The sequence below is a fragment of the Streptomyces sp. NPDC004838 genome, assembly GCF_053600955.1.
The window spans coordinates 1-57,671 of sequence record NZ_JBSGAW010000042.1; the positions used below are offsets into that span (position 1 = coordinate 1).

Sequence of the window (57,671 nt, forward strand, 5' to 3'; positions counted from 1 at the left end):
AGGTGTCCTACGAACCATTCACCCGACCACTCAAGCTCCTGGGCATCAACTGACCACCACCACAACAAGATCACCGCGACTTTGAATCAGCCCTGCCCTGGAAGCCGATCAACCGGAGTCCCGCGCGGGCGGGCGACGAGGCGGTGAGTGTACGAGGGGAGCGCTCTACGGCCCGTGCCAGTGACTCAACGGCTGTCGGCGGGTCGCCCGCCCGACGTTCGGCAAGGCCGTGAAAGGGCGCGTTGAGTCACCGGCGTCGAGGCTAGTGCACGCCGCCCATCAGTGGCTTGACCTTCCGTCGCCAGAGGAAGATCGCGACGCCCGCGAGCGCGGCGACCACTCCCTGGCTGGCGAACCACGCCTGCGTATCCGTCGGCGCGCCGATCAGCTGGAGCAGCGCGATGACCGAGTCGCCCGCGGTGACGGCGAGGAACCAGACGCCCATCATCTGCGAGGCGTACTTCTGCGGCGCGAGCTTCGTCGTCAGCGACAGGCCGACGGGGGAGAGGCACAGCTCACCCACGGTCTGGATGAAGTAGACGGAGACCAGCCACATCGGCGACACCTTCGCGTCGCCCGAGGCCAGGCCCTGCGCGATCATCATCACGCCGAACGAGCCGCCGATCAGCACCAGCGCCGCGGCGAACTTCGACAGCGTGCTGGGCTCCTTGTGCCGCTTGAACAGCGCCACCCACAACATCGCGAACAGCGGCGCGAGCGCCATCACGAAGAGCGGGTTCAGCGACTGGAACCAGCTCTCGGGGAAGTCGAAGCCGAAGAGCGTGGACTGGGTGTCGTTCTTGGCGAAGAGCGCCAGCGTCGAACCGGTCTGGTCGTAGATCCCCCAGAACACGGCCGCGGCGACGAAGAACCAGATGTAGCCCGACATCCGGGACTGCTCGACCTGGGACAGGTCCTTGTCCCGCTTGATCCGGAACAGATACCACGTGGGCAGCGCCAGGCCGAGGATCGTCAGCGGCCACAGCACCCAGTTGATCGTGAACAGCCCGGCGAGACCGACCACGGCGTACGCCGCCGCCGCGACCCCCAGCCAGACCAGGGCCTTCTTCACCAGCGCCGAGCGCTCGGCGCGCTGCAGCGGGCTCGGGACCCTGGTGGACTCCTCGCTCAGGTGGCGGAAGCCCAGGAAGTAGAAGACCAGTCCGATCGCCATGCCGACGCCGGCCATCGCGAAGCCGAGGTGCCAGTCGACCTTCTGGCCGACCCAGCCGATCGTCAGCGGGGCGAAGAAGGCACCCATGTTGATGCCCATGTAGAAGATGGTGAACCCGCCGTCGCGGCGGGGGTCGTTCTTGTCGGGGTAGAGGTGGCCCACCATCGTGGAGATGTTGGCCTTCAGTACACCGGAGCCGGCCGCGATGAACGCCAGCCCGACGAAGAACGAGATCTCCGCGGGGACCGCGAGCATGAAGTGCCCGGCCATGATCACGACACCGGCGACGGCCGTCGCCTTGCGCGCGCCCCAGACACGGTCGCCGAGCCAGCCGCCGGGGAGGGCCAGCAGGTACACCATGGCGTTGTAGACGGAGTAGATCGCGACCGCCGTCGCGTCCTTGATCCCGAGTCCACCGTCGGCCACGTTCGTGGCCAGGTAGAGCACGAGCAGGGCCCGCATTCCGTAGAAGCTGTACCGCTCCCACATCTCGGTCATGAAGAGATTGGCCAGGCCGCGGGGGTGGCCGAGGAAGGTCTTCCCGGCCGCGGTGGGGTCGGCCGGGTCCTTCGTCAGGCTGGACGCCATGGGTGGTTCCTTGCTTTTCGGGACGCGCGGCTTTGTGAGCGGGTACGCGCCCGGTGGGGGGAGACCGGCACCGGTGGAGGAACCGACCCGCCCCCACGCCTGAGGGGCTGGCTCCGGGGGGTCAGCCGGAGTCGGGACGGTCCGCACCGGGATCCACGCCCTTCGCGCGGTCGCGCTCCGGGCCCGGTCCACAGGTCATTCACTGTCGTCGGAGCCGTCTCCGGCCCCGCACACAAGCGGAGACCCTTGGGCTGCTGCCGGCAGGCCAAAGGTCTCCGTGAAGTGCTACAGGCGTGTAAGCAACCATACGGCATGTCATGTTGCAATAAGAAATGATATGAGGCATGGATCACAGGTTTTTCTGTGATGTGGACCTTGATTCAAAGGGCGCGCATAGGGTCTCACCTGGAACCCGTAGGGGTTGCCCATCACGCACCAGTGCGTACCTCTTGCGGACTACCATCACCCCATGACCCGTGTACTGCTCGCCGAGGACGACGCATCCATCTCCGAGCCCCTGGCCCGCGCACTGCGTCGGGAGGGATACGAGGTCGAGGTGCGCGAGGACGGCCCGGCCGCGTTGGACGCCGGGCTCGCGGGCGGCGTCGACCTCGTCGTACTGGATCTCGGGCTGCCCGGAATGGACGGCCTGGAAGTGGCGCGACGGCTCCGCGCGGAAGGCCATACGGTGCCGATCCTCGTGCTGACGGCCCGCGCCGACGAGGTCGACACCGTGGTGGGACTCGACGCCGGCGCGGACGACTACGTCACCAAGCCCTTCCGTCTCGCGGAACTCCTCGCGCGGGTACGGGCCCTGCTCCGCCGAGGCGCGACGGAACCGGCTCCCGCTCCCGCGACCCACGGCGTCCGCATCGACGTCGAGTCCCACCGGGCGTGGATGGGGGAGGAGGAGCTACAGCTCACCGCCAAGGAGTTCGACCTCCTTCGCGTCCTGGTCCGCGACGCGGGGCGGGTGGTCACCCGCGACCAGCTGATGCGCGAGGTCTGGGACACCACCTGGTGGTCCTCCACCAAGACCCTCGACATGCACATCTCCTGGCTCCGCAAGAAACTCGGCGACGACGCGGCGAACCCCCGCTACATCGCGACGGTACGAGGGGTCGGCTTCCGCTTCGAGAAGAGCTGATCGCTCGCCGCGCGGGTTGCCTGCTGCCGCGAGTGGTGCGGGGCCTTGTTCCGTGCGGGTCGCCTGCTGCCGCCAGTAGTGCGGGAACTCGTTCAGTGCAGGTTGCCTGCTGCCGCAAGGGGTGCGGGGTCTTGTCCCGTGCGGGTCCGGGGGTCCTCCGGGCTCGACTCCTCGGGGTCGGCGGCATACAGCCCCAACGGTCACGAACCCCGGACTTGCCGCCGATCCCCTGCGGGGACGACCCTGCACACCCCCTCCCAGAGGACGACAAGAACGCCCCGCCCCCGAGGTTGGCCGTAGACGCGAAACTCGGGTTCCTCGGGGTGCGCGCGTCACGGGCGGTGCGGGTTGCCTGCTGCCGCAGGGGGCGCGGGGACGACTCTGCGCGCCCCCTCCCTGAGCAGAACCAGGGCAGCCCGCCCCCGTCGGTCTCTCCGACCCGCGAAACCCCGGCCCCTCGGGCCAGGCCGTCCCGCCGGCCGCGCGTAAGGTGTGGGCGCGTCACTACGCTCCCGCCCGGAGGACACCTTGCGTCGACGACTGATCAACTCCATCCTCGCCGTCGTCCTCGTCGTCATCGCCGTCTTCGGCGTCTCCCTCGTCATCGTCGAGACGCGCACCATCACCATCAGCGCCCAGGGCTCCGTCGAGGCCGAGGCCGTACGCCTCGCCGGCCTCATCGACGCCCTGCACAGCCGCGGTGAGCCGGTGACTCCGGAAGCCCTGCTGGAACGGAGCGGTACCAAGAAGTACGCGCTGATCAAGATGCCCGGCCAAGCACCCTACGAGATCGGCGAGAAGCCCTCGGGAAGCGTGATCAGGGGCTCCGCGAGGGGCGAGCAGGGCGAGACGGTCACCGTCGAGGAACCCCACTCCACGGTGACCAAAGAGGTCGGCCGGTCGCTTCTGATCATCGGCGGCGTCGCGATCGTGGCGATCACCGCCGCCGTCGTCCTCGCCATCCGCCAGGCCAACCGTCTCGGCTCTCCCCTCATCGACCTCGCGGAGACCGCCGAACGTCTCGGCTCCGGCGACCCCCGCCCCCGCCACAAGCGGTACGGCGTTCCTGAACTCGACCGGGTCGCTGACGTGCTCGACGCCAGCGCCGAACGGATCGCGCGGATGCTCACGGCGGAGCGGCGGCTCGCCGCGGACGCTTCGCACCAGCTCCGTACGCCCCTCACCGCACTCTCCATGCGGCTGGAGGAGATCTCCGCGACCAACGACCCCGCCACCGTCAAGGAGGAGGCGAGCATCGCGCTCGCCCAGGTGGAGCGGCTCACCGATGTCGTGGAGCGGCTGCTCACCAACTCCCGTGACCCCCGCACCGGTTCGGCGATCGCCTTCGATCTCGATGAGGTCGTGAAGCAGCAGATCGAGGAGTGGCGCCCGGCCTACCGCAGCGCCGGCCGAGCCCTCGTCCGCTCGGGGAAACCGGGAATGCGGGCCGTCGGCACGCCCGGCGCGGTCGCCCAGGTCCTCGCCGCGCTGATCGAGAACTCCCTGATGCACGGCGGCGGCACCGTCGCCGTCCGCACCCGGGTCATCGGCAACCAGGCGGTGATCGAGGTGACGGACGAGGGCCCCGGCGTGCCGACCGATCTCGGTGCGCGGATCTTCGAGCGGACCATCAGCGGGCGCAACTCCACCGGTATCGGACTGGCCGTGGCCCGCGACCTCGCGGAGGCGGACGGCGGCCGGCTGGAACTGCTTCAGCAGCATCCGCCCGTGTTCGCGCTGTTCCTGGGGCGCGTGCCCCGCAAGCGCAAGGACCAGCCCAGGCCGGTCAGATGAGGAACCGCGGCGGCTGAGTGGGCCTCGTCTGGTGACGTGCGCCGAGGGGCCGCGCCGTGCGGGTGTCTCCTTGGCGAGTGAGCCGGGCGAGTGAACTGAAGGGGCGCGCGGGTGTCCCGAGGTACGAGGGACCGAGCACGGCCGACCGTCGACACACGCTCAGAGCGCCCCGTGGGGGCCCCGGACGGAGTCTGGGGGAGAACCGAGCCCTCAAAAAGAAGCAAGACCTAGCGGCGCGGGCCCACCGCGTCCGCCCGGTCCACGCGGGCGCGCTCGCCGTGCTCCAGGAACGACTCCGCCGTCTGCACGGTCTCCCGTGCCGGCAGCGTGCGGAAGACCCAGGTGCGGTACGACCAGAACCGGAACAGCGTCGCGACCCCGATGCCGAAGAACTTGAAGAAGTTGCTCTGGAGCGGGCCGTCCCAGTCGAAGCCGTACGTCGCCGTGTACAGAATGCCGTTCTCGATCACCAGGCCGACCACGCTGAACAGCAGGAACAGCGTGAGTTCCTTGGTGCGTCCGCTCTTGTCGCGGTCACGGTAGGTGAAGTACCGGAAACCCACGTAGTTGAAGGCGATGGCCACCACCGTGGCGATCACGGATGCCCGGACCACGGGGAGGTCCGTGGTGGCGCGCACGAGATTGAAGACCGCGAGATTGACGAGAACGCCTGCGCCCCCGACCGCCCCGAACTTGGCGACTTCGCGCATGAATTGATTGAGCTGTGTGCGCAATGCCCCGCCTCGTTCACTCATAGTGAGGGTTCAGTCCCATCTGCTCGGCAGCCTTATCCCATCATGCTATCTAGCGGCATCCGGGCTCGCCCCGGACATCGCCAGCGTCGGCGACGACGCGGACGGAGGCCGGTCGGGACGCCGGTCCGGACGCCGGAGGGGACGCGGGCCGGACCGCTGGACGGAAGCCCGGTCAGCGGACCCGTCACACGCGACCGCGACCCGGCCACGGAGCGGTCACGGAGAGTGACCTTGTCAGGTTCGCGGGAGACCGCCGGGGCCGCCCGGGGACCGAGGTCGGAGCCGTGGTGACGGCGACGGATAGTCTAGGGGGGTGACGTTCCCGGTAGTCGGCATGGTCGGTGGCGGTCAGCTCGCCCGTATGACCCACGAGGCGGGCATCCCCCTCGGCATCCGTTTCAAGCTCCTCAGCGATACCCCGCAGGACTCCGCGGCCCAAGTGGTCAACGATGTCGTCGTGGGCGACTATCGCGACCTCGACACGCTGCGTAAATTCGCACAAGGGTGCGATGTGATCACTTTCGATCACGAGCATGTGCCGATCGAGCATCTGCGCGCCCTGGAGGCGGACGGCATCCCCGTACGCCCCGGTCCGGACGCGCTCGTCCACGCCCAGGACAAGGGGGTGATGCGCGCGCGGCTCGCGGAGCTGGGCGTGCCCTGCCCCCGTAACCGCATCGTCGCCGACCCCGCCGACGTGGCAGCCTTCGCCCGCGAGACCGGCGGCTTTCCCGTCGTCCTCAAGACGGTGCGCGGCGGCTACGACGGCAAGGGCGTGTGGGTCGTGCGTACGGAGGCGGAGGCGGCCGAGCCGTTCCGCGCGGGCGTCCCGGTGCTCGCCGAGGAGAAGGTCGACTTCACCCGTGAGCTCGCGGCCAATATCGTCCGCTCCCCGCACGGCCAGGCCGTCGCCTACCCCGTCGTCGAGTCCCAGCAGGTCGACGGCGTCTGCGACACCGTGATCGCGCCCGCGCCCGGACTCGACGAGGAACTGGCGGGCCGGGCCCAGCAGCTCGCGCTCAGGATCGCCTCCGAACTGGGCGTCGTCGGCCATCTCGCCGTCGAGCTGTTCGAGACGGCCGACGGTCGCGTCCTCGTCAACGAACTGGCGATGCGCCCGCACAACTCCGGCCACTGGACCCAGGACGGCTCCGTCACCTCGCAGTTCGCCAACCACGTACGGGCCGTGCTCGACCTCCCCCTCGGCGACCCGCGCCCGCGCGCACCGTGGACGGTGATGTGCAATGTGCTGGGCGGCGACTACCCGGACATGTACTCGGCGTATCTGCACTGCATGGCACGTGACCCACAGCTGAAGATCCATATGTACGGGAAGGACGTGAAGCCGGGCCGCAAGGTGGGCCACGTCAACACCTACGGGGACGACCTCGCGGACGTCCGCGAACGCGCCCGCCACGCGGCCGACTACCTCAGAGGAACGATCACCGAATGAGCAGCACTTCTCCCGTCGTCGGCATCGTGATGGGCTCCGACTCCGACTGGCCCGTCATGGAAGCGGCGGCGCAGGCGCTCGACGAGTTCGAGATCGCCTACGAGGTCGACGTCGTCTCCGCCCACCGGATGCCGCGCGAGATGATCGCGTACGGCGAGGACGCCGACGCCCGCGGCCTGAAGGTGATCATCGCGGGAGCCGGGGGAGCGGCCCACCTCCCGGGAATGCTCGCCTCCGTCACGCCGCTGCCGGTGATCGGCGTCCCGGTCCCGCTGAAGTACCTCGACGGCATGGACTCGCTGCTCTCCATCGTCCAGATGCCCGCCGGGGTGCCCGTCGCCACGGTCTCCGTCGGCGGCGCGCGCAACGCGGGTCTGCTGGCCGCACGCATCCTCGCCACCCAGGACGCGTCGGTGCTGGCCCGGATGCGCGAGTTCCAGCAGGAGCTGAACGACCAGGCCACCGAGAAGGGGAAGCGGCTGCGCGCCAAGGTCGAAGGTGCGGGTTCCTTCGGCTTCGGGAAGTAACGGCGACATGGAACCTACTTCCCAGTACGACAGATCCGCCGTGCATCTGGGCCGGGCGCGCGAACTCCTCGCCGTCCACCCCGTCGTCGACGGCCACAACGACCTTCCCTGGGCGCTGCGCCAGAACGTCCGCTACGACCTCGACCGCCTCGACATCGCGCGCGATCTCACCGGCCGGCTGCACACCGACATCCCCAGGCTCCGCTCCGGCGGCGTCGGCGCGCAGTTCTGGTCCGTGTACGTGCCCTCCGACCTGGCCGGCGACGACGCCGTGAGCGCGACACTGGAGCAGATCGACTGCGTACGCCAGCTCCTGGCCCGCTACCCCGAGGACCTGGCGTCCGCCCTGACCGCGGACGACATGGAGAAGGCGCGCGGCCAGGGCCGTATCGCCTCGCTGATGGGCGCCGAGGGCGGCCACTCCATCAACGACTCCCTCGCGACCCTGCGCGCGCTGTACGAGCTGGGCGTGCGCTATATGACGCTCACCCACAACGACAACAACGCGTGGGCGGACTCCGCGACCGACGAACCCGGCGTCGGCGGGCTGTCGGCCTTCGGCCGTGAGGTCGTACGGGAGATGAACCGCTCGGGCATGCTCGTGGACCTCTCCCATGTGGCCGCCACGACCATGCGGGACGCGCTGGACACCTCCGTCGCGCCGGTGATCTTCTCCCACTCGTCGGCGCGCGCGGTCTGCGACCACCCGCGCAACATCCCCGACGACGTACTGGAGCGGCTGCCCGCGAACGGCGGCGTGGCGATGGCGACGTTCGTGCCGAAGTTCGTCCTTCAGGCGGCCGTCGACTGGACGAGGAACGCGGACGACAACCTGCGGGCGCACGGCTTCCACCATCTGGACACGACGCCCGGCGCGATGAAGCTCCACGCGGCCTTCGAGGGGGCCAACCCTCGCCCGCTCGCCACCCCCGCCACCGTCGCCGACCATCTCGACCATATGCGCGAGACCGCCGGAGTCGACCACATCGGCATCGGGGGCGACTACGACGGCACGGCCTTCACCCCGGCCGGCCTCGACGATGTCTCCGGCTACCCCAACCTCCTCGCCGAACTGCTCCGCCGTGGCTGGTCCGAATCGGACATCGCCAAACTGACCTGGCAGAACGCGGTACGCGTACTGCGGGACGCCGAGGCGGTGGCACGGGACGAGCGGTCCCGCCGGGGCCCGTCGAACGCGACGATCGGCGAACTCGACGCCTGAGCGCGGCGGTACGCCCGTACCGCGGGAAGCGGTACGGGCGTACGGGAAGCGGTACGGGCGTACGGCGAGCGGGTACGGGCGTACGGGAAGCGGGCCGTCACTTCCGCCCGTCCGCCCATCCGCGAAACGCTCCGCGCCCGCCCCAGTGCCGCGCCGGGCTCAGCCGGCGCAGAGGCAGAACGGGTGCCCGGCCGGGTCGGCGTACACACGGAACCCACGGGACCTGTCCGACGCGTCCAGCACGGTCGCGCCCAGCGCCAGGACCGCCTTCTCGGCCGCGTCCAGGTCCTCCACCATCAGGTCCAGATGCAACTGCTGGGAGTCGTCGGGCGCGGGCCACTTCGGGGGTACGTGTCCGGGCGCCGCCTGGAAGGCCAGCGTGGTGCCCGGCACGCCCGTCAGCTCCACCCAGGTGTTGTCCTCCGCATTGACCTCGCCGCCCAGCACCTGCGCGTAGAAACGGGCGAGCGCGACGGGGTCGGGACAGTCGAGTGCGACGGCTCCCAGGCTTGCGATGGCCATGTCTCCTCCTCTGATACGAGCGTGATACGAGCGATGGTTTCCAGCGATTGGTTTCCAGTGGTTGGTTACCGGTGAACGGCAGGCAACCGGTAACGGTTACCTCATGCTGCCCCACCGGAGGTAACGTCGCAACCATGAGTGAGAGGGAATCCGCCCCCGGCGGTCTCGCGCTGATCGAGGCCCTGGTCAACACGGTGGACCTGGCGAACGGCTCGGACCGCCTCGACACATCGGAGGGCCGGGCCGCGTTCGGCCTCACCGAACCGGAGGTGCCCGCCGCCCGCGAACTGCGCGAGGTCCTCCGCGCGGTCTGCCTCGCCCACGCGGGCCACCGCCCGCCCGGCGCCCTCTCACCGGCCGTCCTCGGCCGCCTCCTGGCCGATGCCCCTCTTCTGCTCGCCGTCGCCGACGACGGCACCACCACGCTCAGGCCCGCGTCCCCCGGTCCGCTGCTCTCCCGCGTAGCCGAGGCCATCGCCGCCGCGTCCGCCGACGGCACCTGGACCCGCCTCAAGGCATGCGAGGCCACCACCTGCCAGTGGGCCTTCTACGACCGCAGCCCGGCCGCCCGCCGCCGCTGGTGCTCCATGTCCGTCTGCGGCGCCCGCGCCAAAATGCGCGCCTACCGCTCCCGCCGCTCCTCCTGACCCCGACCCGCGGTGCACCGGGCCGATGGCCCCGGGATCAGGTCGTCAGGCCACGCTCACGCCGTGGGTCGGCCCATCGCGCGGTACACCCACCCCGCCTCGCGCCAGCGCGCGCCGTCGAGGGCGTTCCGGCCGTCCAGGACTATGCGGTTGGACGCCACCGCGCCCAGCGACTCCGGGTCCAGCTCGCGGAACTCGCTCCACTCGGTGAGGTGGAGGACCACGTCCGCACCCCGGACCGCGTCCAGGGCCGAGTCCGCGTAGCCGAGCGTGGGGAACAGCTCACGCGCGTTCGCCATGCCCTTGGGGTCGTACACCGTGACCAGGCCGCCCTGCAGATGGATCTGCCCGGCCACATTGAGCGCGGGCGAATCCCGTACGTCGTCGGAGTCGGGCTTGAAGGTCGCGCCCAGCACCGCGACCCGCTTCCCGAGAAAGGAGTCGCCTCCCACCGCGTCCCGCGCCAGCTCCACCATGTGGCCGCGGCGGCGCATATTGATGGAGTCGACCTCGCGGAGGAACGTCAGCGCCTGGTCCGCGCCCAGCTCGCCCGCCCGCGCCATGAACGCGCGGATGTCCTTGGGCAGGCAGCCGCCGCCGAAGCCGATCCCGGCCCGCAGGAACTTGGACCCGATCCGATCGTCGTAGCCGATGGCCTCCGCCAGCTTCACCACATCGCCGTCCGCGGCCTCGCAGACCTCGGCCATGGCGTTGATGAAGGAGATCTTCGTCGCGAGGAAGGAGTTCGCGGAGGTCTTCACCAGCTCGGCGGTCGGGAAGTCCGTCACCACGAACGGCGAGCCTTCCGCGACCGGCGTCGCGTACACCTCGCGCAGCAGCTTCTCCGCGCGCTCGCTCTCCACGCCGACGACGATCCGGTCGGGGTGCAGGGTGTCCTGGACGGCGAAGCCCTCGCGCAGGAACTCGGGGTTCCACGCCAGTTCCACATCGCCGGGAGCCTGCTCCCGCAGCAGCTCCGCCAGCCGGGCCGCGCTGCCGACCGGGACGGTGGACTTGCCGACGACCAGGGCGGACCGGGTCAGATGCGGCGCGAGGGAGGCGAACGCGGCGTTGACGTAGCTCATGTCGCACGCGTACTCGCCGTGCTTCTGCGGAGTGTTGACACAGATGAAGTGGACATCGCCGAACTCCCCGATCTCCTCCCAGGAGGTCGTGAAGCGCAGCCGCCCGCTGGAGCCCTCGATCCCGGGAACGTGCCGGGCGAGCAGTTCCTCGAGCCCGGGTTCGTACATCGGCACTCTGCCCGCCGACAGCATCTCGATCTTCTCGGGTACGACATCGAGCCCGAGCACCTCGAAGCCCAGCTCGGCCATGGCCGCGGCATGCGTGGCGCCAAGGTAGCCGGTGCCGATCACGGTGATCTTCAAGGCCATGGGGTACTCCAAGGGGATACGGCGGATGCGCCCCGAGCATATCCGCGCGTGTCGGGCTGTCGCGCAGCTCACGTACCCGGAGGGGAGCCGGGCCTCTAAAATTAGTTACTTAACGGTAGTTTGCGTCCAGGGGAGTGAGAGAACGTGGCCGGAACGGCTGACTTTGACCTTTTCCGTCCGTCCGACGAGCACGACATGCTCCGTGACGCGGTCCGCTCGATCGCCGAGGCGAAGATCGCGCCCTTCGCCGCCGAGGTGGACGAACAGGCCCGCTTCCCGCAGGAAGCCCTGGACGCACTCGTCGCCAACGACCTGCACGCGGTTCACGTCCCCGAGAGCTACGGCGGCGCGGGCGCCGACGCCCTCGCCACGGTCATCGTGATCGAGGAGGTCGCGCGGGTCTGCGCCTCCTCCTCCCTCATCCCGGCCGTCAACAAGCTCGGCTCCCTGCCCGTGATCCTCTCCGGCTCCGAGGAGCTGAAGAGGAAGTACCTCGGCCCGCTCGCCAAGGGCGACGCGATGTTCTCGTACTGCCTCTCCGAGCCCGACGCGGGCTCCGACGCGGCGGGCATGAAGACCAGGGCGGTCCGGGACGGCGACGACTACGTCCTCAACGGTGTGAAGCGCTGGATCACCAACGCGGGCGTCTCCGAGTACTACACGGTGATGGCCGTCACCGACCCGGAGAAGCGCTCCAAGGGCATCAGCGCGTTCGTCGTCGAGAAGGGCGACGAGGGCGTCTCGTTCGGAGCCCCGGAGAAGAAGCTCGGCATCAAGGGCTCCCCGACGCGGGAGGTCTACCTCGACAACGTCCGCATCCCCGCCGACCGCATGATCGGCGCGGAGGGCACCGGCTTCGCCACCGCGATGAAGACCCTCGACCACACCCGTATCACCATCGCGGCCCAGGCCCTCGGCGTCGCCCAGGGCGCGCTCGACTACGCCAAGGGGTACGTCCAGGAGCGCAAGCAGTTCGGCAAGCCGATCGGCGACTTCCAGGGCGTCCAGTTCATGCTCGCCGACATGGCGATGAAGCTGGAGGCCGCCCGCCAGCTCACCTACTCCGCCGCCGCCAAGTCCGAACGCGCCTCCGCCGGGGGCGAGGAGAAGACCCTCACGTTCTTCGGCGCCGCGGCCAAGTGCTTCGCCTCCGATGTGGCGATGGAGGTCACCACGGACGCGGTCCAGCTCCTGGGCGGCTACGGCTACACCCGCGACTACCCGCTGGAGCGGATGATGCGCGACGCCAAGATCACACAGATCTACGAGGGCACGAACCAGATCCAGCGGATCGTCATGGCGAGGAACCTGCCGTAGCAGGGGTTTCGCACCACGGCTCCCCGGCGCGAGGCGACGCCGGGGGCCGTTCGTACGGGCTCGGTCAGGCTGCTTCGGTCTGCTCGGTGGGGTCGTGCGCCCCGGATGTCGGCATCGTGGCGATGACTGCCCGGCCGCGCGGCTCCGCCCCTTGGAAGACGTAGTGACGGTTCTCCGGCAGCACGTCTGTGGAGCTGTGCCGGGTCAGCTCACCGCGGCGCGGGCGATCAGTGTCCCGATGTGCCCGGGATCGGGGGCGTCAAGGATCCGCACTTCCGCCTTCTCGAAACCGGCCCGGGTAAGAAGGCTCTCCCATCTGCGGGGCGTGTAGCTGTACCGGTACGTGTACATGGCCTTGCCCGCGAACCCGCCTTTGTACATGCCCTGCGGTCCGTACGCGCCGGGAATGGCCGGGGGGTGAGAGAAGACGAGCACGCCGCCCGGGTTCAGCCGGGCGGCGATCAGGGGCAGGAGCTTGGCCGGATCGGTGAACCACACGGCACCGAACATGGAGAACACGGCGTCATAGGTATCCGTTGCTTCGGTCAGGTGCGAGAGCACTTCCGCGCACACGAATCGGACTCCCATGGGGCCCCACCGTTCCGTGGTGTTCGCCACCATGACGGGAGACATGTCCACGCCTGTCGCCTTGATCCCCTGCCGAGCGAGGTACGCCAGAGCGCGACCCGTGCCACATCCGACTTCAAGGACGGACTCCGGCGCTCCGAGGAGTTCGGGTCCGGGCCCGTGCCCGGAGTACTGCGTCCACCTGAAGACGGGGTCCGAGTCGTACACGTCCTTCCGTGTGCTTTCGGCGTAGGTGTTCCACAGTTCGCGTTCGGCGTCGATGTCGTGTCGTGCGGGCAACGGAGCGTCCTTCACGTGTCGGAGGTACAGCAGTGCTGCGCCCCCACCCTCCCGGAGGGAGGGCAGGGGCGGGGACTGTAGCGCCGGTTCAGTGGCTGTCGGGGACCTTGTCGTTGCAGGGAGAGCAGTCGGACGCGTCGGTCGCCCACAGCTCGTCATCGACGGCGAACCCGTTCGCGCGGAGGAGCTCGGCCGTGCGCGCCACGACTCCGTCACGACGCCGTTTGATCAGCGGGGCATGGTGCTTGTACCGGCCGCCGTTGTGCGCATCGCACTGGGCGAAGTACAGGGGTGTGTCGAGAATGAGCTGGTGAACCCCGATGTCCACGGTGTACCCGACGCCCATGTCGGTGCCGGGTTTCTCCATCGCGGTGACGACGTAGGCGATGCCCTGCCCCAGGATGCGTTCCGCGAGGCTGCGCACGGCCACGCAGTCCCGGAGGAGGAGACGAACCTCCCGCTCCCACAGATCGGCCACACCCACGTCCGTCACGAGGTGGGGAACGCGTTCTTCCAGCGCGTTCAGGATGGTACGCGGATCACGGGTCCGCGTCTGGACTGCTGTGCTCATCGTGCAAGACCTCCTGGTGTGTGGAGTGGTGCGTTGCACTTGCGTGGGCTCGGCTCGCCGCACGATCGCCTCGGTGGTCGCACGACCGGCCGAGCGTTACGCCCCGCCTCGCTGCCTCATCAGCGGGGGCTGGAACCTGTGGACGTGGTGACGACAACGATCCGGAACGCCCTGTCGCGGCTACAGGTCGAGGGCTATGTGGCAACGACACATCGGGGAACCTTCGTTGCCGAGCGACCCAAGGGCAGCGTGTCTACGCGCGACGGGTTGACGCGGACGGCGAGGACCGGCTCTCTCTTCGCCCGCGGTGGGACTGCGCGCGTGACGTTCGCTTGGGGCTGGCCATGGGTGCCGTACCGAAGCGGACCCCCACTGACACCGAAGGCCCCGGAGAGCTGTGGCAGGAAGCGCCTCGCTTCCCCTCTGCCCATGTGGCCAGCCGGTCTGATGTCATACGCCTCATCGCCGCCCACCATGCCCGCCCTCCCGATCGATTCCGCGTCGTTGTGACGACCGTAGGAATCGGGGAGCGACGAGTTCCACGAACTTGCATCAGCTTGCACGCCAAATCGCATGTCTCATAGCGGTATTGACGCCTTCTCTCCAGTTCAAAGAAGCTGATGCAATCCCGAGCAAGTACCTAGACCAGGGAGCCTGCCATGGCCGTAGAGTTCGTTGGGATCGACCCCGACACCGACCGGGATCACTGCCCCGCCGTGTGGGCGGACGCGGAAGCTCAGGAGATCTTGTTGCAGGGGTGGAAGCCGACCCCCGAGGCTCAGGCGGAGTGCGAAGGCACCAGCCCGGCAAACGGGCCGGTGCCCGACAACGAGGCCATCGTCAGGGTTCCGGCCCGCATGATTCCGATGATCAGGGAGGCGTGTGATGCCGTCGAGCGTGCCCGGCTTCGCTGAGCTGCTGGGCCGGTGTCGGCGATCCGCCGTACACCTGGAACTACGTGATTCCTACGCTGCCACGGACCGGTTCGAGGCGTGGCAGCGCGGTGAGCGGATCAATTGGGAGGATCGCGAGTCCTGGTGGCATCCCTATGACCAATTGATCGCGGACACGGTTTCCAGGGGTGTGGTGATCCAGAGGGCTCGGGTGATCTCCGAGCCGGTATCGGACTACATCCGGTGGGAGCACTACGTCACTCATGCCAACGTCACCGCCGGTGAGGAAGTCCGTTGGCTGCCACGGCGGCTGGCCACCGCTGTCGCCCTGCCGGGGAATGACTTCTGGTTGTTCGATGACGCGCTGCTCCGGGTGCACCACTTCTCCGGAGACGGTGTGGTGGTGGAGGACGAGATCACGGCGGACGCGGAGGCCGTGAAGCTGTGCTCCACCGCCTTCGAAGCGGTTTGGGAGCGAGCGATTCCGCACCATCTGTACAAGGTCTGACGAGAGTCGGCTCCATGCCCCCACACCCCTCTTCACGTGTTCAGAAGGCACGAGAGGACCTTGCGAGGCGTCTGCGCGAGGTCCGGAAGGACGCGGGGATCAGCGGGCGGGAGCTGGCCGTCCGGTGCGGTTGGTCGGAGTCGAAGTCGTCCCGGATCGAGAACGCCAGGACGCCTCCCTCCGATGCGGATATCCGAGCGTGGTGCCGGGCTTGTGCCGCTGAGGAACAGGCCCCTGACCTGGTCGCGGCCAACAGACAGTCCGCCGAAGCGCATGTGGAGTGGAAGCGCCTGCAGAGAACCGGCCTTCGACGCCTTCAAGAGACCACCGGCGACCTGTACCAACAGACCAAGACGTTCCGCGTCTACGTATCCGACGTGATCCCCGGCTTCCTCCAGACCCCTGGCTACACCACTGCTCTGCTGTCCTCCATCGCGGATTTCCGGGGCACTCCGGACGACGTGAGCGATGCCGTGGCGGCCCGCATGAGGCGCAACGCGGTGCTGAGCAGAGGCGCACATCGGTTCGCATTCGTACTGGAGGAGTCGGTCCTGCGGTACCGGCTGTGCGGCGCTGAAACCATGGCGGCGCAGCTCGGCCACTTGCTCGGAGTCATGGACCTTCAGAACGTCGCCGTGGGCATCGTCCCGTTCTCGACGCAACGGACCGTGTGGCCCATGCCGACCTTCACGATCTTCGATGGGGGCAGGGTGCACGCGGACACGCTCGATGCTGCTTCCACGCACACGCAGCCCAGCCAGGTCGAGCTGTACGCCCGCGCCTTTGAACGTCTCTCCCAGCAGGCCGCGAGGGGAGCGGCAGCCCGTTCCCTCATCGCGGATGCGGTGGCATCCCTGGACTGACCAGCAGGGCGGCGCCTCCCGTGGGGGGTCACGGGAAGAGCCGGGGGAGCACCCTTCGCAGGGTTTGCCCGGGCGGGTCAGGGCGGTACGTGCTGTGAGGCACCCGGATTCGCGAGGAAACGAACCAGGCCCGGCGCATCGTGACGGTCCGCGACCCGCCGCAGGACCCGTATCGCCCCCGTACGCCCCCCACGGAGCCCGGCGCACGGTGCGCGATATCGTGCGCGTCGGGGGTCTTGGTGACGAGCGCAGGCACATCGACGAGCGCAGACAAACCGATATGACGGGCGTGGAGACGGCGAGCGGGCGGCAGGACAGCGGCGCGCGCTCCGTGAGTTCGGTCCGGACGGCGCTGCTGGTCTTCGTCTCCGTACGCGTCCTCTGCCTGGCCGTCCTGGCCGGGTGGGCCCATCTGTCCGGCCGCAGCGCGCGGGAACTGCTCTCGATGCGCTGGGACTCCCTCTGGTACGTCCGCGTCGTCGAGCACGGATACGACTTCACCCTGACCGCGCCCGACGGCCGTGTGCTGTCCGACATGGCCTTCTTCCCGCTGCTGCCCTGGCTGGAGCGGGCCGTTTCTGCGATCAGCCCGCTCACCCCCGCCGACGCCGGGCTCCTGATCAGCGCGGTCGCGTCCGTGGCGGCGGCCTGGGGGATCTTTCTGCTGGTCGAGCACTTCTACGGCGGGCGTGCCGCCCTCTTCACCGTCGCGCTGTGGGCGGTGCTGCCGGTGAGCATCGTGCAGTCGATGGCGTACAGCGAATCGCTGTTCGTCGCGTTGTCGGCGTGGGCGCTGTACGCGGTCCTGGTGCGGCGGGACTGGATCGGCGCGGGGCTCCTGGCCTCACTGGCCGGGCTGACCCGGCCGGTCGGGCTCGCCGTCGCCGCGGCGGTGTGGGTCGCGGCGGTCGCGGCCTGGCGCGAGCGGTCCGACGAGAGGGCCGCGATGGGGCAGGAGTCCACGAAGGGTCAGGAGCCTGCGAAGGGTTGGAACGCGGGAGCCGGGGTCGGAACGCGCATTCTGATCGGCTCGGCGCTGGCTCCGCTCGGCGCGGCCGGATACGTCCTCTGGGTCGGCAGCCGCACCGGAGATCTCTTCGGCTATCTCGATGTCCAGGCCGCGTGGGGCAACGGCTTCGACGGCGGGATCGCCTTCGCCCGCTTCATCGGCGGGCTGATCCTGAGCACACCGCCCGCCGGTCTGGCGCTCGCGGCGGGAGTCGGCCTGCTGCTCTGGCTCTGCCGGGCCTGTGTGAGGCAGGGGCAGCCCCTGCCGCTGCTGGTGTACGGCGGAATCGTCGTGCTGCTCGCCCTCTGCTCCTCCGGCTACTTCGGCTCCAAGCCCCGTCTGCTCCTGCCGGCCTTTCCGCTTCTCATCCCGCTCGCCGTCGCTCTCGCCCGTACGAAGGCGGCGGCGGCCTGGTCGATCGTGGCGGGGGCCGCGGTGGTCGCCGCGGTGTACGGGGCGTTCTGGCTGCACGGCTCGGGCCCGCCGTAGCCAGCCGCGCCCCCGGCCACCGCGCGTATCGCCTGCCGCCCCGGCCGAGGACGCCTCGGCTAACCGGAGGCCGGGGCCGAGGAGCCCGCCGGGTCCGCCGGGTCCGCCGTGCCGGCTGGGCCAGCCGGGTCGGCCGGGTCGGCCGGGTCGGCCGCGCCCACCCGGCCCGCCGCGTCCGCCGAGCCGGTCGTCGCCGCGTCCAGCAGGACCCGCGCCGCCGCCTTCGCCTGCCCGGCCGCCTCCGCCGAACCGCTGATGCCGGCCGTGGCCATCGCTCCGTTCGCGAGAAGGGCGAGTTGGTCGGCGAGGACCGGCGGCGCGCCCAACTCGTCGGTCAGACCGGCGAAGTAGTCCCGCATCGCCGCCTTGTGGGCACGCGCGATGCCCGCGACTTCCTCCGAGACCCCGCCCATCTCGCCGTACGCGTTGATGAAGACGCAGCCGCGGAAATCCGGCCGGGCGAACCAGTCGGCGAGGCAGTCGAAGACATCGAGCGCGCGCTCGTACGCCGAGTCGGCCGGCACCCCGGACGCATGCGCCGCGATGCGCTCCCGTACCTCCGTGTCCCAGCGTCGCAGAACCGCCTCCATCAGAGCCTCCTTGCTGGGGAAGACCTGGTAGAGGCGTTTCAGGGAGACGCCGGAGGCGCTGCGGATCGCGTCCATGCCAACGGCGTGGACACCGCGCTCGTTGAAGAGGGTCCGAGCCGCTTCCAGGATCCGCGGTTCCGCGGTCTCGGCGTCCATGCCGCCCTCACTTCCTGCGGGAGAACCATTGTTCTCGTACGGTACCGCGCAGCTGCGAGAACGGTCGCTCTCGCTTCTTCCGCTGGTCACCGGCATAGGCACAGGCACAGGCACCGGCACCGGGTACTCCATGCGGCACGACAAGGCCGGCCGCACGGATGGCCGCACGAGTGAGGCCCGCCCCTGGAAGGCGCCAAGCGCCAAGCGCCGATTCGTCGGAATGCCGACGGCGGCCGTCCGGGACGGGCCCTCACCGGAGGGCGCGGATCACCTGCTGGTGACCGTCACCTTCTCGTCGTTCTGGATCTGCTTCACCAACTGCTGCACCTTCGCCTTGTCCCAGACGAGGTTTCCGCCCCTGGACCCTGAGATCGGCATGTTCATCGAGGTGCCGTCGCCGCCCGTGACGCCCTTCATCGCGAAGAACATCTGGCTCAGGTCCCACAGGGACATTTCCTTGTCCACGATCACCGTGTCCAGCCCCGCGCCCATCACCGGATAGAACTTGAACGGATTGAGGACCGTGCTCGGCGTCGCCGTCTGGCTCGCCAGGGCCGCGAGGAACTTCTGCTGGTTCTTCGTACGGGCGAGGTCGGACTCGGCGAACGCGTACCGGGTCCGTACGAACGCGAGCGCCTGCTCACCGTCGAGCGTCTGCTTCCCCGCCTGGAAGTCCGCGCCCGACTTCTTGTCCTTGAACGCCTTCGGGATGTCCATCTCGACCCCGCCGATCGCGTCCACGATGCCCGCGAAGCCCGCGAAACCGATCTCGGCGTAATGGTCGATGCGCAGGCCGGTGTTGTGCTCGACCGTGCGGACGAGCAGTTCGGGGCCGTCCTCCGCGTACGCCGCGTTCAGCTTGACGCGACGGCCCTGGTTCGGGAAGAGCTTGCCGGACTCGGAGCCCTTGAAGGAGGGGATCTCGACGTCCGAGTCGCGTGGCAGCGAGATCATCGTCGCGCCGCTGGAGCAGTCGGCGAGGATCATCATCGAGTCGGTGCGCTTGCCCTCCGCGGAGCCGGTGCGCAGTCGCTTCTTCTCCTCGGCCGACATGCCCTCACGGCTGTCCGAGCCGACGATCATATACGTCGTGCAGTCGCCCTCCTTCGGCCGCTCGATGACCTTGGAGAGGTCGACCTCGCGGCGCACCTTGCCGTCGGCCCAGAAGTAGGTGCCTATGGTGACCACGGCGAGCGTCGTCACCAGGACCAGCGAGCCGATTTTTATCCGGCGTCGCCAGTTCGGGGGCTGGCGGTAGGGCTGCGATCCGGGCGGGGCGCCGGGCGGGCCGCCCGGGTGGCCGGGGCCGTATCCGGGGCCATTTCCGGGTCCGTTTCCCGGGTTGTTGCCTGCGGGCGTCCCGTAGACCTGGCCCGTGTTGTAGCCGCTGTCGTAGGGGGCGTGCGAGCCGTACTCGTCGTGTCCCTGCGACTGCTGCTGCGGGACCGGTCGTCGCTGCACATGGCGCATCGCGCGAGCGCCTTCGGGCTGTGAGCCCTGGCTGCCGCGTCCGTATCCATCGGGCCAATCGTTCATGACGGTAAGTGTGCCGGGCCACACTCCGGCCCCAACAGGGCGTATGGGGTATCGGGTCAGGGCTGTTGCCAAGCTGATGCAATGCACCTGCCAGATCGCACGTACGTGACGCGGGTCGCCTTCCGGGGTGTCTGTGCCGGTCACATCTGTTCCGGATCCGCGCATAGGGTGGAGGGCATGACAGAACAGGCCGCGCGTTCGGAGTCCGCGATACCCGGCGGTCCGTACAGTCCGCACAGTCCGGGTACAGCGGGGGCATCGGGTACAGCGGAGGCATCGGCGTCACCGGGAATGCCGGGCAAGCCCACCGCCGCGTCCCGTACCACCCTGAGCCACATCATGACGGGCGGCGACACCAACCTCCTTGGGACGGTGCACGGTGGCGTGATCATGAAGCTGGTGGACGACGCCGCGGGCGCGGTCGCGGGCCGGCACTCGGGAGGGCCCGCCGTCACCGCCTCCATGGACGAGATGGTCTTCCTGGAACCGGTCAGGGTGGGTGACCTGGTTCATGTGAAGGCGCAGGTGAACTGGACCGGCCGGTCGTCGATGGAGGTCGGCGTACGCGTGATGGCCGAGCGCTGGAACGAGTCGACCCCCGCGCAGCAGGTGGGTTCGGCCTATCTGGTCTTCGCGGCGGTCGACGAGGAGGGCAAGCCCCGGCGCGTACCGCCCGTGATCCCGGAGACCGAGCGGGACAAGCGGCGCTACCAGGAAGCCCAGATCCGCCGCACCCACCGGCTCGCCCGCCGTCGCGCGATCAAGGAACTCCGGGAGAGGCGCGCGGCGGACGGCATGGAGGACCAGGAAGCGCCGTCACGGTAGCTCCGTCGGGCCGGTGGGGTTCGTGGCCTCAACCTGGTCCGTCGGTCCGTCGGTCCGTCGGTCCGTCGGTCCGTCGGGTCCGTCGCCCGGCCGATGCCCGCCGACGGCCACTTCCGGCCACCGGCATCGGCCACCGGGCTCCATGGCACTCTCAGGGGCAGACCACCTGGTCGCCCGTCACCGCCCCGAACTCGCCCTGGTAGGCGTTCTCCGCGCGGACCGGGACCACACTCTTGAAGTCCTTGCCCGCCGTCACCCGCAGGGTCTGGCCCTGGCCCTCCACCGGCCGCATCTCGCAGCCGCCCAGTGCCGTCGACAGCGACTTCGCCGAGCGGTCCCAGCGCGGGTCGTACGAGATGTAGGTGCGCGCGACCTCCGGGCCGTCGCCGTTCAGCGGGGCGCGGGTCGTGTTGAAGCCGGTGGCGCGCAGCCCGTCGTCCACCTTGCGGCCGAGGCCGTCCGAACGGGTGCCGTTGTAGACCTGCACCCGGATCTGCTGGGGGGAGACCTCCACCGGCTTGGCCTTCTGCGCCGACTTCTTCGCGCGCCCGGTCGCGAGCGGCTTGTCCTCGCGGATCATCTGGAAGAGGCGGTCCGCCTTCGCCCGGTCCCACTTCACCGCGGAGCCGATGCCCTTGACCTGGCCCATGGGGACGACCGGCACGGATGTGAACTCCGACGACGACGCCGAGAAGCCGCGCATCGCCCGGCCCAGGGCGAGCATCTCGTCCGTGCCGAAGTCCTGGTCGGCTCGTACGGAACCGAGCATCGTCGAGGAGACCTCACGGAACTTCACCGGATTCATCAGGATGCCGCTGCTGGTCGCCTGCTTGATCAGGGCGGCGAGGAAGCGCTGCTGGCGCTGCATCCGGCCCAGGTCGGACGCGGCGTCGACATGGCGGGAGCGGACGTACTGGAGGGCCTGGCCACCGTTCATCTTGTGCGTGCCCGCGGCGAGTTCGAGGCCGGTGTACTTGTCCTTCATCGGGCTGGTGGTACAGATCTCCACCCCGCCCATCGCGTCCACCGTCTTCATGAAGCTGGTGAAGTCGACCTCCAGATAGTGGTCGATCTTCACCTTGGTCATCTGCTCGACGGTCCGTACGGTCAGGGCCGGCCCGCCCTCCGCGTAGGCCGCGTTCAGCTTCACCGGATGCGCCTTGTGCTGGTCGCCGCTGTTCTGGTCGGTGTGCGGGGGAAGCTCGGCGTAGCTGTCGCGCGGCAGGCTCACCACGCTCGCCCGGTCACGGTCCCCCGAGATGTGGACCAGCATGATCGTGTCGGTGCAGTTGCAGGGCGCGCCGCCCAGTCGGTACTGCTCCTTCTCGCCCTTGGTGATCCGGTCGCGGCCGTCGGTGCCGACGAGCAGCAGATTCATGCCGCGACCGCTTTCGGGGCGGTTCTTCATGTCGCGGAAGGGGTCGACCCGGCTGATCCCGGTGTCCACCCCGGTCATCAGCGCGTGTCCGATCGCGCCCGCGCCCAGGACGACCACCGAGAACGTGGTGGCCGCCCGCAGGCCCCAGCGCGGCCGGCCGGCCGGTCGTCTGGTCCTGGTCCTTGGCCCTGGGCGCGGCCGGGGACGTGGGGAGTGGGGCGGTGTGGACACGAGACGGACACCTCCGGAAGCGGCTCGGGATGCGAGATACGGGACTCGTGAGGCCGGACCCCGGAACTCGGGCCCCGCACTCGGGACCCGGCACTCGTGATTCGGAACTCGTGATTCGAAACTCGTGATTCGGTACAGAGGGCTCGATACTCGGACGAGTGAGGACAGGTGCGGCTACAAGGGCGAATCCAGCACACCGTAGGCCGATATGATCGGCGGTAGGTCGCACCGCCCGGCCGCCGCGCTTCCGTGTCCCCCATTCGCGGTAACGTGGCGACTGATGAACGCCACACCGCCTGTCTCCGTGATCATGCCGGTCCTCAACGAGGAGCGGCATCTGCGCAACTCGGTCCGTCACATCCTCGACCAGGAGTACGACGGTGAGATGGAGGTGGTGATCGCGCTCGGCCCGTCCACGGACCGCACCGACGAGATCGCCGCCGAGCTGGTGCGGGAGGACTCACGGGTCCACACCGTGCCCAACCCCACCGGGCGCACGCCGGCCGCGCTGAACGCCGCCATCAAGGCGTCGAGTCACCCGATCGTGGTGCGCGTCGACGGGCACGGGATGCTCTCCGCGAACTACATCGCCACCGCCGTCCGGCTCCTGGAGGAGACCGGGGCGCAGAACGTCGGCGGGATCATGCACGCCGAGGGCGAGAACGACTGGGAGCACGCCGTCGCCGCCGCCATGACGTCGAAGATCGGCGTCGGGAACGCGGCCTTCCACACCGGTGGCGCGGCCGGACCGGCCGAGACGGTGTATCTGGGCGTCTTCCGGCGGGAGGCGCTGGAGCAGCAGGGCGGCTACAACGAGGAGTTCATCCGCGCCCAGGACTGGGAGCTGAACTTCCGGATCCGCGAGGCGGGCGGGAAGATCTGGTTCTCGCCGGAGCTGCGGGTGCAGTACCGCCCGCGGCCCTCCGTGCGCGCGCTCGCCAAGCAGTACAAGGACTACGGGCGCTGGCGTCATGTCGTCGCCCGCTACCACCAGGGCTCCATCAATCTGCGCTACCTCGCGCCGCCGGTCGCCGTGTGCGCGATCGCCGCCGGCGTCGTCGTGGGCGCGGCCCTCACTCCCTGGGGGCTGGTGATCCCCGCCGGATATCTGGCCGCGATCACCGCCGGGTCGGTGCCCGCGGGCAAGGGGCTGCCGCTGAAGGCGCGGGTGCGGATCCCGGTGGCCCTGGCGACCATGCATATGTCGTGGGGCTTCGGCTTCCTCACCAGTCCGCGCTCGCTGGCGAAGAAAGTCATCGCGAGCCGTCGGCCCTCGGTGCGGAGCGCCGCGTCCGCCTGAGCCGTACGGCCGGCCTGTTCCGTACGGCCGCCAGTTCCGTCGGCCCGTTCCGTACGGCCGCCAGTTCCCTGAGTGCGGCCGGGTCCTTACGGCTGTCCGGGGGCCTTCCCCCCTCGCCGACGCCGGACCCGGCCCAACCCAGCACGGGCCGGACCGGACCGGACCGGACCGGGCCGGGCCGGGCCGAGCCCGGCCCCGCACCGGCCGGCCCCGCGCGGCATCGTCGGCAGGAGACCGCTTTAGAAGGAGAAGCCCGGCTGAATCGGCATGCACGCCTTCTTGTCGTCACCCGCCAGCGGGTTCGCCGTCTCCGGTGTCTTGTCGTCCTTTTCGGCCGTCCGCTTCGGAAAGGCGTTGCCCTCACGCCAGTCCGAGCCCACGGTCAGGGTGATGCCGGCCGCCGCTCCATGGGAGTTCTCCGCCTTCTTCACCGATGTCAGCGGAATGCCGAGGGCCTTGGCGACCGCCTGTGCGTCGCCCTCCAGTTCGGCGGAGGAGTAGCGGATGACCGTCTGCTTCTGCGGGTTGCGGGTGGAGTCGGCCACCGTCCTGGTGAAGCCCTTCTCGCCCAGCAGACCCGCGACGACGGCCGCCCGGCCGCGCTGGGCGATCATGCCGTCTCCGTCGGTGCCGTTCTGCACCCGGACGGATATCTGCTCCGGCGGGGCGGCGGGATCCTGCGACACGGGAGGCGGCGAGGGCTTCTTCTTCGGGGTCTTCGCCCCCTTCCCGTCCAGGGGTATGTCCTCACGGACCATCCGGAACAACTGCTCGGCGTCGCCCGGCTTCGGCTCGACCTTGCCGTTGAAGCCCGGCATGCTCGAGTAGACGTTGGGCATCGTCGTCATCGTGATGCGCCCGGTCGGGACGCTCTTGAGCTCGTTGCCGATGTCGTACAGCTTCTTGACGGAGCCGATCCCCTCGTCCACGGTGAGCGCGCCGATCGCCGCCTCCGCGAGCTTGCGCAGCTTGTTGGGGTCGGTGAGCTTGGTGTTCGCCCGCAGTTCCCGGACCATCGAGTTCATGTACATGTGCTGGGCGCGCGTACGGGCGAGGTCGGTGCCGTCGTCGAAGCCGTACCGCGTACGCAGCCACTGGAGCGCCTGCTCGCCCTTGACCGGCGTGGTGCCCGCCTTCAGCTTCAGCCCGGAACCCTCGCCCTTGGCGTTGCGGGAGTGGACGTTCCTCTCGACACAGACCGGGACGCCCCCGATGGCGTCCGCCATGGAGACCACGCCCTCGAAGTCGATCATCATGAAGTGGTCGATGGTTATCCCGGTCAGCGCCACCCAGGTGGCGACCGTGCACCCCGGACCGCCGCGCCCCAGGGAGGTGTTCGTCAGCGTCCAGCCCGTCGCGGGGTACGTCTTGCCGCCGGGATCCTCGCACTTCGGTATCTTCACCACGGTGTCGCGCGGCATGCTGATCACCGAGATGTTGGAGCGGTCGGCCGAGAGATGCACCAGCATCTGCACATCGGCCAGCGGCGTGCCGCCGTAGGTCTCCTTGGCGCCGCCGAGCTTCTGGTTCGCCTCGGAGTCACGCGCGTCCGAACCGATCAGGAGAATGTTCAGCGGCGTCTGACCGGCGGCGTTGGCCTTGTGGCCCGGCATCTTGCCGCCGAGCGTCAGATCGTCCTTCTTGAGTTTGCTGTTGAGGTGCTCGTAGTAAAGGTAGCCCGCGCCGGCGGTGCCCAATATCAGCAGCGACAGAATGGCCGCGACCCATCTCAGGGCACGCCACTTCCCTCTCTTTCGAGGCTTTCCGGCTGCTCTGCCGCGTCTGCCACCCCGGCCCCCTTTGTGGGAGCTGCGGCGTCGGCCCGATGCCCGTGCCCCCGCGGAAGGATCCTCGGTACGACGTCCGAAAGCGCTCTCGCCCGCGGCGCTTCCTCCCGCGCTTTCTCCGTCGTACCGGCTCTCGTCCCACCCGAGATCACGGGGGTGCCGAACGCCGTCCTGAGTCCCCTTCCCCCGCACGCTTCTCTGTTCCACCCCTGAGCCCCCTGTGCTCATGCACGCCGTGCAGCCCGGAGCATCCGGGTCACTTGGCGCACACCTGTTTATCCGCTTCGACCTTTTGAATGCCTTCCGGCGTCTTTGCCGGTCCGGCGATGGGGAGGCCGGCGCCCTTGAAATCGCCGCCGAGGGTGAGCTTCATCGGCTCACGCCCCACAGCGTCCTCGGTGCCCTGCTGCAGAGCCGCGGCGGGCAGACCCATGAGGTCGGCGAGCTTGCGGGCCTGGTCAGCCTGGTTCGGCGCGTACTCCAGAGTCGTCTTGGCGATCTGCTGCGGGGCGTTGGCCTCATTGCTCGACTTCAGTACGCCCTGCTCCTGGAGCCATGTCAGCGTCCCGGACGCCGCTCCCTGCTTGCCGCTGCCGTTGTAGACCGCGACCCGGACGTCGGATGCCTGCGCCCTGGTCCCCTGAAGCGGTCCCGGCTGCTTCGCAGCGGCCTTCTCCTTCTTCTGCACCTCGGTGAGCGAGGTGTCGCTCTGAATCATCGAGAACAACGGCCTGGCCTTGCTCTCGTTGAGCAGTACCGTCGCGCCGTCCGTGTTGTCGACGACGGGCACGGTGGCGAAAGTGATGTTCTTCGGATTCACTTCCGCGAGTTCCATTCCCAGGTCCTGCAGCTTTTTGATGCTGCCTATGCCTGTGTCGACGGTGAGCGCTTTGGTAGCCGCCTGCGCCAGGTCCCACATTTTCGTCGGGCTGGTGAGCGTGTCGCCCGATTTCATCTTCCGGATCATCGAGCTGAGGAACTGCTGCTGGATCTCGATCCGGCTGAGGTCACCGCCGAAGCCCACCGAATGGCGTGTACGCACGAATGCCAGGGCCTCCTCGCCCTTCAGAACGTGCTTGCCCGCCGGAAGGTTCAGCTTGGAGTCCTTGTCATTGATGGGCTTGGCGAGACACACCTCGACCCCGCCCACCGCCGTCGACATCGTCTTCACCGCGTTGAAGTCGGCCATCATGAAGTGATCGACGGTGATCCCGGTCAGCTCCGTGACCGTTTTCATGGTGCAGCCCGGATCGCGTCCCGCCTGGCCGAGGCTCTCGTTGAACCGGGTGTTGCTGGTGCCGGGGATCGTCTTCGTGCCGTCGCCGGTCTTGGTCTCGCAGGACGGGATGTCGGTGATCAGATCCCTGGGGATGGAGAGCGCGGTCGCGTTCGTCCGGTCCTTGGAGACATGGAAGAGGATCGTGGTGTCGGCGTGTCCGGGGCTGTTGCGGTCTCCGTACGACTCATTGCCCGCACCGGTCCGTTTGTCGGTGCCGATCACCAGGATGTTCACGGCCTGGTCCTTCTTGAAGCCGCCCGATCCCGCGCTCCCGACATCGACCGTGCTGAGATTCGAGTCGAGCTGCTCGTAGACGAAGTACAGCCCCGCCGCGCCGGCCACGACGGCGAAGGCCACCACCCCGCCGGTCCACATCAGGACCTTCTTCTTGCGGGACTTCTTGGGCTGCTTGCGCTTGCGGCGGCCCGTGCCGCCACCGGGCGGATTCGTTCCTCCGGAGGCGTCTCCCGCGCGGCGCGATCGCTGCGCGGGCAGGTCGCGGCCCGGAGCGGCCGTCCGGCCCTCCGCCGCGTGCCCTTCGGGCGCGGTGCGTGGACCCGGCGTTCTCCTACCGGAGGTTCTCCTGGAGGTTCTCGAACGGGTCGAGGAGGTTTCAGGGCCCGCCGGCGACTGCGCTGGGGATTGGTCCAGTCGCAATTCGTAATTGCCGGTCTGCGGGTTGAGCACCCACTGGTCGGCGGGGTCGATCTCGTCCGCCCGCCCACGGCTCTGCGCATCCACGGTTTTCTGAATCCTCCGTCGCTGCCACGCGAAGCGCCTCCCCCGATGGGCGCCTGGTCTCTCGATCCAGCAGTGCACGACGCAAGCCGGAGTACCGGATCGCGCCACACTATCCGCCCAGTTCAACGCGGGGCGACGCCCATGCAAAATTCCTCGCACCTTACAAGCGGGCATTCCACCCAATCCGTATGGTGCGGACCTGTGCCTGGACATCGTTTTACTCACATAGGCCCACCGCCGCATTCGTACCGGAGAAGGAAGGCCGGGGACTCGGGGTACCGGAGCCGGTGTCGTTCGGCTTCCGTCGGGAATCCGCGCCCTTTTCCGCGTCCCCCGTCGTCCCGTCCCCCTCGGAGAGGCCGGAGCCTTCGGGCGGTACGACGGTGATCGGGGAGTCCTCGCGCAGTTGCTCGAAGAGCTGGGAGGCCGCCGGCTGCACCAGCTCGTCACGGTTGCGGTTCGCCGCGTACGGCTGCCGGGGCACCGTGAGGAACTGCACGCCCTCGGTGGGGATGCTGCGGATGGAGCGGGCCAGGTCGTACAGATCCCTGAGCGTGTCGAGTCCCGGATCCGTGGTCAGCGACTTGGTCGCCGCGTCCAGCACCGGGTAGAGCTTCGCCGGGTTGAGCAGTACGCCGTCGCTCTGCACCTTCTTCACCAGCGAGGCGAGGAAGTGCTGCTGGCGGCTCATGCGTTCGGTGTCGCTGCCGTCCCCGAGGGACTTCCGGGCGCGGACGAAACCGAGGGCCTGCTCGCCGTTCAGGGTCTGTTCGCCCGCGCGCAGCCTGAGCTTCGCGGCAGGGTCGTTCACCGGCTCCTTGAGACAGACCTCGACGCCGTCCACCGCGTCGACCATCTCTTTGAAGCCGCTGAAGTCCACCACCATGTGATGGTCGATCCGGACGCCGGTCATCCGCTCGACGGTGCGGATCGTGCAGGCCGCCCCGCCGATCTCGAACGCCGAGTTGAACTGGCCGAAGTGCTCGCGGGTACGGCTGCCGTCGGCACGGCGGCAGGCCGGGATGGTCGCCATCAGGTCGCGCGGCAGGGACACCGCGGTCGAACTCTGCCGGTCGGCGGCGATGTGCAGCAGGATCGCGGTGTCGGCGCGCTGGCTGCCGCCGTCGTCGCGGCCGTATCTGCTGTTGCCCTTGCCCGCGCGGCTGTCGGAGCCGAGCAGCAGGATGTTCTGGGCGTCGAGCACGATCGGGACGGGCCGCTCCTTCTCGTACGTCTGGAGTTCGGCCGCGGCGGTGGTGTCCGTGGTGATGTTGGCGTCGAGCTTCCGGTAGAACCACCAGGCCGCGCCGGAGGCGGCGAGCACGACGAGGGAGGTCCCGAGGGCGGCCCAGCGGATCCAGTGACGTTTCTTCCGAGGGGCTTCGCCGGCTCCGGCGCCGCCGTCGGGCTCCTGGGCGTCGGGCTCGGAGGACGCGGCGACTTTGGGCTCGACGGGGAGCGCGGGGGTGTGATGCCCGTGGCCGGACCTGTCGGGTGCGGACTTGTCGGGTGTGGACGCGTCCGGGGTGGGTGCGCCGCCGACGGAGGCGGCGGGTGCGGACGCGTCCGGGGCGGAAGCGTCGGATGTCTGCGCGTCGGAGCCGGATGTGCCGGGGGCGGACGCGCTTGCGCCGGACAGGCTGGAGTCGGACGTACCGGAGTCGGACGTACCGGAGTCGGGTCCGTCGCCGTCGCTGTCGCCGGATGGGCAGGTGCCGGGCGCGCGTCCGTCGGCGGCGGCGCCCCCGGCCTCCGGCCCGCCTCCTGCCGCGGCGTCCGCGCCCGCCGCGCGGTCATCCTCGGCCTCGCCACCCGGTTCGGGGGGCGGGCCGGCACTGTCCGTCACTTCTGCGTCCGTCCTTCATGGCGTCAGCGGCGCGCTGGACCGCCGATCTCAGGAGTAGACGGTTGAGCCGAGCGCTTGGTTGTGCGTTGAAACTTGCGTATCGCCGATCATCCACCGGAGTTGAGGACTGAGCCTGAGGGCTCGGCCCTTATGTGCGCCATGTGGGTGGATTTTGGACGCTTGTCGTACGGGAACGCCTGTCATGGCGCGGTGTTGGTGACCCGCTCGCTCTCGATCCGCTTCCGCAGGCCCTCCTCGGGCAGCTTCCCGAGGTGCCGGCAGAGCACCACCGAACCCCCGGCCGCGAGAGGCGCGTACAGCCCCGCCGAGAGTCCGGCCCACGAGCCGTACCCACGGCCCGTCAGCAGCCGGGACCCGCTCACCAGCCCCAGCTCCGCCGCGTCCGTGCGAGCCTGCCCGACCAACTGTGCCGCGCTCAGCTCCAGCCCGTCGACCGCGAGCGCGGGTGCCGCCGGGTCGACAGGGGCATACGGGGCGAATCGGTCACCCTGGCCCGGCACCTCCACCGCGTAGTCGGCGAAACCCTGCGGGGTCTGCGGGAACCGTCCGCCGAGGGGCCGCAGCGCCAGGGCCACGCGCTCCCCTGAGCAGGCGCGCGCCTCCTCCAGTGTGTCCGGGCCGCTGACGACGAGATCCGCGTCCGCCGGGTCGCCGCCGATCTGGACCGTCACGCCCACCGAGGAACAGGCGAGCAGCCAGACCGCGCTCTGCCAGTGCGCGGGGAGCAGCAACGCGAGCCGGTCTCCCGGACCGGCCGCGAGGTCGCCCTGGAGCAGATTGGATGTCTTGGCCACCCAATTGGCGAAGGTGGCGACGGACAATTCCACCCGCTCACCGGTAGCGTCGTCGTAGAAAGTGATCAAGGGGCGTGCCGGATCCGAGGCGAGCGCGGATCGCAGCAGGTCGGCGGGGGTACGGTCGCTGGCGTTCACCCGCGCAAGGGTACGCGCAGTGGCGCCGCCGACCCCTCGTACCGGGCGCGGCGTCCACCGGTCGGACCGATGGGCCGTCAGTTTTCTGGGGATTTCCGACATGCGGAAGTGGTGACTCCGTTTCAGGATCTCTTCATGCGTGGATTCCTGGCTTCAACGACCGGTGTCGCGGCTTCCGCCGCGCTTGTCCTCTCGCTGACCTCGGGCGCGGTTGCCGCCCCGGCACAGACCATCCCGCCACAAGCGATCCCGCCACAGGTGGTGCAGAAGCCGGACGTGGCCGGCTCCACCCAGTCGATTCCCCTGCCGGCGCTGCCGTCCTCGCCGTCCACCCGGTCGCTGGGACCCGCCGTACAGGAACGCGGTCTGCTCGAACAGAAGGTGAAGCCGTTCTCGCTGGTCGGCGTCGTCTGGAGCGACGCGCGCGCCGAACTGCACGGCACCGTCCAGATCCGCACGCGGTCGACCGGCTCCGGCAAGTGGTCGGGCTGGCAGGACGTCGAGACCCACACCGCCGAGCACGGAGCCGACCCCGCCACCGAGGAGGGCTCGTCGGCGAAGCTCCGCGGCGCCACCGCCCCGCTGTGGGTGGGCGCTTCGGACGGTGTGGAGGTACGGGTCAGGTCCGAGGCGGGTGAATCCGCGCCGCTGCCGGGAGGGATGCGCCTCGAACTGGTCGACCCCGGCCAGGAGCCGACCCCGGCCCGCGTCGCGCCGACGACGCGCGCGATGCCTCCGGCCGCGCTGCCCGCCCAGATGCCGGAGTCGGTACCGGAGTCGGTACCGGAGTCGGTGCCGGAGTCGGCACCCGAGGCGGCGCCCGCTTCAGTGGCGAAGTCCCTGCCCGCGTCCCTGCCCGCGTCCGTGTCAGCATCCCTGCCCGCCTCCCTGCCCGAACCGGGTCCCGCGGCGATGCGCCAGGCCATGCTCGAGAACGGGCGCGAGATCGCGGTCGCCGCGAAGAAGTACGTCGGTCCGCGTCCGCCGATCGTCACCCGCAAGAAGTGGGGTGCCAGCGAGTCGCTGCGGGAGAAGGGCTTCGTCTACACCGGCCCGGTGAAGGCGGCCTTCGTCCACCACACCGCCACCGGCAACGGGTACACCTGCAAGCAGGCTCCCTCCGTCCTCCGCAGTATCTACCGCTACCACGTCGTGAGCAGCGGCTGGCGCGATTTCGGCTACAACTTCGCCGTCGACAAGTGCGGGAACATCTACGAAGGCAGGGCGGGAGGCGTGACGATGCCGGTTCTCGGCGCCCACACGCTGGGATTCAACTCCAACAGCATGGGAATCGCCGTCCTCGGGACATATAGTCACACCAATCCGCCGACGGCCGTCGTGAACGCCGTTTCCCAGTTGACCGCTTGGAAGCTCGGGTTGTTCAAGGGCAACCCCAAGGGCAAGGTGACGCTGACGTCCGCGGGGAGTGACAAGTACAAGAAGGGCAGGAAGGTCCAGTTCAACGTCATCTCCGGGCACCGCGACGGATTCCGGACCGACTGCCCTGGAGCACGCCTCTACAACAAGCTCGGCACCATCCGGAGCGCCTCCGCGAAGTACCAGGGACGCCGCTGACCGGGGGTGTCACCCCAGCTGCGTACCTTCGGACGGCCTCCGGGGAGTGCCCGTCCCGACCCGAAATCAGGAAAGCAGAGACGACAAGGTGACAGAAGCGATCCTCCTGGTCGGGGGCAAGGGCACCCGCCTGCGCCCGCTCACCGTCAACACCCCGAAGCCGATGATCCCGGCGGCGGGCATCCCCTTCCTCACCCACCAGCTCGCGCGTGCGCGGGCGGCGGGTGTGGAACGGATCGTGCTGGCGACCTCGTATCTGGCCGAGGTCTTCGAGCCGTACTTCGGTGACGGCTCGTCCCTCGGCCTCCACCTGGAGTACGTCACCGAGAAGGAGCCGCTCGGCACCGGCGGCGCGATCCGCAATGTGGCGGACCGGCTGACGTCGGGCCCGGACGACCCCGTCCTCGTCTTCAACGGGGACATCCTGACCGGGCTCGACATCCGGGCGCTCGTCTCGACGCACGAGTCGTCGGGGGCGGATGTCTCCCTGCATCTGACACGGGTGGAGGACCCCCGAGCGTTCGGCCTGGTGCCGACCGACCCGGACGGCCGGGTGACGGCCTTTCTGGAGAAGCCCCAGACGCCCGAGGAGATCGTCACCGACCAGATCAACGCGGGGGCGTACGTCTTCCGGCGCTCCGTCATCGACACGATCCCCGTGGGCCGTCCGGTCTCCGTCGAGCGGGAGACCTTCCCGGACCTCCTCTCCTCCGGAGCGCATCTCCAGGGCATGGTCGACTCCACGTACTGGCTCGACCTCGGCACTCCGCACGCCTTCGTCCGCGGCTCCGCGGACCTGGTGCTCGGCCGGGCGCCGTCCCCGGCGGTGCCCGGCGCCCGCGGTGAGTGCCTCGTCCTGGAATCCGCCACCGTCGCACCGGACGCCAAGCTCACCGGCGGCACGGTGGTCTGCGAGGGCGCCGTCGTCGCGCCCGGCGCCATCGTCGACGGCAGTGTCGTCCTCGCGGGCGCGGTCGTCGAGGAGGGCGCGATGGTCTCCTCGTCCCTGGTCGGCGTCGGCGCCCGTGTGGGGTCGCGTACCGTCCTCTCGGGCACGGTCGTCGGCGACGGCGCGACCGTGGGAGCCGACAACGAACTCCGCGCGGGCGCGCGCGTCTGGTGCGACGCGGTCCTCCCGGCGGGCGCGGTGCGGTTCTCGTCGGACCAGTAGCTCGTCGGACCGGTAGACGTGCACGTGCACGTCACGGCACGTCATGTCAGCGGTGATGCGCACCGGCGGCCGTACGCGCAGGCGTACGCGACGGCCGGGCGCGGTGGCAGGGGCGGTCGCTCTCGGGGCGACCGCCCTCGCCTCTGCCGGGCGCGGGGAGGCGGAACCGGCCCGACGGACCGGACGCGCCCCCCGTCCTCGGCGCGCACACCGGATCCGCTCGCGTCCCGGAGGGAAGGCACCGTACGGCCGCCCTTTCCGGCGAGTTGCCGGGTGCAGGGTGCCGAGGCTGCCGCCGCACCGGACCGCCGCACGGTGAGGGGCCACTGCCCCGGTGCCGGGGCGGCGTTCTCCGTACGAAGCCACCGCGTCGGCATCGGACGACGCCTCGGGGCTGCCCGCCGCCCGCCCCTCCGAGGCCCCGCACCGGGCGGACGGTCCCGCCGGGCCGGATCGTTTCTCCCAAGGGGCCGCAGCGTGTGCAGCGTGTCAGGACAGACCACGGCCGTGCCCCGAACAGCGGTCGGTCACCCGTCTCCGCCCCCCGGCGGCCCGTACCGCCTACCCTCGTACGTGTCATCCCGCCGTACGACTCCGCCCGCACCGAGGACCCCGTGTCAGGACGCTTCTCACCACGCCCCCACCCCGTCGGCTCCCGCCGCGCCGGGAGCGGAAGCGTCCCCGCCCAGGGACCCGCGCTCGTCCGGCGGTGGACGCCTCCGGGCCCGCTCGACCTGGGGCTGGTGCTCGGCCCGTTGAGGCGAGGGCCGGCGGACCCCACGTTCCGGATGACCCGTGACGGGTCCGTATGGCGGGCCAGCAGGACCCCCGACGGACCCGGCACCCTGCGCGTACGGGCCGGTGGCGCGGGGGACGTGGAGGCCGAGGCGTGGGGGCCGGGCGCGCGGTGGTTGCTGGACGGGCTGCCCGCGTTGCTCGGGGCGGACGACGACCCCGACGCCTTCACCCCCAGACACCGGCTCGTCGCGCTCGCGCGGCACCGCAGGCCCGGACTCCGCCTCACCCGCACCGGCCTGGTGCTGGAGTCCCTCATTCCGTCGATCCTGGAGCAGAAGGTCACGACGGACGAGGCGTACCGGGCCTGGCGTCTCCTCGTCCGCGCCCACGGAGAGCCCGCGCCCGGCCCTGACACCCGGCTGTACGTGATGCCCGAGCCCCGTGCCTGGGCCCTCATCCCGTCCTGGGAGTGGCACCGCGCGGGCGTCGACGGCAAACGCGCCTCCGCCGTACTGCGCGCGGTCCGCGTCGCCCGCCGGATGGAGGAGGCCGCCGCCATGGAGCCCGAACAGGCCCGCGCCCGCCTTGAGTTGATCCCCGGGATCGGCCCGTGGACCTCCGCCGAGACCGTACAGCGCAGCAATGGCGCACCGGACGCCGTCACCGTCGGAGACCTGCATCTGCCGGGCATCGTCGGCTACGCCCTCGCGGGCGACCGTCACGCCGACGACGCGGCGATGCTCGAACTGCTCGCGCCGTACGAGGGCCAGCGGCATCGCGCGGCCCGCTTCATCCTCCTCAGCGGCCGTACGCCTCCGCGCCGTACGCCCAAGATGCCGCGCGTCGACATCGGACTGCTCTGAGGCCCAGGCCCAGGCCGGGGCCCGGCGTCCGCCACCGCTCCGGCACCGCTCAAGGCCCGGCGTCCGCCACCGCTCAGGGTGCCCGGCCCGGCCAGGCGTCCGGCACTGCTCCTGCCCCTGGCACCGCTCCCGGGACTGCTCCTGACCGGGTCCTGACCCGGCTCGTCTTCCGGCCCGGTCCTTATCCACCGACGCCGAGCCCATTCCCTCGCCCGGAGGCCCGGAACGCGGCCTACCGGATCGCGATGAACGCTCCGCCGTCCCGCGGCGGCCGTTCCTTCGGCGGCCCGGCCGCGTGCCCCACCGCCACCGCCCCCATCGGATCCCAGTCCTCCGGCAGCCGCAGCACATCCCGTACGACATCGCGGCAGAACATCGTCGAGGAGACCCACGCCGAACCGAGCCGTTCACCGGCCAGCGCCACCAGGAAGTTCTGTACGCCCGCGCCCGTCGCGACGACGAACATCTCGCGCTCGGCGCCGTCCCGCCGAGGGTCCCCGTAGTGGTGCGAGCCGTCCATCACCAGACAGGGCACGACCAGGTACGGGGCCCGGCGCAGCACCTCACCCCGGCGCACGCGCTTGGCGATGGACTCCTCCGACTTGCCGTCGTGCCGCAGGTCCGCGATCCACGCCTCCCGCATCGCGTCCAGCAACTCCTTGCGGGAGGAGGCGGATTCGAGGAGTACGAAACGCCAGGGCGTGGTGTGGTGCGGGGCGGGCGCGGTGACGGCCGCCGCGACGGCGCGGCGGACCGCACCCGGATCCACCGGCTCGTCCGTGAACTCCCGGACCGTACGCCGCTGGGTGACCGCCTCCCGTACCGCCTCGGACGTACCGAGCCGGAACATGTCCTCGGCCGCGGACCGCACCAGCGCGCGGGCACCCTCGGGAGCCGTGCCTTCGGGAGTCGCGCTTTCCAGAGCCGCGCTTTCCAGAGCCTCGTCGTACGCGGCCTGGCCCACGAGGTGCCCGAGGCCGCGTACGACCGCGACCGGCAGCCCGTGTGTCTTGCCCTTGACCAGATCACCGGCCGAGGCCAGTTCATCCGCGATCGCGGTGACCGTCGCGCTCAGGGGATTGCCGTGCGCGTCGGTCCCCCCGCGCAGATCGTGGAGGACCCGCACGCCGGCCGCGCCGATCGCGACATCGGTCAGACCGTTGCGCCAGGGCCGCCCGAAGGTGTCCGTGACGATCACCCCGACGTCCACGCCGAGCGCCGCCCGCAGCCCGTCGCGGATCGACCGCGCCGAGGCGTCGGGGTCGACGGGCAGCAGGAGCACCGTCCCGGCGGGGGTGTTGGACGCGTCCACCCCGGCGGCGGCCATCACCAGCCCCTGTCGGTTCTCGACGATACGGAGCGGTCCGCGCCGCGCCACCACCCGTACCGTCTCCGCGTCGATGGCGGCCTCACGGTCCGCGGCGGCGAGCACGCGCCCCTCCGCCTTGCTCACGATCTTGGAGGTGACGAGAAGGATGTCCCCGTCCGCCAGCCCCGGTCCGGCGGCCGCGGCGATCAGCGCGGCGAGATCGTCACCGGGCCGGACCTCGGGCAGCCCGCGCACCGCCGTCACCTGGTACGACGTCACTTCATGCGCCGCCGTCTCACCGGAAGCCACCTCACCGGAAGCCACGTCACCGGAAGCCAATCCACCGGAAGTCACGTCACGGGAGGTCACCTCGCCGGGCGAAGCCTCACCGGGTGTCACCTCATGCGTCGTCACCTCGCCGGACACCGCCTCACGCGCCGTCATGCCCGCACCTCCGACGCCAGCGCCAGGGCCTGCCGCGCCATCTCGGCCGCCGCGTCGACGTCCGTCATCAGCAGGGGCACGGCCCGGCAGCGGATCCCCGCCCCCTCGACCTCCGGGACCGCTCCCGCGTCCACGGTGTCGACGAGCCAGCCGTCCAGCAGCCCGGAGCCGTAGTGCGAGGCGACCGCGGCGGCCGTGGCCTCCACGCCGACCGCCGCGAGGACCTTGTCGGCCATGCCGCGCACCGGCGCGTTCCCGACGATGGGGGAGAGGCCCACCACCGGAACGCCCGCGTCCGCGATGGCCTCGCGGATGCCGGGCACCGCCAGGATCGTGCCGACGCTGACGACCGGGTTGGACGGCGGGAAGAGGATCACATCGGCCGAGGCGATCGCCTCCAGCACCCCCGGCGCCGGTTTCGCCTGGTCGGCGCCTACCGGCACGACCGCCTCCGCGGCCACGGAGGCCCGCAGCTTCACCCAGTACTCCTGGAAGTGGATGACCTTCCGCTCGCCGTCGATCTCGACGGCGACATGTGTCTCGACCCGGTCGTCGGACATCGGCAGCAGCCGGACGCCGAGGTTCCACCGGGTGCAGAGGGCTTCGGTGACGGCGCTGAGCGGATAGCCCGCGGAGAGCATCTGCGTACGGACGATATGGGTCGCGAAGTCGCGGTCCCCGAGTCCGAACCACTCAGGCCCCACCCCGTACGCCGCCAGCTCCTCCTTGACGCGGAAGCTCTCGTCCGTACGCCCCCAGCCCTGCTCCTCGTTGATGCCACCGCCGAGCGTGTACATCACGGTGTCGAGGTCGGGGCAGACCTTCAGTCCGAACAGATGGATGTCGTCGCCGGTGTTGCCGATCACCGTGACGTCCGCTTCGGGCGCGGCCTGCTTCAGACCGCGGAGGAAACGGGCGCCGCCGATGCCGCCGGCCAGAACCACAATGCGCATGAGCAGCAGTCTGTCAGGCGCGCGCGACGTCCTGGGCGGCCGGGGAGCACTGAGCGGTGTGCATCGGCATCTCGGTCAGGCCCGGATAGTAGATGTGCAGGGACACGGCGGGTTCGAGCGAGTCATTGACCACTTCGTGCACATAACCGGGCGCGAAGACCCGTCCCCAGCGCCCGCCGGAGGGGATCCCCGTCCCGGCCGTCAGCTTCCGCGTGGTGCTCCGGGCGTGCTCGGTGAGCTGCCCTTCGAGGACCGTCAGCACACCGGACGACGGTCCGTGGTCGTGCAGCCCACTGCCCTGCCCCGGCACCCACGACAGCAGCCACACCTCGTAGCCGGGTCCGGTGCGCAGCCGGTGGTACCAGCGCGTGGTCGCGTCGTACTCGACGAGAGGGGCCCACTGCGCGCGGTCGGCGGCGATCGAGCGGGCGAGCCCGGCGAAGTCGGCGACGGTGGTCGGGTGCTCGCGCGCGGGCTGGAGAAGGTGCTGTACGGACAGGATGTCGCCGGCGATCTGGAGATCGCTGTCGCTGTTCATGAAAACGGGATTCCTCAGCAGAGAACGTGGGGGGTTCGATGCGATGCGCGCTGATCCACGCAGGGGTGATCACAGGGGTGATCAGCGGAGGGGGAGCGAAAGGCGGAGCTGGAGCGCTACGGCATCAACAGCTGGAACAGCAACAGCAACAGCGAGCCTGGACAGCGCTGCGGAACCCACGGACGGGGGTCGCGAGAGGCGCGGAGGTCGCTTGCATGCACCCAAGGTGACGGCTGAGCCGCATTGATGTCAACTCATTGACCGGTTTGGCGGCAATGTTTCACCTCATCCGGTCACAGGGCGCGGAGAAAGGTTTGTGCAGCGGGCGACCAGGAGACATGGCGCAGCAACCGTGCCCTCGGCACCGACCGGCGCCGAACGCGTTCGTCAACGCTGGGGTGATCCTGTGACCGCACTGTGATCCGGATCGCTTCACCGGCTCGATCGCAACAAGATCGAACGCTTGGACGTCCTCCTCCGTAAGAGGGGAGGGTGCGGGAGATCGCGGGGCAGGTCGTCGGCAGGTGTCAGTTTTTGGTGATTTGAACACTTTCCGCATAGCCTTGGTTCCGCAGAGTGAATACGGGACCCAATAGCAGATCTTGGCTTGACTGGCCCGGATCCACACACTTGTAATTTCACTCGTGTCGTTCGGCCGAATCGATCACGGCAACATCACGGGGACGCCAAGACAGACGAGGGGCGCACATGACCGAGCTGTTCGAACAACTGCTGGTCGAAGACGCGGACGATGAAATCGGCTGGCAGGAGCGCGCGTTGTGCGCGCAGACCGATCCCGAGTCCTTCTTCCCCGAAAAAGGCGGATCCACCCGCGAGGCGAAAAAGGTCTGCCTCGCGTGTGAAGTCCGCTCGGAATGCCTTGAGTACGCCCTCGCCAACGATGAACGATTCGGCATCTGGGGCGGGCTGTCGGAGCGTGAGCGCCGACGGCTGAAGAAGGCGGCGGTCTGACGCACCGCCCGGACCGCCGGGTCGGAACAGCCGGGCCGAAAAGCTCGAACGATTCGAACACATCGAGCCGTCGAATTATCCGAACGCATCGAATTCATCGCGTTCGGGCGCGTACGGGTACGGGCGTTGTGCGCCCGATGGAGCCGCGCCACGGTCCGCCCCCGCGGCGGACCGTTCGCGTTTCCGCGCCGTGCGTCCCGGCGGGGTGCGATCAGCGCGTCGGCGGGATGCGTCGGGTGCGTCGGGTGCGATCGGTGCGTCGTGCGGCCCGCGTCCGGCGGACCGAGCCCTGCCCGGCGGACCGGCCGTAGCGGCGGCTTCTCCAGGCGGGGATGTCCAGGCGGGGATGTCCAGGGCGGAGAAGTCCGGGCCGGGCAGGTGTCGGCGTTCACGGCGCGCTGTCGCCGCGGGCCGCCGAGCGGGTCGGGCCCGCACTCCGACAGCGGCTCCGGTGCGCTCCGGCGTGACCTCGCGCCCACCTCGTATCTCGTATGAAGTCCGCTCTCGTATGAAGCCCGCGCCCGCCGACGGAGCCCGCGCCCCCGCGTACAGGGCCGCCCCGAGGCGTACGGAAGCATCCCGAGCCGTACGACCCCCTACGCACCCCATCCCCCTACGCACCCCACCCCACCCACCGCGCACCGCCCGGCTCCTGCCGGCAGCTCCCGTCTGCACCCCCGCCGCGGCCCTCCCCGTACCCAGGACGAGCACCGTCCAAGATGTGACCTCCGGCCCCGTTCCCGGGTTCCCGCACCGGTGACAGGGGCTTTCGCCGGGCCGCCGGGACGTCCGGGCTCCGCCTCCCCCGGAGCACTTCGGACCCCGGGGCTGATCCCTACCGTTAGTGTGGGGCCCCGTCCCAGACGCTTAGCGCCCCCAAGGGGCGACCCCCTGGCCGGAGGGCCCGTACCCCGATGTCCGCCACCACCGCCGCGTTCACCCCCGCGCATCCGCAGGAATTCCCGCGGCATGTCGTCACCGCCGTACTCGTCTCGCACGACGGCGCGCGCTGGCTTTCCGACACCCTCGCCGGGCTCCTCGGCCAGGAACGCCCTGTACAGAACGTCATCGCCGCCGACACCGGCAGCGCCGACGACTCCGCCCGGCTGCTCACCGAGGCGCTCGGCGCCCACCGCGTACTGCACCTGGCACGCCGTACCGGATTCGGCGCGGCCGTCGACGAGGCCGCCCGCACCGCCGGCGTACTCACCCCCGACGACCTGCCCTATCTGAAGCGTCCCAGCGGATGGGACCCGGTCACCAGGACCTGGCAGGACGAGGCGTACGACATGCCGGAACTGCCGCACGGCGAACCCGTGCAGTGGCTGTGGCTCCTCCATGACGACAGCGCGCCCGAGCCCGGCGCCCTCGCCGAACTCCTCCGCGTCGTCGACGGCGACGAGCACGCCGCGATCGTCGGCCCCAAACTTCGCGGCTGGTACGACCGCAAGCAACTCCTCGAAGCAGGCGTCTCCATCGCCAACAGCGGACGCCGCTGGACCGGCCTCGACCGCCGTGAACAGGACCAGGGTCAGCACGACCAGATCCGGTCGGTCCTCTCCGTCTCGTCCGCCGGAATGCTCATCCGCCGCGATGTCTTCGACCAGCTCGGCGGCTTCGACCGCCGCCTCCCGCTCATGCGCGACGACGTGGACCTCTGCTGGCGCGCCCACTCCGCCGGCCACCGCGTGCTCATCGCCCCCGACGCCGTCCTGCGGCACGCCGAGGCAGCCGCCCGCGAACGCCGCACCGTCGACTGCGCGGGCCGTTCCGTCGCCAACCCGCACCGCGTCGACAAGGCCGGAGCCGTCTACACCCTGCTCACCAACGCCCGCGCCGCCGCCCTCCCGTACATCCTGCTCCGTATCGCCCTCGGCACCCTGCTGCGCACCCTCGCCTACCTCGTCGGCAAGGCCCCCGGCCAGGCCGTCGACGAGGTCATGGGACTCTTCGGCACCCTTCTGCGCCCCGAGCGGATCTTCGCCGGACGCCGCGCGCGCAAGGCCGCCCGCGCGATCGACACCGCCGAACTGCGCCCCCTCTTCCCGCCGCCCGGCGCCACCGTCCGCGCCACCGTCGAACAGATCGCGAGCCATCTCGGCGGCGGCAACGACTCCGACTCCGGCGGCGGCTCCCGCCACGGCGCGGTCGAATCCGGCCCCGGCGGCGACGACGCCGACTTCCTGGAGATCGAGCAGTTCGCCCGGCTGAAGAAGATCGCCCGCCGACCCGCTCCCGTCCTCTTCGCCGTCCTCCTCATCGTCTCCGTCGTCGCCTGCCGAGGGCTCTTCGGCGGCGGCGCCCTCGCCGGCGGCGCCCTGCTGCCCGCACCCGCCGACGTGTCCGGCCTCTGGTCGCGTTACGCCGACGCCTGGCACCCCCTCGGCACCGGCGGCACCCAGACCGCGCCGCCCTACCTCGGCGTGCTCGCGGCCCTCTCCGCTCTCTTCCTCGGCTCCACCGGCTTCGCGCTGACCCTGCTGCTCGTCTGCTCGGTGCCGCTCGCCGGACTCACCGCGTACTTCGCCTCCCGGCCCCTCGTCAGCTCCCGGCTGCTGCGGGCCTGGGCGAGCATCGCGTACGCCTTCCTCCCCGCCGCCACCGGAGCGCTCGCCACCGGCCGGCTCGGCACCGCCGTCCTCGCGATCCTGCTGCCGCTGATCGCCCGCGCCGCCGTCGCCGCCCACGGATTCCACCGGAACGGCGAGGGAAGCAGGAGCGGCGAGGGAGGCCGGACCGGCCGGAGCGCCGACGCGGGCCGGGGCAGTTGGCGCGCCACCTGGGCGTACGCCCTGCTCCTGACGGTCACCATGGCGTTCACGCCCATCGTGTGGCCGCTCGCCGTCGTCCTCGGCCTCGGTGTACTCGTCGTACGCCGCGACGACCTCACCGCGTACGCCCTCCGCTTCCTCGCCGCCGTCGGCACCCCGGTACTCGTCCTAGCGCCCTGGTCGCTCACCCTGCTGACCGGCCCGTCCGCCTTCTTCCGCGAGGCCGGACTCGACATCGGCAGCGGAACCGCGTCCGGGGTCGACCTGCTCACCATCACCCCCGGCGGCCCCAAGGCGCTCGGCACGCTGCTCCTCATCGGCATCGTCCTCGCCGCGCTCTCCGCCCTGCTGCGCGAGGAGCGGCAGTTCGCGATCCGCGCCGCGTGGACCGTCGCCCTCGTCGGACTGGTCTTCGCGGTCGTCTCCAACGGCTCCGGCTGGGCCGGACCCGCGACCCTCGTCTACGGAACCGCCCTGATCGCCGCGACCGTGCTCGGCGCGGAACTGGGCCGCACCCGAGTCTCCTCCCAGAGCTTCGGCTGGCGTCAGCCCCTGGCCATCCTCGTCGCGGGCGCCGCCGGCCTCGCCCCCGTCTATCTCGCCGTCAGCTGGATGATCACCGGAGCCGCCGGGCCGCTGGAGCGCCGCGACCCCGTCCAGGTGCCCGCCTTCGTCGCGGAGGAGAGCATCACCCGCGACCAGCCGCGCACCCTGGTACTCGGCGGCGACTCGGCCGCCGAGGTTCCGTACACGCTGGTACGGGGATCGGGCGCCCGCCTCGGCGACGCCGAACTCGCGGAGGCGGGCGGCGGCAACGCCCGCCTCGACAAGATCGTCGCCAACCTCGTCGCGGGCTCCGGCGCGGACCAGTCCAGCCAGCTCAGCGGCTTCGCGATCCGCTATGTCCTCGTACGCGACGGAGCCCCGCTCCAGACCGGCCGCGTCCTGGACGCCACTCCGGGCCTGAGCCGCCTCAGCCAGCTCGACGGCAGCGCCCTGTGGCGCGTGGACCGCCAGGTCGCCCGCGTCACCATCACCGGGGCGGGCGACCCGCTGCCGGTGGCATCGGCCGCGGTCGACGCCCACGCCGAAATCCCGTCAGGCCCGGAAGGACGCGTCCTGCGGGTCGCCGACCGCGCCGACGAGGGCTGGCAGGCGTCCCTCAACGGCCGCCCTCTCAAGAAGAAGACCGTCGACGGCTGGGCCCAGGGCTTCGAACTCCCCGCCGACGGGGGCCGACTGGCTCTGACGTACGACGAGCCAGCCACCCACACCGTCTGGATCTGGGCCCAGGCGTTCCTCGCGCTCGTCCTGGTCGTGCTCGCCCTGCCCGGCAGGCGCAAGCAGGTCGACGACGACCTCCCGGAAGAGGCCGTCGCCGCCGTGCCCTCCCAGCCGGTGGACGGCGAGGGCCGCCGGGCCCGCAGACTCCGCGCCCAGGCGGAGGAGTCCGGTGGAACGTCGCAGCAGACCGCGGCCGACCCGGCGGACCCGTACACCGCGCAAGCCGTCGCCGACCCGTACGCCCAGCAGACCGGCCGGGTCCAGCAGACGCAGCAAGCACAGCAGACGCAGCAGACCCAGCAGGAACTGCCGGAACAGCGCCGGCACAGCGCCGACTGGGATCAGCGCATGGACGAGCAGGCCCAGCCGTACGCCGTGCCCGCCGTGCCCCACGGCCATGACCAGAGCCAGTACCCCCAGGACCAGGGTCAGGCGCAATACCAGGATCAGTACCAGTACGGAAGCGACGAGTACCAGCAGCGGTTCCCGTCCGACCGGTACTCCCTGGACCAGTACTCCTCGGACCCGTACTCCTCCGGCCCGTACCCCTCCGCGGGCGATCCGTACCCGAGCGGGTACGACCAGGGCCGGTACCAGCAGCACCAGCAGCACCAGCAGCCCTACCCATCCGGCCCGTACACCCCCGAACCCGACCGCAACACGGGCTACCACCCCGAACCCGACGCGACGCGAGGCGAGTCAGAGTGAAGCGCACGACCATCTCCCTGCTCGCGACCGCGACCGTCCTCGCCGTGATCACCGGGATCGCCTCGCTCACCACGCCCGACGGCGACAGCGGGAAGACCGACGCCAAGGCCCCGGCACTGCTCCCGGTCGAGCGCTCCAGTCTGCTCTGCCCCGCGCCCAGCGGCTCGGAGATCGCCGAGACCGTGTACACCTCCTTCACCCCCGCATCGGACGCGGGAGGCGACAGGCCGACGGGTACGGCCGACCTCACCACGTCGGCCTCGCCCCTCGCGGACCCCGGCACCGACCCGAAGAAGGCCGACACTTCAGACAAGGAAGCCAAGGAAGACAACGCCGACAAGGCCGAGAAGGCCGGGGAGAGCGCGAAGAACCGAGCGGCGGAGAAGCCGGTGGTCTCCCTCAAGGAGCCCGGCAAGCCCGTCGCCGCCGAGGCGAGCGGCGGTGACGCCCCCGCACTGGTCGGCACCGCCACCGGCGCTCTCGCACCCGGCTGGACCGCCCAGCAGACCACCACGGTCACCGCGGGCAGCGCGCGCGGACTGCTCGGCACCCCCTGCACCGGCCCTGACACCGGCTTCTGGTTCCCCGGCGCGTCCACCGCCAAGGAACGGCAGGACTACGTCCACCTCACCAACCCCGACGAAACCGCCGCCGTCGCCGACATCGAGCTGTACGGCAAGGACGGCGCACTCAAGACCACCGGCGGCGACGGCCTCCCTGTCCCCGCCGGATCCAGCGTCCCGATCCTGCTCTCCACCCTCACCGCCGAGGCCGCCCCGGACCTCACCGTCCGTGTCACGGTCCGCTCGGGCCGGCTCGGCGCGGCCCTGCGATCCGCCGAGGACAAGGCGGGCAGCGACTGGCTCAACGCCTCGGCCGACCCCTCGGGGACAGTCGTGCTCCCCGGCATTCCGGCCGACGCGACCTCCGTACGCCTGGTGGCCTTCGCACCGGGTGACGACGACGCCGATCTGAAGATCGAGCTCGCGGGCCCCGGCGGCAAGATCGTCCCGGCCGGGTTCGAGAGCCTCCGCGTCAAATCCCGCATGACCGCGAGCGTGGACCTCCGGGACGTCACCAAGGGCGAGGCCGGTTCTCTGATCCTCAGCCCGGCCCAGGCCGGGCGCGGTACTCCGGTCGTCGCGGCGCTGCGGGTCGTACGCGGCGAGGGCGCCAAACAGGAGATCGCCTTCATCCCGGCCGCCGCGCCCGTCGGCGCCCGGTCGAGCGTCGCGGACAACCGTGCCAAGGGCTCGACCCTCGCGCTCACCGCGCCCGGCGCCGCCGCCCAGGTCAAGGTCACCGCGTCGGCGGGGACCGAGGGAGGTACGCAGGTGGTGAAGACGTACACGGTCAAGGCGGGCACCACCCTGGCGGTCGCCGCTCCCGTGCCGGACGGCTTGAAGGGTTCGTACGCACTCACCGTCGAGACCACGTCCGGCGGCCCGGTCCACGCGTCGCGCATGCTTTCGCTGACCCAGGGCGGCGTCGAGATGTTCACGGTCCAGACGCTGCCGGACGACAAGGGCACGGTTGCGGTGCCCACGGCGCGGCAGGACCTCTCGGTCCTCGACGACTGAAATTCCGTGCCTCTGTAAGGCATTTCACGGCACTTCGCGGCACTTCACGGCGCTTCCGTACGGAGGCAAGGGGCGACGGGCGGCCCGGTTGTCCGATCGGCCCAGGGAGGCCGGCCGCTGATCGGCCCGTACGCGTGAGAGCCGTACGACATGCTCGTACGGCTCTCACGAACTGCTCAGAGACGGCTCCGCAGGGTTCAAGACCCGCCGTCCATCTGCCCCGCAGGGATCAAGACCCGACGTCCGTCTGTCCCGTCGGGTTCAGGAATCGGGCGACCGCAGCACGCGCAGATGTCCGCGGCGGGCGACTTCCAGCGGATCCGCCGTGCGCCGCCCTTTCTGGGCCTCGGCGGCCGGGCGTCCTTGCGGACGGGCGGCTTCCCGTACGGCGTTGGCGAGGGCTTCCAGATCGTCACCACTGGGCCGGGCCGGGGCCGAGCCGTCGGTGAGCCGTACGACGTCCCAGCCGCGCGGTGCGGTCAGACGCTCGCTGTGCTCGGCGCACAGGTCGTAGCAGTGGGGTTCGGCATAGGTGGCGAGCGGGCCGAGGACCGCCGTCGAATCGGCATAGACGTACGTCAGTGTCGCGACGGCGGGGCGGCCGCACGCGGTGCGCGAACATCGACGTACAGGGCTCACGAGGTTGGACGGTACCGCACTCTTGAACGGGCTGCGACGACTCTCCATCAGGTCACTCCACCGTGTCGTCGTGTGATTCCGGTTGTGCGAGGCTTTCGAAGAGCCGTTCTGACCTGCGGGTAAGGATCTCCGGGAGGAGCGGTGACAGCCGGTGAACCGGTCATGACGGGACGTAAATCAGGTCATTCGCCGTCCGCCCCGCGATCGCCGGAGCGCAGACAACCGACCTCAAGAGCCGCCGGAACGATCACTTGCCGACACACCGCTCTGCCCTCCCCTCGGCTCTCCTTCCCTGCTCTTCCTCTTCGCTTCCTCTTCGCTTCTTCTTCCCCTCATCCGGCTGTTCTTGCACGGTGTTTCCCGGTGTTCCTCGGTGTTCCTCGGGGCGCCTCCGGCGCTCTCCGGAAGGTTCCCGGGTACGTCCACGGTGTGCTTGCCTGATCGCCGTACGCTCCGGAGAGCTACCCTGCGTGAGTGATGGACAGTTCCGTACCGCCCAGCCCGAGCGAGCCGAGACGGCCTCGTCCGCCCGAGCCGAGGCCCCGCCGTCGCGATCGCCATGGCCGCGGTATGAGGGGCCCCGTCGCCCCGCCGCAGGTGCCCCTCGCGGCCAGCCGGTCGGAGACCTTCCGGGACCTGGTCCAGGACTCGGTGGAACGGCTGGAGCGCCGCTGGCCGCAACTGGCCGATGTGGACTTCCTCGTCATGGACGTGCCAGGCGTCCGGGAGGAGACTGTGCCGCTGGGCAGTTCGCTCGCCGCCGCGAAGGACCGGCCGGCCACGATCGTGGTCTACCGGCGGCCGGTCGAGATCCGGACGAAGAACCGCGAGGAACGTGCCCTCTTGGTGCACGAGGTCGTGGTGGAGCAGGTGGCGGAGCTGCTGGGGCTGGCCCCGGAGTCGGTCGACCCCCGTTACGGCCAAGAGTGACGTGTTCGGATAATTCGTGTTCCGATAACTTGGGGCGACCGCACAGAGACTCCGGAAGGGCTGGCCAGTGGTTGCTGATCTCTCGCAGATCGTGAAGGCGTACGACATTCGCGGGGTGGTGCCGGATCAGTGGGACGAGACGCTGGCCGAACTGTTCGGCGCGGCGTTCGTTCAGGTCACGGAGGCCGACGCCATCGTCGTCGGCCACGACATGCGCCCTTCGTCGCCCGGCCTCTCACAGGCGTTCGCACGCGGTGCCGCGGCGAGGGGTGCGGACGTCACCCTGATCGGGCTCTGCTCCACGGACCAGCTGTATTTCGCCTCCGGTCACCTCGGGCTGCCCGGCGCGATGTTCACCGCTTCGCACAACCCGGCGCAGTACAACGGCATCAAGATGTGCCGCGCGGGCGCGGCCCCCGTCGGCCAGGACACCGGCCTCGCGGAGATCCGCGAACTGGCGCAGACCTGGTCGTCGTCCGGAGCCCCCGCACCGGTCGCCACGACGGGCCGGATCACCGAGCACGAGACCCTCTCGGAGTACGCGGCCCATCTGCTGTCGCTCGTGGACCTGTCGGCGATGCGTCCGCTGAAGGTGGTCGTGGACGCGGGCAACGGCATGGGCGGCCACACGGTGCCCACCGTCTTCGAGTCGCTGCCCATCACCCTCGTACCGATGTACTTCGAACTCGACGGCACCTTCCCCAACCACGAGGCCAACCCGCTGGACCCGGCGAACATCGTCGACCTCCAGGAGCGCGTACGGGCCGAGGGAGCCGACATCGGGCTCGCGTTCGACGGCGACGCCGACCGCTGCTTCGTCGTGGACGAACGGGGCGAGGGCGTCTCGCCGTCCGCGATCACCGCCCTGGTCGCAGCCCGCGAACTGGCGAAACACCCCGGCGGCACGGTGATCCACAACCTGATCACCTCCTGGTCCGTCCCCGAGGTCGTCCGTGAAAACGGCGGTTCTCCCGTCCGTACGCGCGTGGGCCACTCCTTCATCAAGCAGGAAATGGCCCGCACCGGAGCCATCTTCGGCGGCGAACACTCGGCCCACTACTACTTCCGCGACTTCTGGAACGCCGATACGGGCATGCTCGCCGCGCTCCACGTCCTCGCCGCCCTCGGTACACAGGACAGGCCCCTGTCCCAACTGGTCGCCCAGTACGACCGCTACACCGGCTCCGGCGAGATCAACTCCACCGTGGCCGACCAGTCCGCCAGCGCCGACGCAGTTCGGGCCGCCTTCGAGTCCCGCCCCGACGTCGCCCTCGACGACCTCGACGGACTCACGGTCAACGCCCCCGACTGGTGGTTCAACCTCCGCCCCTCCAACACGGAACCTCTCCTCCGGCTGAACGTCGAGGCGCGCGACGAGTCCACGATGAGGAAGATCCGCGACGAGGTCCTGTCTCTGATCCGCGGAGTCTGACCCACCGCGCTCCCTCGCTCCCGCGCGTTGCTGTGCCCGGCCGCCCCCGCGCCGCTGTGCTTCCCGGCGGGGCGGGGGGCGGCGCGCGGCGGAGGCCGCCGTCTGCGATGGGGTACGCGGTACCCCACCGCAGACTTCGCCCGCACCTGGTTCTCCCGGTGCGGGGTGCGGGGTACGGAGTGTGTGTCGCCGTGCGCTGCCGAACCCGGATCCGCGTCACCGCCGCATGGCTCGGCGCGAGGCTGCCGCTCGGGGTGCGAAGGGTGCGCGGCCGCGCGGGGACGGGCGGGGACGGGCGGGAAATCCCCCGCCCGGCACCTCCCGACCCCCTCGGACACCTCAGCCCACCACGCCTGCGGCCGTACGCCGGCCGAACACCCGGCTTCCCGGCCGGCTCAGCCGACGCAGTCGGCCCGGCGGAGCCCGGCGGCGGACAAGACGCAAGCGGAACCTCCCGTACCCCCAGGGCGCGGCGCGCGTCTCCGCCCGGCGGTACGCTGACGTGGTCCGATCCAGCCGCCCGGCACCCCGCACCCGCGCCCCGTGTCGCCCGTTCGACCCGCCCAACCGGGCGACCGGACGGCGACCCGCCCGCCGGCCACAGAAGGGAACCCCGCACATGCCGCTCGAAGCCGGTCTCCTCGAAATCCTGGCCTGCCCCGCCTGTCACAGCCCTCTGAGCGACAGCAGCGCCGCGGACACCCCCGAACTGATCTGCACCGGCGAGGACTGCGGCCTCGCCTACCCCGTCCGGGACGGCATCCCCGTACTCCTCGTCGACGAAGCGCGTCGCCCAGGGGGATCGGTCTAAAGGTCTTTCGTCCGGGATCAGGCTGGTTCAGGGAGCGGGTCCGGTGGCGTGCGGTGCAGGGCGCAGGAGGGAGTCCGAGCCCTCAAAGCCAAGGGACGCCCCGGAGGCGAACTGAGCCCACAAAAACGAACGAGAGCCCTAAAGTAGGGCGCCATAGGCGATCCCCCGGCGATCGGAGACCCCACCCCATGCTCGACGAGTCGCTCCTCGACGACCCGGAAGCTCTGGCCCGCGCCGACCGCCGGGGACTGCTCCGCGGCGCCGCCGAAGCCGGGGCGAGAGTACGGACGGCCACCCGCCACGCAGCCGAAGCGGGAATCGCCGAGCTGAAGCCCGACGGCCGCCCCCGCGCCATCCTCATCGCGGGATCCGGTACCGCCGCCACCGGCGTCGCCGACCTGATCGGCGCCCTCGCCGGCGCCGGCGCCCCCGTCACCAGGCTGCACCCCACCGGCGTCGCCCACGCCGCGGGCGCCCTGCGCTGGACACTCCCCGGCTGGGCGGGCTCCGTCGACCTCCTCCTCGTCGCCACGACCGACGGCAGCGAACCCGGCCTCGAACTCCTCGCCGAACAGGCGTACCGCCGAGGCTGCACCGTCGTCGCCGTCGCCCCGCAAGGCACCCCGCTCACCGAAGCCGTCGGCGGCCGACACGGCGTCGTCGTCCCGATGGCCACCGCCCCGCACGAGCTGTACGAGGAGACCCAGGCGGCCAGCCCCGGCGCGCTGTGGGCGCTGTTCACCCCGCTGCTTGCGCTCCTCGACCGCGTCGGCCTCCTCGAAGCACCCCCGGAGACCCTCGCCAAGGTCGCCGACCGCCTCGACCGTGCCGCCGAGCGCTGCGGCCCCGCCATCGCCACCTACAGCAACCCGGCCAAGACGCTCGCAGCGGAACTGACCGACAGCCTCCCGCTGATCTGGACCGAAGGCGTGGGCGCGGCCCCTGCGGGCCGCCGCTTCGCGGCCGTACTGGCGGAGCTCGCCGGCCGCCCCGCCCTCGCCGCCGAACTCCCCGAGGCGCTGCCCGCCCACGGCGTACTGCTCGCGGGCGCCCTCGCCGCCGGCGCGGACCCGGAGGACTTCTTCCGCGACCGCGTGGAGGAACCGCAGGCCCTGCGCGCCCGTGTCGTCCTGCTGCGCGACCGCCCCACCGGCGGACTGACCGCCGCCCCCGCCGCCCGCGAACTCGCGCTCAGCCACGACACCCCGATCAGCGAGCTGGAACCGGAGGACGGCTCCGAGCTGGAGTCGATCGCCGAACTGCTCGCCGTCACCGACTTCGCCGCCGTCTACCTGGCGCTCGCGACTCCCGCCACGCCGTCCTAGTGCCGTGACCGGAAACGCTCACCGGCCCGCGACGCCCCGCACGGCGCTTCCCCCTCCGTGTCCTGCGGGCACGGGCGGTACCCCCAGCGTTGTCGGACCACCCGAGTCCGGCGAGCCCGCCGCGTACGGCGAATACGAGCCGCGGGCCTCCGCCTCACGCCGCACCGGACGCGCCTTACGCCGCACCGGACGCCGCGGGCCCACCGGCAGCCGCCTCCGGTCACCGCACCGACCAGTGCCGTGACGGGTGACATACGCACACCGGTGAACCCGGCGAACCCCCTCGGTCACAGCCCAGCCGCCGCCACAGCAGCGGATCGGCCCAGCAGGAGCAGGAGCGGACGGAACCCCGGCGGCAACAGTCCACCAGCTCGACGAACCCCTTACGACGAACTCCTTCCGACGAACCCCTTCCGAGGAACCCCGCCCGACGCGGGCAGTACCCCCGACCACCCCAGCGGCCACACCGACACGCGCGGGCACGCGCCGACGATCACAGCACGCCGCACCACGCAGAAAGAAGAACATGGACCGCCTCTCCAACACCGTGCGTCCGTACGCGTGGGGCTCCACGACCGCCATCCCGGAGCTGCTCGGCACCGCCCCCACCGGTGAACCCCAGGCCGAGATGTGGATGGGCGCCCACCCCGGCGCGCCCTCCCACCTCGACCGAGGTCCCCTCGACGAGGTCATCGCCGCCAACCCCGTGAGCGAACTCGGCGCCCCGACCATGGCCAAGTTCGGCCCCCGACTGCCGTTTCTGCTCAAACTCCTCGCCGCCGGCGCCCCGCTCTCCCTCCAGGTCCACCCGAACCTCGCGCAGGCGCAAGAGGGGTACGCCGCCGAGGAACGCGCGGGCATCCCGGTCGACTCCCCGCAGCGCAACTACAAGGACGCCAACCACAAACCCGAACTGATCTGCGCGCTCACCCCGTTCGACGGACTGTGCGGGTTCCGCACACCGCTCGCGGCCGCCGAACTCCTCGCCGGACTCGACGTCGACTCGCTGAAGCCGTACGTCGACGTGCTGCACGCCCACCCGGAGGAAGCCGCGCTCCGCGAGGTCCTGACCGCCGTGCTGACAGCCGACCGTCAGGAGATGGCGGACACGGTCACCGAAGCCGCCACGGCCGCGGACTGGCTCGGCGGCGACTACACCCCGTACGCGCAGATCGCACACCACTTCCCCGGCGACCCCGGTCTCATCGCCGCGATGCTGCTCAACCACGTCCGACTGCAGCCCGGTGAAGCCCTGTTCCTCGGCTCCGGAGTCCCCCACGCGTACTTGAGCGGCCTCGGCATCGAGATCATGGCGAACTCGGACAACGTCCTGCGCTGCGGCCTCACCCCCAAGCATGTGGACGTTCCCGAACTCCTGCGCGTCGTCCGCTTCGAACCGGCCGACCCCGCGATCCTGCGCCCCGAGGCGTCACCGGCCGGCGAAGAGGTGTACGACGCGCCGATCGACGAGTTCCGGCTCTCCCGCTATCTCCTCGCGCGCGACGCGAAGCCGCGTGACATCACCGCGCCCACCCCGCAGATCCTGCTCTGCACGTCGGGAGGCGTCAGAGCGGGCGAACTGACGCTCGGGCCGGGCGAGTCGGCATTCGTCCCCGCAGGGGACGAAGTGGAGATCTCGGGCGCGGAGGGCGGCGGCGGGACCCTCTACCGCGCGACCGTCGCGATCTGACGCGAACCTGCCCGTCGGCCCTGCGACAATGGCGCACCGCGCGGCTCGGGCGAGGCACGTCCGGCGCGCGGTGACCGAGGCACCACCGCCACGAAGGGACATCCGGCACACATGAGCGCGTCAGGCGGAACCAAGGCGATCGTGGCGGCACTCGCCGCCAACCTCGCAATCGCGGCGGCGAAGTTCGTCGCGTTTCTGTTCAGCGGCTCGTCGTCGATGCTCGCCGAGAGCGTCCACTCGCTCGCGGACTCCGGCAACCAGGGACTGCTGCTCGTCGGCGGCAAGAGAGCCACCCGCGAAGCGACCCCGCAGCATCCTTTCGGCTACGGACGCGAGCGCTATATCTACGCCTTCCTCGTCTCCATCGTCCTCTTCTCGGTCGGCGGCATGTTCGCCATCTACGAGGGCTACGAGAAGATCAAGCACCCGCACGAGATCGAGCACTGGTACTGGCCCGTCGGCGTCCTCGTCTTCGCGATCATCGCCGAGATGTTCTCCTTCCGGATGGCCATCAAGGAGTCCAACGCGCTGCGCGGCAAGCAGTCCTGGACCGACTTCGTACGCCACGCCAAGGCCCCCGAACTCCCCGTCGTACTTCTCGAAGACCTCGGCGCGCTGGTCGGTCTGATCCTCGCGCTCTGCGGTGTCAGCCTCGCCCTGGCGACGGGCAACGGCGTGTGGGACGGCATCGGCACGCTCTGCATCGGCGTACTGCTCATCCTCATCGCGCTCGTCCTCGCCGTCGAGACGAAGTCGCTGCTGCTGGGCGAGTCCGCGGGTATCGACGAGGTGCGGAAGATCGAGGGCGCGGTCGTCGACGGCGAGACCGTCACCAGCCTCATCCACATGCGTACGCTCCACCTCGGCCCCGACGAACTGCTCGTCGCCGCGAAGATCGCGGTACGCCGGGACAGCACCGCTGCCGGGATCGCCGAAGCGATCAACGCGGCCGAGGACCGCATCCGCACCGCCGTCCCCATCGCGCGCGTGATCTATCTGGAGCCGGACATCTACAGCGAGTCGGCGGCAGCGGCGGGTCTGAACCCGGCGAAGTCCCCGGGCGGCCCGGCCCCGGATACCGCCCACTGATCCCGCACGACCGAGCGCCGATCCGCCGCGCCGGACCCAACACGCCGGCTCCAGTACGACGGATCGGCACGGCGCGTCCATTACGGCAGGTCCAGTCCGAGTACGGCGGATCCAGTACGAGTAGTGCGAGCAGTACGAGTAGTACGAGCAGCGCCCCAGGTGAACCACATGGGCTCCGGGACCCCGCCGCTGCCCAGGGGCCGACTCCGCTCACCCAAGCCGACACGGGCACCGGAACCGTCCGGAAAACCCCGCCTTCCCACCCCGATGTGGCCGGATCCCGCACCCGGCGGGCTGGGGCACGCACCACCGACCGGTGTAGATTCGTGACCAGTCAGACGTCGCTGCTGATGGCGGTCGGGCGGTTCTCCTCGGGGGACCGGCCGAGGGAGAGAGGGCCTCCGACGGACTGCGCTGCGAGTGGTCCGGGCATTCGTGTGCCCGCCACCGCGGAGTCAGCCGTACCCACCCTCGACCCACACCACGAGGAGCAGCCCGCCATGACGACCGTCGCCACCAGCCAGGACTTCAAGGTCGCCGACCTCTCCCTCGCCGCATTCGGCCGCAAGGAGATCACCCTCGCCGAGCACGAGATGCCCGGCCTGATGTCGATCCGCAAGGAGAACGCCGAGCGGCAGCCGCTCGCCGGCGCCCGCATCACCGGGTCCCTGCACATGACGGTGCAGACCGCCGTACTCATCGAGACCCTGGTCGCCCTCGGCGCCGAGGTCCGCTGGGCCTCCTGCAACATCTTCTCCACTCAAGACCACGCTGCCGCCGCCATCGCGGTCGGCCCGAACGGCACCCCGGACGACCCCCAGGGCGTCCCCGTCTTCGCCTGGAAGGGCGAGACGCTGGAGGAGTACTGGTGGTGCACGGAGCAGGCCCTCACCTGGCCCGACACGCCCACCGGCGGCCCGAACATGATCCTCGACGACGGCGGTGACGCGACGCTCCTCGTCCACAAGGGCGTCGAGTTCGAGAAGGCCGGCGAGGCCCCCGACCCGTCGACGGCGGACAGCGAGGAGTTCGCCCACATCCTCACCCTGCTGAACCGCACCCTCTCCGAGAACCCGCAGAAGTGGACCCGCCTCGCGTCCGAGATCCGCGGCGTCACCGAAGAGACCACCACCGGTGTTCACCGTCTGTACGAGATGCACCGCGACGGCAACCTCCTTTTCCCGGCGATCAACGTCAATGACGCCGTCACCAAGTCGAAGTTCGACAACAAGTACGGCTGCCGCCACTCCCTGGTGGACGGCATCAACCGCGCCACCGACGTCCTCATCGGCGGCAAGGTCGCCGTGGTCTGCGGCTACGGCGACGTCGGCAAGGGCTGCGCGGAGTCCCTGCGCGGCCAGGGCGCCCGCGTGATCATCACCGAGATCGACCCCATCTGCGCCCTTCAGGCGGCGATGGACGGGTACCAGGTCACCACCCTCGACGAAGTCGTGGACAAGGCGGACCTGTTCATCACCACCACGGGCAACAAGGACATCATCATGGCCGCGGACATGGCCAAGATGAAGCACCAGGCCATCGTCGGGAACATCGGCCACTTCGACAACGAGATCGACATGGCCGGCCTGGCCAAGATCCCGGGCATCGTGAAGGACGAGGTCAAGCCGCAGGTCCACACCTGGACCTTCCCGGACGGCAAGGTCATCATCGTGCTCTCCGAAGGACGCCTGCTGAACCTGGGCAACGCCACCGGTCACCCCTCGTTCGTGATGTCCAACAGCTTCGCGGACCAGACCCTGGCGCAGATCGAGCTGTTCACCAAGCCGCAGGAGTACCCGACCGACGTCTATGTGCTGCCCAAGCACCTCGACGAGAAGGTCGCCCGACTGCACCTGGACGCGCTCGGCGTGAAGCTGACCACGCTCCGTCCCGAGCAGGCCGCCTACATCGGCGTCGAGGTCGAGGGCCCGTACAAGCCCGACCACTACCGCTACTGACGGAGTACTGACCGCGCCCGCACGCCCGCCGTCTGCTGCCGCCACCACGCACCCGGCTTCACGGCCCGGCCGGTGACGAGCGACCGCGGATCAGCCAATCCCAGAGGTACTCGGCAGGCCCCCGCACCCCCGTGTCGGGGGCCTGCCCGTACCTCCCCCTACGCCCAGGCTCTCCATCGCGTTCACGAAGTCCGGCAGAGCCCGGCAGGTTCCGCGAGAGCCGTCACCGCGAACGGCGCCTCACGACAGCCCCACCGCACAAGGACTCCGACGCTCATGCCCCGCGGCCGATATTCGCTCTACGATCCGCACGATCGCACCCCTCTCGGCGAAGAACACTTCCAGTGCGCACCGGGCCCCTCCGGCTGGCGCTACGTCTCCCAGATCACCACCCCTTCCGGCGACCACACCGGTTCTGTCGATCTCGCCCTGGACGAACTCGGCCGCCCCCTACGTCTCGAACTCCACGCCGCGAGCTGGCAGGTCCGCGGTGCCGCCCTCGACGGCGTCACCTGGGTCCGCACCGACCCCACCGGCACCCACGCGACCGAAGGCAATGCCCGCGCCCACGCCTTCACCGGCGCATCCCCCGCATTCCTCATCGCGATCACTCGTCTGCTGCGTCTCACCCCCGATTCCCCCGCGACACGCGTCCGCCTCGTCGCGTTCACGGATCCGGTCCTCGCTCCCCGTACCCTCGACCAGTCCTGGGCCCTGATGAACAGTGAAGCGCACGCCACTGACAACGGCCCTCTGATCGTGGACGAATACCAGGTCAGCGCCCTGGACACGGGGGAACAGCACACCGTCCACATCGCCGGTGACGTGGTCCTCGCGGCACCCGGCATCGAACTCGAAGACCTCGAAACCCCGCCGTCGGCCTTTCCCCGCCCCGCTCCCTGACGACGGCCTCGCGACCTTCGTCGCCCTCACCGCCCATTGGCGACCCCACCGCCCATCGGCGACGACGGCACCACAACCACCGGCCAACCCACCGGCCCGAGATCTACGAGGGAGGGACGAACCCCGTCCCCGGCCTGGCCCGCCCGGCCTCGCCCGAGGCGTCCGCCTGCCCCTCCGCCTCCGGCTGTGACTGAGACTGCTCCCGCGTCACCGGACCCGGGACCGGCCGCACGGCCGAGCCGTGCCCATGCTGCCTCGCAAGCTCACCCTGCGGGCTCGTCTCAGGCGTCTCAAGCGTCCAGACCGACCCACGGACACCCGCGCCACCCATGACATCGGGAGCGCCCCCGGCCTCGGGGACCGGAGCAACCGCGGAGCCCGGATATCCGCCCTCACCGGACACAGCCCCGTCACCGGGGCCGAAACCGACACCGGTCGCGTATGCGGCGGCTCCGCCACCGCCGGGCCGGCTCCCGAACGCCCGCCGGGCGTCCCGTACCTGCCGCTCGTTGACCACAGCCGCCACATACGCCGCCGGTGCCACCCCCTCGGGAGCGGGCGCGCCCGTACGCTCCGCCAGCTCAGCGGCGAGCCGCTGAGCCATCGACCAGCTCACGGCCGGATCCAGCTGCCGCATCCTCATCAAGTACTGACGTATCGCAAGCCACAGCTCATCCGGCACCCCGGACAGGTCCAGCTCCGCGAACCGCCCCACGAGCCACGGCGGGGGAGGCGGCACCACTCCCACGCGCGCCGCGGGCACCCGCTCCCGTACGACCAGCGTCCCCGCGAACACATCCCCGACCCGCCGCCCTCGCGCCGACACCAGCGAGGCGATGCAGGCGACGACCCCGAACGTCATCAGGATCTCCACCATCCCCATCGCCCCACGCACCAGCGCGTGCCGGAACCGGATCGGGCCTCCGTCGTCCCGCACCACCCGCAGTCCACAGGCCAGCTTCCCCAGCGAACGCCCACGACTGAGGGTCTCCACGACTATCGGCACCCCTACCAGGACCAGCAGAGACGTGGCGATCGACACCGCCGCGAAAGCGGCGTCGTCCAGCGAGGAGGTCGTCAGCGTCAGAACCACCGAGATCGCGACGTAGGCGCCGACCACCACCAGCAGGTCGATCACGATGGCGAGTGCACGACTCGGCAGTTTCGCCGGCTGCAGCCCGAGGACGACAGCGTCCCCCGTCACCAGAGCACTCACCGATGCCGCCTCCCGCCTCCCGCGTCGACCTTCCCCGCCCCGTGCGCGCCCAGTCTGCCAAGCTGACCCGCAGAGCGCCGCAGTAGTACGAACGTACGCCCCCAGTGCCTGGAGCAGCAGCCGACATGGACCTCGATGTCTTTGTGACCGCCCACCGTGCCGAGTGGGACCGCCTCGACGAACTCCTGCGCCGGGGCCGCCGTCTCACCGGAGCCGAGGCCGATGAACTCGTCGACCTCTACCAGCGCACGGCGACCCACCTCTCTCTGATCCAGTCCAGCGCCCCCGACCCGATGCTGACGGGCCGGCTCACCCAGCTCGTCGCCCGCGCCCGCTCCACGGTGACCGGCACTCGGCGCGCCACCTGGCGTGACGCGGTCCGCTTCCTCAGCGCGGGTTTCCCGGCAGCC

At 70.3% G+C, this 57,671-nt stretch carries 45 protein-coding genes and 1 pseudogene (1 of these 46 running past the window's edge); 28 read left to right on the top strand and 18 right to left on the bottom strand.

From position 1 onward, the window contains the following. Positions 1-262: 262 nt before the first annotated feature. Complete coding sequence (locus ACWEFL_RS33215) at positions 263-1,762, bottom strand: peptide MFS transporter (protein ID WP_451720081.1); 1,500 nt, start codon at positions 1,760-1,762, stop codon at positions 263-265. A 469-nt stretch (positions 1,763-2,231) separates the two neighbouring features. On the opposite strand from ACWEFL_RS33215, the gene ACWEFL_RS33220 reads away from it, so the two are divergent. Together ACWEFL_RS33220 and ACWEFL_RS33225 are read left to right on the top strand one after the other, a co-directional pair. Continuing rightward, positions 2,232-2,909: a response regulator transcription factor gene (locus ACWEFL_RS33220; RefSeq protein WP_347730218.1), complete on the top strand. Its 678-nt coding sequence runs from the start codon at positions 2,232-2,234 to the stop codon at positions 2,907-2,909. Positions 2,910-3,437: 528 nt separating this feature from the next. Continuing rightward, complete coding sequence (locus ACWEFL_RS33225; protein WP_451720084.1) at positions 3,438-4,703, top strand: ATP-binding protein; 1,266 nt, start codon at positions 3,438-3,440, stop codon at positions 4,701-4,703. Positions 4,704-4,930: 227 nt separating this feature from the next. Here ACWEFL_RS33225 and ACWEFL_RS33230 read toward each other — a convergent pair whose 3' ends face one another. Continuing rightward, positions 4,931-5,458, bottom strand: a complete 528-nt coding sequence (locus tag ACWEFL_RS33230) for a GtrA family protein (protein WP_451720087.1) — start codon at positions 5,456-5,458, stop codon at positions 4,931-4,933. A gap of 313 nt (positions 5,459-5,771) precedes the next feature. On the opposite strand from ACWEFL_RS33230, the gene ACWEFL_RS33235 reads away from it, so the two are divergent. Genes ACWEFL_RS33235 through ACWEFL_RS33245 form a run of 3 tightly spaced genes read left to right on the top strand, consistent with a single transcriptional unit; the run spans position 5,772 to position 8,660 of the window. Next, a complete protein-coding gene (locus ACWEFL_RS33235; RefSeq protein WP_451720090.1) occupies positions 5,772-6,911 on the top strand; it encodes a 5-(carboxyamino)imidazole ribonucleotide synthase in 1,140 nt (379 codons plus the stop codon). Next, positions 6,908-7,438 (top strand): 5-(carboxyamino)imidazole ribonucleotide mutase, encoded by a 531-nt coding sequence (gene purE / locus ACWEFL_RS33240; RefSeq protein ID WP_451720092.1) that lies wholly within the window; start codon positions 6,908-6,910, stop codon positions 7,436-7,438. Before ACWEFL_RS33235 ends, purE begins: the two co-directional genes overlap by 4 nt. A gap of 7 nt (positions 7,439-7,445) precedes the next feature. Beyond that, entirely contained in the window at positions 7,446-8,660 is a 1,215-nt protein-coding gene (locus ACWEFL_RS33245) for a dipeptidase (RefSeq protein ID WP_451720094.1), read from the top strand. A 159-nt stretch (positions 8,661-8,819) separates the two neighbouring features. On the opposite strand, the gene ACWEFL_RS33250 is transcribed toward ACWEFL_RS33245, so the two are convergent. Beyond that, positions 8,820-9,182: a VOC family protein gene (locus ACWEFL_RS33250; protein WP_451720097.1), complete on the bottom strand. Its 363-nt coding sequence runs from the start codon at positions 9,180-9,182 to the stop codon at positions 8,820-8,822. A gap of 134 nt (positions 9,183-9,316) precedes the next feature. On the opposite strand from ACWEFL_RS33250, the gene ACWEFL_RS33255 reads away from it, so the two are divergent. Beyond that, complete coding sequence (locus ACWEFL_RS33255; protein ID WP_451720100.1) at positions 9,317-9,829, top strand: CGNR zinc finger domain-containing protein; 513 nt, start codon at positions 9,317-9,319, stop codon at positions 9,827-9,829. A 56-nt stretch (positions 9,830-9,885) separates the two neighbouring features. Here the strand turns inward: ACWEFL_RS33255 and ACWEFL_RS33260 are convergent, their stop codons facing one another. Further along, positions 9,886-11,223 carry a UDP-glucose dehydrogenase family protein gene (locus ACWEFL_RS33260; protein ID WP_451720102.1) on the bottom strand — a complete coding sequence of 446 codons (1,338 nt, stop codon included), beginning with the start codon at positions 11,221-11,223 and terminating at the stop codon, positions 9,886-9,888. Between the two features lie 144 nt (positions 11,224-11,367). Here ACWEFL_RS33260 and ACWEFL_RS33265 point away from each other — a divergent pair, with 144 nt between their 5' ends. Further along, entirely contained in the window at positions 11,368-12,540 is a 1,173-nt protein-coding gene (locus ACWEFL_RS33265; RefSeq protein WP_451720104.1) for an acyl-CoA dehydrogenase family protein, read from the top strand. Between the two features lie 204 nt (positions 12,541-12,744). Here the strand turns inward: ACWEFL_RS33265 and ACWEFL_RS33270 are convergent, their stop codons facing one another. Continuing rightward, positions 12,745-13,407, bottom strand: a complete 663-nt coding sequence (locus ACWEFL_RS33270; protein WP_451720106.1) for a class I SAM-dependent methyltransferase — start codon at positions 13,405-13,407, stop codon at positions 12,745-12,747. A gap of 88 nt (positions 13,408-13,495) precedes the next feature. Continuing rightward, entirely contained in the window at positions 13,496-13,978 is a 483-nt protein-coding gene (locus ACWEFL_RS33275) for a hypothetical protein (protein ID WP_451720109.1), read from the bottom strand. A 659-nt stretch (positions 13,979-14,637) separates the two neighbouring features. Here ACWEFL_RS33275 and ACWEFL_RS33280 point away from each other — a divergent pair. The 4 genes from ACWEFL_RS33280 to ACWEFL_RS33295 all read left to right on the top strand — a co-directional run bounded on the left by ACWEFL_RS33280 (position 14,638) and on the right by ACWEFL_RS33295 (position 17,740). Next, on the top strand, positions 14,638-14,892 hold the full coding sequence (locus ACWEFL_RS33280; RefSeq protein WP_451720111.1) for a hypothetical protein: 255 nt from the start codon (positions 14,638-14,640) through the stop codon (positions 14,890-14,892). Further along, positions 14,864-15,379: a DUF6879 family protein gene (locus tag ACWEFL_RS33285; RefSeq protein WP_451720113.1), complete on the top strand. Its 516-nt coding sequence runs from the start codon at positions 14,864-14,866 to the stop codon at positions 15,377-15,379. Before ACWEFL_RS33280 ends, ACWEFL_RS33285 begins: the two co-directional genes overlap by 29 nt. Positions 15,380-15,393: 14 nt before the next feature. Continuing rightward, positions 15,394-16,242 carry a helix-turn-helix domain-containing protein gene (locus tag ACWEFL_RS33290; protein ID WP_451720116.1) on the top strand — a complete coding sequence of 283 codons (849 nt, stop codon included), beginning with the start codon at positions 15,394-15,396 and terminating at the stop codon, positions 16,240-16,242. A 280-nt stretch (positions 16,243-16,522) separates the two neighbouring features. After that, the gene (locus tag ACWEFL_RS33295; RefSeq protein ID WP_451720190.1) at positions 16,523-17,740 is read left to right on the top strand and encodes a glycosyltransferase family 39 protein; all 1,218 of its coding nucleotides are present in this window, start codon (positions 16,523-16,525) and stop codon (positions 17,738-17,740) included. A gap of 182 nt (positions 17,741-17,922) precedes the next feature. Here the strand turns inward: ACWEFL_RS33295 and ACWEFL_RS33300 are convergent. Both ACWEFL_RS33300 and ACWEFL_RS33305 read right to left on the bottom strand, forming a co-directional pair. Next, positions 17,923-18,486, bottom strand: a pseudogene (locus ACWEFL_RS33300) (TetR/AcrR family transcriptional regulator); the annotation flags it as partial. 267 nt (positions 18,487-18,753) lie between these two features. Further along, a complete protein-coding gene (locus ACWEFL_RS33305; protein WP_451720119.1) occupies positions 18,754-20,022 on the bottom strand; it encodes an LCP family protein in 1,269 nt (422 codons plus the stop codon). 291 nt (positions 20,023-20,313) lie between these two features. Between ACWEFL_RS33305 and ACWEFL_RS33310 the strand changes: the two genes are divergently transcribed. Continuing rightward, positions 20,314-20,847, top strand: coding sequence for an acyl-CoA thioesterase (locus tag ACWEFL_RS33310; protein WP_451720193.1), 534 nt, complete (start codon positions 20,314-20,316; stop codon positions 20,845-20,847). Between the two features lie 151 nt (positions 20,848-20,998). On the opposite strand, the gene ACWEFL_RS33315 is transcribed toward ACWEFL_RS33310, so the two are convergent. Next, positions 20,999-22,456: an LCP family protein gene (locus tag ACWEFL_RS33315; protein ID WP_451720122.1), complete on the bottom strand. Its 1,458-nt coding sequence runs from the start codon at positions 22,454-22,456 to the stop codon at positions 20,999-21,001. Between the two features lie 280 nt (positions 22,457-22,736). On the opposite strand from ACWEFL_RS33315, the gene ACWEFL_RS33320 reads away from it, so the two are divergent. Beyond that, positions 22,737-23,756, top strand: a complete 1,020-nt coding sequence (locus ACWEFL_RS33320) for a glycosyltransferase family 2 protein (protein WP_451720124.1) — start codon at positions 22,737-22,739, stop codon at positions 23,754-23,756. 239 nt (positions 23,757-23,995) lie between these two features. Here the strand turns inward: ACWEFL_RS33320 and ACWEFL_RS33325 are convergent, their stop codons facing one another. The 4 genes from ACWEFL_RS33325 to ACWEFL_RS33340 form a co-directional block, all read right to left on the bottom strand. Continuing rightward, complete coding sequence (locus ACWEFL_RS33325; RefSeq protein WP_451720126.1) at positions 23,996-25,771, bottom strand: LCP family protein; 1,776 nt, start codon at positions 25,769-25,771, stop codon at positions 23,996-23,998. 28 nt (positions 25,772-25,799) lie between these two features. After that, entirely contained in the window at positions 25,800-27,563 is a 1,764-nt protein-coding gene (locus tag ACWEFL_RS33330; RefSeq protein WP_451720129.1) for an LCP family protein, read from the bottom strand. Positions 27,564-27,780: 217 nt separating this feature from the next. Beyond that, the gene (locus tag ACWEFL_RS33335) at positions 27,781-29,409 is read right to left on the bottom strand and encodes an LCP family glycopolymer transferase (protein ID WP_451720132.1); all 1,629 of its coding nucleotides are present in this window, start codon (positions 29,407-29,409) and stop codon (positions 27,781-27,783) included. A 200-nt stretch (positions 29,410-29,609) separates the two neighbouring features. Continuing rightward, on the bottom strand, positions 29,610-30,362 hold the full coding sequence (locus tag ACWEFL_RS33340) for a TIGR03089 family protein (RefSeq protein WP_451720134.1): 753 nt from the start codon (positions 30,360-30,362) through the stop codon (positions 29,610-29,612). 135 nt (positions 30,363-30,497) lie between these two features. On the opposite strand from ACWEFL_RS33340, the gene ACWEFL_RS33345 reads away from it, so the two are divergent. The 3 genes from ACWEFL_RS33345 (at position 30,498) to ACWEFL_RS33355 (ending at position 34,709) form a co-directional block, all read left to right on the top strand. Then, positions 30,498-31,937, top strand: a complete 1,440-nt coding sequence (locus tag ACWEFL_RS33345; protein ID WP_451720136.1) for an N-acetylmuramoyl-L-alanine amidase — start codon at positions 30,498-30,500, stop codon at positions 31,935-31,937. Positions 31,938-32,025: 88 nt separating this feature from the next. Continuing rightward, entirely contained in the window at positions 32,026-33,108 is a 1,083-nt protein-coding gene (locus ACWEFL_RS33350) for a sugar phosphate nucleotidyltransferase (RefSeq protein WP_451720139.1), read from the top strand. A gap of 614 nt (positions 33,109-33,722) precedes the next feature. Beyond that, the gene (locus ACWEFL_RS33355; RefSeq protein ID WP_451720141.1) at positions 33,723-34,709 is read left to right on the top strand and encodes a DNA-3-methyladenine glycosylase family protein; all 987 of its coding nucleotides are present in this window, start codon (positions 33,723-33,725) and stop codon (positions 34,707-34,709) included. A 232-nt stretch (positions 34,710-34,941) separates the two neighbouring features. Here the strand turns inward: ACWEFL_RS33355 and ACWEFL_RS33360 are convergent, their stop codons facing one another. The 3 genes from ACWEFL_RS33360 to ACWEFL_RS33370 are packed head-to-tail and all read right to left on the bottom strand — an operon-like array spanning position 34,942 to position 37,953. After that, positions 34,942-36,462 carry a coenzyme F420-0:L-glutamate ligase gene (locus tag ACWEFL_RS33360; protein WP_451720143.1) on the bottom strand — a complete coding sequence of 507 codons (1,521 nt, stop codon included), beginning with the start codon at positions 36,460-36,462 and terminating at the stop codon, positions 34,942-34,944. Beyond that, the gene (gene cofD, locus ACWEFL_RS33365; RefSeq protein WP_451720146.1) at positions 36,459-37,415 is read right to left on the bottom strand and encodes a 2-phospho-L-lactate transferase; all 957 of its coding nucleotides are present in this window, start codon (positions 37,413-37,415) and stop codon (positions 36,459-36,461) included. The genes ACWEFL_RS33360 and cofD overlap by 4 nt, the downstream gene beginning before the upstream one ends. A 13-nt stretch (positions 37,416-37,428) precedes the next feature. Then, a complete protein-coding gene (locus tag ACWEFL_RS33370; protein WP_451720148.1) occupies positions 37,429-37,953 on the bottom strand; it encodes a cysteine dioxygenase in 525 nt (174 codons plus the stop codon). Between the two features lie 708 nt (positions 37,954-38,661). Between ACWEFL_RS33370 and ACWEFL_RS33375 the strand changes: the two genes are divergently transcribed. The 3 genes from ACWEFL_RS33375 (at position 38,662) to ACWEFL_RS33385 (ending at position 45,268) form a co-directional block, all read left to right on the top strand. Continuing rightward, a complete protein-coding gene (locus ACWEFL_RS33375; protein WP_006348971.1) occupies positions 38,662-38,925 on the top strand; it encodes a WhiB family transcriptional regulator in 264 nt (87 codons plus the stop codon). A 914-nt stretch (positions 38,926-39,839) separates the two neighbouring features. Beyond that, on the top strand, positions 39,840-43,688 hold the full coding sequence (locus tag ACWEFL_RS33380) for a glycosyltransferase (RefSeq protein WP_451720151.1): 3,849 nt from the start codon (positions 39,840-39,842) through the stop codon (positions 43,686-43,688). Then, positions 43,685-45,268, top strand: a complete 1,584-nt coding sequence (locus tag ACWEFL_RS33385) for a DUF5719 family protein (protein ID WP_451720154.1) — start codon at positions 43,685-43,687, stop codon at positions 45,266-45,268. Before ACWEFL_RS33380 ends, ACWEFL_RS33385 begins: the two co-directional genes overlap by 4 nt. Before the next feature lie 261 nt (positions 45,269-45,529). Here the strand turns inward: ACWEFL_RS33385 and ACWEFL_RS33390 are convergent, their stop codons facing one another. Further along, the gene (locus tag ACWEFL_RS33390) at positions 45,530-45,955 is read right to left on the bottom strand and encodes a DUF3499 domain-containing protein (RefSeq protein WP_451720157.1); all 426 of its coding nucleotides are present in this window, start codon (positions 45,953-45,955) and stop codon (positions 45,530-45,532) included. Between the two features lie 429 nt (positions 45,956-46,384). On the opposite strand from ACWEFL_RS33390, the gene ACWEFL_RS33395 reads away from it, so the two are divergent. From ACWEFL_RS33395 to ACWEFL_RS33430, 8 genes are all read left to right on the top strand, one after another. Next, positions 46,385-46,837: a metallopeptidase family protein gene (locus tag ACWEFL_RS33395; protein ID WP_451720195.1), complete on the top strand. Its 453-nt coding sequence runs from the start codon at positions 46,385-46,387 to the stop codon at positions 46,835-46,837. 67 nt (positions 46,838-46,904) lie between these two features. After that, the gene (locus tag ACWEFL_RS33400; RefSeq protein ID WP_451720160.1) at positions 46,905-48,269 is read left to right on the top strand and encodes a phosphomannomutase/phosphoglucomutase; all 1,365 of its coding nucleotides are present in this window, start codon (positions 46,905-46,907) and stop codon (positions 48,267-48,269) included. Between the two features lie 619 nt (positions 48,270-48,888). Further along, positions 48,889-49,080 carry a Trm112 family protein gene (locus ACWEFL_RS33405; RefSeq protein ID WP_451720163.1) on the top strand — a complete coding sequence of 64 codons (192 nt, stop codon included), beginning with the start codon at positions 48,889-48,891 and terminating at the stop codon, positions 49,078-49,080. Positions 49,081-49,268: 188 nt separating this feature from the next. Next, a complete protein-coding gene (locus ACWEFL_RS33410) occupies positions 49,269-50,405 on the top strand; it encodes an SIS domain-containing protein (RefSeq protein ID WP_451720166.1) in 1,137 nt (378 codons plus the stop codon). A gap of 526 nt (positions 50,406-50,931) precedes the next feature. Then, entirely contained in the window at positions 50,932-52,095 is a 1,164-nt protein-coding gene (gene manA / locus ACWEFL_RS33415) for a mannose-6-phosphate isomerase, class I (protein ID WP_451720169.1), read from the top strand. Positions 52,096-52,206: 111 nt separating this feature from the next. After that, positions 52,207-53,184: a cation diffusion facilitator family transporter gene (locus tag ACWEFL_RS33420; protein ID WP_451720172.1), complete on the top strand. Its 978-nt coding sequence runs from the start codon at positions 52,207-52,209 to the stop codon at positions 53,182-53,184. Between the two features lie 500 nt (positions 53,185-53,684). Next, on the top strand, positions 53,685-55,142 hold the full coding sequence (gene ahcY / locus ACWEFL_RS33425) for an adenosylhomocysteinase (RefSeq protein ID WP_451720175.1): 1,458 nt from the start codon (positions 53,685-53,687) through the stop codon (positions 55,140-55,142). 276 nt (positions 55,143-55,418) lie between these two features. Next, a complete protein-coding gene (locus ACWEFL_RS33430; protein WP_451720178.1) occupies positions 55,419-56,045 on the top strand; it encodes a hypothetical protein in 627 nt (208 codons plus the stop codon). A gap of 103 nt (positions 56,046-56,148) precedes the next feature. On the opposite strand, the gene ACWEFL_RS33435 is transcribed toward ACWEFL_RS33430, so the two are convergent. After that, a complete protein-coding gene (locus tag ACWEFL_RS33435) occupies positions 56,149-57,261 on the bottom strand; it encodes an RDD family protein (protein WP_451720181.1) in 1,113 nt (370 codons plus the stop codon). Between the two features lie 125 nt (positions 57,262-57,386). Between ACWEFL_RS33435 and ACWEFL_RS33440 the strand changes: the two genes are divergently transcribed. Then, positions 57,387-57,671 carry the start of a stage II sporulation protein M gene (locus ACWEFL_RS33440; protein ID WP_451720184.1) on the top strand. It continues 723 nt past the right edge of the window, so 285 of the gene's 1,008 nt are visible here — the first part of the coding sequence; the start codon lies at positions 57,387-57,389; its stop codon lies beyond the right edge, outside the window.

Excerpts from the sequence above, each read along its gene's own strand:
- ACWEFL_RS33215 (WP_451720081.1), bottom strand. The coding sequence starts at position 1,762 with ATGGCGTCCAGCCTGACGAAGGACCCGGCCGACCCCACCGCGGCCGGG.
- ACWEFL_RS33220 (WP_347730218.1), top strand. The coding sequence starts at position 2,232 with ATGACCCGTGTACTGCTCGCCGAGGACGACGCATCCATCTCCGAGCCC.
- ACWEFL_RS33230 (WP_451720087.1), bottom strand. The coding sequence starts at position 5,458 with ATGAGTGAACGAGGCGGGGCATTGCGCACACAGCTCAATCAATTCATG.
- purE (WP_451720092.1), top strand. The coding sequence starts at position 6,908 with ATGAGCAGCACTTCTCCCGTCGTCGGCATCGTGATGGGCTCCGACTCC.
- ACWEFL_RS33245 (WP_451720094.1), top strand. The coding sequence starts at position 7,446 with ATGGAACCTACTTCCCAGTACGACAGATCCGCCGTGCATCTGGGCCGG.
- ACWEFL_RS33250 (WP_451720097.1), bottom strand. The coding sequence starts at position 9,182 with ATGGCCATCGCAAGCCTGGGAGCCGTCGCACTCGACTGTCCCGACCCC.
- ACWEFL_RS33255 (WP_451720100.1), top strand. The coding sequence starts at position 9,317 with ATGAGTGAGAGGGAATCCGCCCCCGGCGGTCTCGCGCTGATCGAGGCC.
- ACWEFL_RS33260 (WP_451720102.1), bottom strand. The coding sequence starts at position 11,223 with ATGGCCTTGAAGATCACCGTGATCGGCACCGGCTACCTTGGCGCCACG.
- ACWEFL_RS33275 (WP_451720109.1), bottom strand. The coding sequence starts at position 13,978 with ATGAGCACAGCAGTCCAGACGCGGACCCGTGATCCGCGTACCATCCTG.
- ACWEFL_RS33280 (WP_451720111.1), top strand. The coding sequence starts at position 14,638 with ATGGCCGTAGAGTTCGTTGGGATCGACCCCGACACCGACCGGGATCAC.
- ACWEFL_RS33285 (WP_451720113.1), top strand. The coding sequence starts at position 14,864 with ATGCCGTCGAGCGTGCCCGGCTTCGCTGAGCTGCTGGGCCGGTGTCGG.
- ACWEFL_RS33290 (WP_451720116.1), top strand. The coding sequence starts at position 15,394 with ATGCCCCCACACCCCTCTTCACGTGTTCAGAAGGCACGAGAGGACCTT.
- ACWEFL_RS33295 (WP_451720190.1), top strand. The coding sequence starts at position 16,523 with ATGACGGGCGTGGAGACGGCGAGCGGGCGGCAGGACAGCGGCGCGCGC.
- ACWEFL_RS33305 (WP_451720119.1), bottom strand. The coding sequence starts at position 20,022 with ATGAACGATTGGCCCGATGGATACGGACGCGGCAGCCAGGGCTCACAG.
- ACWEFL_RS33310 (WP_451720193.1), top strand. The coding sequence starts at position 20,314 with ATGCCGGGCAAGCCCACCGCCGCGTCCCGTACCACCCTGAGCCACATC.
- ACWEFL_RS33320 (WP_451720124.1), top strand. The coding sequence starts at position 22,737 with ATGAACGCCACACCGCCTGTCTCCGTGATCATGCCGGTCCTCAACGAG.
- ACWEFL_RS33325 (WP_451720126.1), bottom strand. The coding sequence starts at position 25,771 with ATGAGCACAGGGGGCTCAGGGGTGGAACAGAGAAGCGTGCGGGGGAAG.
- ACWEFL_RS33345 (WP_451720136.1), top strand. The coding sequence starts at position 30,498 with ATGCGTGGATTCCTGGCTTCAACGACCGGTGTCGCGGCTTCCGCCGCG.
- ACWEFL_RS33360 (WP_451720143.1), bottom strand. The coding sequence starts at position 36,462 with ATGACGGCGCGTGAGGCGGTGTCCGGCGAGGTGACGACGCATGAGGTG.
- cofD (WP_451720146.1), bottom strand. The coding sequence starts at position 37,415 with ATGCGCATTGTGGTTCTGGCCGGCGGCATCGGCGGCGCCCGTTTCCTC.
- ACWEFL_RS33370 (WP_451720148.1), bottom strand. The coding sequence starts at position 37,953 with ATGAACAGCGACAGCGATCTCCAGATCGCCGGCGACATCCTGTCCGTA.
- ACWEFL_RS33375 (WP_006348971.1), top strand. The coding sequence starts at position 38,662 with ATGACCGAGCTGTTCGAACAACTGCTGGTCGAAGACGCGGACGATGAA.
- ACWEFL_RS33380 (WP_451720151.1), top strand. The coding sequence starts at position 39,840 with ATGTCCGCCACCACCGCCGCGTTCACCCCCGCGCATCCGCAGGAATTC.
- ACWEFL_RS33390 (WP_451720157.1), bottom strand. The coding sequence starts at position 45,955 with ATGGAGAGTCGTCGCAGCCCGTTCAAGAGTGCGGTACCGTCCAACCTC.
- ACWEFL_RS33395 (WP_451720195.1), top strand. The coding sequence starts at position 46,385 with ATGGACAGTTCCGTACCGCCCAGCCCGAGCGAGCCGAGACGGCCTCGT.
- ACWEFL_RS33405 (WP_451720163.1), top strand. The coding sequence starts at position 48,889 with ATGCCGCTCGAAGCCGGTCTCCTCGAAATCCTGGCCTGCCCCGCCTGT.
- ACWEFL_RS33410 (WP_451720166.1), top strand. The coding sequence starts at position 49,269 with ATGCTCGACGAGTCGCTCCTCGACGACCCGGAAGCTCTGGCCCGCGCC.
- manA (WP_451720169.1), top strand. The coding sequence starts at position 50,932 with ATGGACCGCCTCTCCAACACCGTGCGTCCGTACGCGTGGGGCTCCACG.
- ACWEFL_RS33420 (WP_451720172.1), top strand. The coding sequence starts at position 52,207 with ATGAGCGCGTCAGGCGGAACCAAGGCGATCGTGGCGGCACTCGCCGCC.
- ahcY (WP_451720175.1), top strand. The coding sequence starts at position 53,685 with ATGACGACCGTCGCCACCAGCCAGGACTTCAAGGTCGCCGACCTCTCC.
- ACWEFL_RS33430 (WP_451720178.1), top strand. The coding sequence starts at position 55,419 with ATGCCCCGCGGCCGATATTCGCTCTACGATCCGCACGATCGCACCCCT.